Origin of the sequence: Bacillus solitudinis (assembly GCF_002797395.1) — a bacterium.
Lineage (GTDB): Bacteria > Bacillota > Bacilli > Bacillales > Bacillaceae_D > Halalkalibacter_A > Halalkalibacter_A solitudinis.
This window is the reverse complement of record NZ_KZ454943.1, coordinates 784,339-842,009: the sequence shown is the minus strand read 5'-3', so window position 1 is coordinate 842,009 and position 57,671 is coordinate 784,339. Positions and strand designations below refer to the sequence as shown.

The 57,671-nt window shown below is 38.2% G+C and carries 60 protein-coding genes (2 of these 60 only partly in view); 36 read left to right on the top strand and 24 right to left on the bottom strand.

Annotated features, from left to right (window positions below; all coding sequences use genetic code 11):
- The 3 genes from CEF19_RS04225 to CEF19_RS04215 all read right to left on the bottom strand — a co-directional run.
- Window positions 1–2,088, bottom strand: partial view of a DEAD/DEAH box helicase gene (locus CEF19_RS04225; RefSeq protein ID WP_100404922.1) — the 5' portion only. The gene continues 918 nt to the left of window position 1, outside the view; only the first 2,088 of its 3,006 coding nucleotides appear in the window; it begins with the start codon at window positions 2,086–2,088; its stop codon lies beyond the left edge, outside the window.
- On the bottom strand, window positions 2,078–3,340 hold the full coding sequence (locus tag CEF19_RS04220; protein WP_100404921.1) for a hypothetical protein: 1,263 nt from the start codon (window positions 3,338–3,340) through the stop codon (window positions 2,078–2,080). Before CEF19_RS04220 ends, CEF19_RS04225 begins: the two co-directional genes overlap by 11 nt.
- A gap of 142 nt (window positions 3,341–3,482) precedes the next feature.
- Complete coding sequence (locus CEF19_RS04215) at window positions 3,483–4,250, bottom strand: helix-turn-helix domain-containing protein (protein WP_100404920.1); 768 nt, start codon at window positions 4,248–4,250, stop codon at window positions 3,483–3,485.
- A 135-nt stretch (window positions 4,251–4,385) separates the two neighbouring features.
- Between CEF19_RS04215 and CEF19_RS04210 the strand changes: the two genes are divergently transcribed.
- From CEF19_RS04210 to CEF19_RS04190, 5 genes are read left to right on the top strand one after another with little or no spacing between them, the layout of a single operon-like run.
- Complete coding sequence (locus tag CEF19_RS04210) at window positions 4,386–5,459, top strand: Gfo/Idh/MocA family protein (RefSeq protein ID WP_100404919.1); 1,074 nt, start codon at window positions 4,386–4,388, stop codon at window positions 5,457–5,459.
- A 14-nt stretch (window positions 5,460–5,473) separates the two neighbouring features.
- Entirely contained in the window at window positions 5,474–6,442 is a 969-nt protein-coding gene (locus tag CEF19_RS04205; protein ID WP_100404918.1) for a sugar phosphate isomerase/epimerase family protein, read from the top strand.
- 59 nt (window positions 6,443–6,501) lie between these two features.
- A complete protein-coding gene (locus CEF19_RS04200) occupies window positions 6,502–7,527 on the top strand; it encodes a Gfo/Idh/MocA family protein (RefSeq protein ID WP_100404917.1) in 1,026 nt (341 codons plus the stop codon).
- Window positions 7,528–7,548: 21 nt separating this feature from the next.
- Entirely contained in the window at window positions 7,549–8,298 is a 750-nt protein-coding gene (locus CEF19_RS04195) for a sugar phosphate isomerase/epimerase family protein (RefSeq protein WP_100404916.1), read from the top strand.
- A 4-nt stretch (window positions 8,299–8,302) separates the two neighbouring features.
- On the top strand, window positions 8,303–8,614 hold the full coding sequence (locus CEF19_RS04190; RefSeq protein ID WP_227521910.1) for a Dabb family protein: 312 nt from the start codon (window positions 8,303–8,305) through the stop codon (window positions 8,612–8,614).
- Window positions 8,615–8,665: 51 nt separating this feature from the next.
- Here CEF19_RS04190 and CEF19_RS04185 read toward each other — a convergent pair whose 3' ends face one another.
- The gene (locus tag CEF19_RS04185; RefSeq protein ID WP_100404915.1) at window positions 8,666–9,073 is read right to left on the bottom strand and encodes an SET domain-containing protein; all 408 of its coding nucleotides are present in this window, start codon (window positions 9,071–9,073) and stop codon (window positions 8,666–8,668) included.
- A 300-nt stretch (window positions 9,074–9,373) separates the two neighbouring features.
- Window positions 9,374–9,580: a heavy-metal-associated domain-containing protein gene (locus CEF19_RS04180; protein WP_100404914.1), complete on the bottom strand. Its 207-nt coding sequence runs from the start codon at window positions 9,578–9,580 to the stop codon at window positions 9,374–9,376.
- A 196-nt stretch (window positions 9,581–9,776) separates the two neighbouring features.
- On the opposite strand from CEF19_RS04180, the gene CEF19_RS04175 reads away from it, so the two are divergent.
- Window positions 9,777–10,037, top strand: a complete 261-nt coding sequence (locus tag CEF19_RS04175) for a hypothetical protein (protein ID WP_100404913.1) — start codon at window positions 9,777–9,779, stop codon at window positions 10,035–10,037.
- A gap of 128 nt (window positions 10,038–10,165) precedes the next feature.
- Here CEF19_RS04175 and CEF19_RS04170 read toward each other — a convergent pair whose 3' ends face one another.
- A complete protein-coding gene (locus tag CEF19_RS04170) occupies window positions 10,166–10,351 on the bottom strand; it encodes a hypothetical protein (protein WP_100404912.1) in 186 nt (61 codons plus the stop codon).
- Window positions 10,352–10,692: 341 nt separating this feature from the next.
- On the opposite strand from CEF19_RS04170, the gene modA reads away from it, so the two are divergent.
- Window positions 10,693–11,448 (top strand): molybdate ABC transporter substrate-binding protein, encoded by a 756-nt coding sequence (gene modA, locus CEF19_RS04165; protein WP_100404911.1) that lies wholly within the window; start codon window positions 10,693–10,695, stop codon window positions 11,446–11,448.
- Window positions 11,448–12,101: a molybdate ABC transporter permease subunit gene (gene modB / locus CEF19_RS04160; protein WP_100404910.1), complete on the top strand. Its 654-nt coding sequence runs from the start codon at window positions 11,448–11,450 to the stop codon at window positions 12,099–12,101. Before modA ends, modB begins: the two co-directional genes overlap by 1 nt.
- Window positions 12,102–12,169: 68 nt before the next feature.
- Here modB and CEF19_RS04155 read toward each other — a convergent pair whose 3' ends face one another.
- The 5 genes from CEF19_RS04155 to CEF19_RS04135 all read right to left on the bottom strand — a co-directional run bounded on the left by CEF19_RS04155 (window position 12,170) and on the right by CEF19_RS04135 (window position 17,465).
- Window positions 12,170–13,276, bottom strand: coding sequence for a Gfo/Idh/MocA family protein (locus CEF19_RS04155; protein WP_100404909.1), 1,107 nt, complete (start codon window positions 13,274–13,276; stop codon window positions 12,170–12,172).
- A gap of 26 nt (window positions 13,277–13,302) precedes the next feature.
- Window positions 13,303–14,052 carry a ThuA domain-containing protein gene (locus CEF19_RS04150; RefSeq protein WP_100404908.1) on the bottom strand — a complete coding sequence of 250 codons (750 nt, stop codon included), beginning with the start codon at window positions 14,050–14,052 and terminating at the stop codon, window positions 13,303–13,305.
- A 16-nt stretch (window positions 14,053–14,068) separates the two neighbouring features.
- Window positions 14,069–15,229 (bottom strand): Gfo/Idh/MocA family protein, encoded by a 1,161-nt coding sequence (locus CEF19_RS04145; protein WP_100404907.1) that lies wholly within the window; start codon window positions 15,227–15,229, stop codon window positions 14,069–14,071.
- Between the two features lie 15 nt (window positions 15,230–15,244).
- Window positions 15,245–16,255, bottom strand: coding sequence for a LacI family DNA-binding transcriptional regulator (locus CEF19_RS04140; protein WP_100404906.1), 1,011 nt, complete (start codon window positions 16,253–16,255; stop codon window positions 15,245–15,247).
- A 166-nt stretch (window positions 16,256–16,421) separates the two neighbouring features.
- Entirely contained in the window at window positions 16,422–17,465 is a 1,044-nt protein-coding gene (locus CEF19_RS04135) for a thermonuclease family protein (RefSeq protein WP_227521909.1), read from the bottom strand.
- 388 nt (window positions 17,466–17,853) lie between these two features.
- Between CEF19_RS04135 and CEF19_RS04130 the strand changes: the two genes are divergently transcribed.
- Both CEF19_RS04130 and CEF19_RS04125 read left to right on the top strand, forming a co-directional pair.
- Window positions 17,854–18,585: a hypothetical protein gene (locus CEF19_RS04130; protein ID WP_100404905.1), complete on the top strand. Its 732-nt coding sequence runs from the start codon at window positions 17,854–17,856 to the stop codon at window positions 18,583–18,585.
- Between the two features lie 345 nt (window positions 18,586–18,930).
- Window positions 18,931–20,190 carry a glycosyl hydrolase family 18 protein gene (locus tag CEF19_RS04125; protein WP_100404904.1) on the top strand — a complete coding sequence of 420 codons (1,260 nt, stop codon included), beginning with the start codon at window positions 18,931–18,933 and terminating at the stop codon, window positions 20,188–20,190.
- Window positions 20,191–20,302: 112 nt separating this feature from the next.
- On the opposite strand, the gene CEF19_RS04120 is transcribed toward CEF19_RS04125, so the two are convergent.
- The 3 genes from CEF19_RS04120 to CEF19_RS04110 all read right to left on the bottom strand — a co-directional run bounded on the left by CEF19_RS04120 (window position 20,303) and on the right by CEF19_RS04110 (window position 21,577).
- Complete coding sequence (locus CEF19_RS04120) at window positions 20,303–20,452, bottom strand: YfhD family protein (protein WP_100404903.1); 150 nt, start codon at window positions 20,450–20,452, stop codon at window positions 20,303–20,305.
- Between the two features lie 124 nt (window positions 20,453–20,576).
- Window positions 20,577–20,882, bottom strand: coding sequence for an AzlD domain-containing protein (locus CEF19_RS04115; protein ID WP_100404902.1), 306 nt, complete (start codon window positions 20,880–20,882; stop codon window positions 20,577–20,579).
- Window positions 20,879–21,577 (bottom strand): AzlC family ABC transporter permease, encoded by a 699-nt coding sequence (locus CEF19_RS04110; RefSeq protein ID WP_100404901.1) that lies wholly within the window; start codon window positions 21,575–21,577, stop codon window positions 20,879–20,881. Before CEF19_RS04110 ends, CEF19_RS04115 begins: the two co-directional genes overlap by 4 nt.
- A gap of 116 nt (window positions 21,578–21,693) precedes the next feature.
- Between CEF19_RS04110 and CEF19_RS04105 the strand changes: the two genes are divergently transcribed.
- Entirely contained in the window at window positions 21,694–22,266 is a 573-nt protein-coding gene (locus CEF19_RS04105; RefSeq protein ID WP_100404900.1) for a helix-turn-helix domain-containing protein, read from the top strand.
- Between the two features lie 79 nt (window positions 22,267–22,345).
- On the opposite strand, the gene CEF19_RS04100 is transcribed toward CEF19_RS04105, so the two are convergent.
- The 5 genes from CEF19_RS04100 to CEF19_RS04085 form a co-directional block, all read right to left on the bottom strand.
- Window positions 22,346–22,945 carry a hypothetical protein gene (locus CEF19_RS04100; RefSeq protein WP_100404899.1) on the bottom strand — a complete coding sequence of 200 codons (600 nt, stop codon included), beginning with the start codon at window positions 22,943–22,945 and terminating at the stop codon, window positions 22,346–22,348.
- Between the two features lie 260 nt (window positions 22,946–23,205).
- Window positions 23,206–23,661 carry a GNAT family N-acetyltransferase gene (locus CEF19_RS04095; protein WP_100404898.1) on the bottom strand — a complete coding sequence of 152 codons (456 nt, stop codon included), beginning with the start codon at window positions 23,659–23,661 and terminating at the stop codon, window positions 23,206–23,208.
- A gap of 146 nt (window positions 23,662–23,807) precedes the next feature.
- Window positions 23,808–24,035, bottom strand: a complete 228-nt coding sequence (locus CEF19_RS04090; protein ID WP_100404897.1) for a DUF3813 domain-containing protein — start codon at window positions 24,033–24,035, stop codon at window positions 23,808–23,810.
- Window positions 24,035–24,184, bottom strand: a complete 150-nt coding sequence (locus CEF19_RS23050; RefSeq protein WP_157800876.1) for a hypothetical protein — start codon at window positions 24,182–24,184, stop codon at window positions 24,035–24,037. Before CEF19_RS23050 ends, CEF19_RS04090 begins: the two co-directional genes overlap by 1 nt.
- A gap of 77 nt (window positions 24,185–24,261) precedes the next feature.
- The gene (locus CEF19_RS04085; protein ID WP_100404896.1) at window positions 24,262–25,071 is read right to left on the bottom strand and encodes a Cof-type HAD-IIB family hydrolase; all 810 of its coding nucleotides are present in this window, start codon (window positions 25,069–25,071) and stop codon (window positions 24,262–24,264) included.
- Between the two features lie 124 nt (window positions 25,072–25,195).
- On the opposite strand from CEF19_RS04085, the gene ctaG reads away from it, so the two are divergent.
- The 20 genes from ctaG (at window position 25,196) to CEF19_RS03985 (ending at window position 46,424) form a co-directional block, all read left to right on the top strand.
- Window positions 25,196–26,110, top strand: a complete 915-nt coding sequence (gene ctaG, locus CEF19_RS04080; protein ID WP_100404895.1) for a cytochrome c oxidase assembly factor CtaG — start codon at window positions 25,196–25,198, stop codon at window positions 26,108–26,110.
- Between the two features lie 22 nt (window positions 26,111–26,132).
- Window positions 26,133–26,726 (top strand): SCO family protein, encoded by a 594-nt coding sequence (locus tag CEF19_RS04075; RefSeq protein WP_100404894.1) that lies wholly within the window; start codon window positions 26,133–26,135, stop codon window positions 26,724–26,726.
- A gap of 17 nt (window positions 26,727–26,743) precedes the next feature.
- Window positions 26,744–26,938: a hypothetical protein gene (locus CEF19_RS04070; protein ID WP_100404893.1), complete on the top strand. Its 195-nt coding sequence runs from the start codon at window positions 26,744–26,746 to the stop codon at window positions 26,936–26,938.
- A 3-nt stretch (window positions 26,939–26,941) separates the two neighbouring features.
- Window positions 26,942–27,262: a peroxiredoxin family protein gene (locus tag CEF19_RS04065; protein ID WP_227522074.1), complete on the top strand. Its 321-nt coding sequence runs from the start codon at window positions 26,942–26,944 to the stop codon at window positions 27,260–27,262.
- A 163-nt stretch (window positions 27,263–27,425) separates the two neighbouring features.
- Entirely contained in the window at window positions 27,426–27,728 is a 303-nt protein-coding gene (locus CEF19_RS04060) for a TFIIB-type zinc ribbon-containing protein (RefSeq protein ID WP_100404891.1), read from the top strand.
- A gap of 114 nt (window positions 27,729–27,842) precedes the next feature.
- Complete coding sequence (locus tag CEF19_RS04055; RefSeq protein WP_100404890.1) at window positions 27,843–29,966, top strand: peptidoglycan D,D-transpeptidase FtsI family protein; 2,124 nt, start codon at window positions 27,843–27,845, stop codon at window positions 29,964–29,966.
- A 421-nt stretch (window positions 29,967–30,387) separates the two neighbouring features.
- Window positions 30,388–31,425: an N-acetyl-gamma-glutamyl-phosphate reductase gene (argC, locus tag CEF19_RS04050; protein WP_100404889.1), complete on the top strand. Its 1,038-nt coding sequence runs from the start codon at window positions 30,388–30,390 to the stop codon at window positions 31,423–31,425.
- Between the two features lie 16 nt (window positions 31,426–31,441).
- On the top strand, window positions 31,442–32,674 hold the full coding sequence (gene argJ, locus CEF19_RS04045; RefSeq protein WP_319830064.1) for a bifunctional ornithine acetyltransferase/N-acetylglutamate synthase: 1,233 nt from the start codon (window positions 31,442–31,444) through the stop codon (window positions 32,672–32,674).
- Between the two features lie 29 nt (window positions 32,675–32,703).
- Window positions 32,704–33,486: an acetylglutamate kinase gene (argB, locus tag CEF19_RS04040; protein WP_100404887.1), complete on the top strand. Its 783-nt coding sequence runs from the start codon at window positions 32,704–32,706 to the stop codon at window positions 33,484–33,486.
- A 12-nt stretch (window positions 33,487–33,498) separates the two neighbouring features.
- Window positions 33,499–34,659 (top strand): acetylornithine transaminase, encoded by a 1,161-nt coding sequence (locus CEF19_RS04035; RefSeq protein ID WP_100404886.1) that lies wholly within the window; start codon window positions 33,499–33,501, stop codon window positions 34,657–34,659.
- A gap of 148 nt (window positions 34,660–34,807) precedes the next feature.
- Entirely contained in the window at window positions 34,808–35,884 is a 1,077-nt protein-coding gene (locus CEF19_RS04030) for a carbamoyl phosphate synthase small subunit (protein ID WP_100404885.1), read from the top strand.
- Complete coding sequence (locus CEF19_RS04025; protein ID WP_100404884.1) at window positions 35,877–39,032, top strand: carbamoyl phosphate synthase large subunit; 3,156 nt, start codon at window positions 35,877–35,879, stop codon at window positions 39,030–39,032. The genes CEF19_RS04030 and CEF19_RS04025 overlap by 8 nt, the downstream gene beginning before the upstream one ends.
- 18 nt (window positions 39,033–39,050) lie before the next feature.
- A complete protein-coding gene (argF, locus tag CEF19_RS04020; RefSeq protein ID WP_100404883.1) occupies window positions 39,051–40,004 on the top strand; it encodes an ornithine carbamoyltransferase in 954 nt (317 codons plus the stop codon).
- A gap of 67 nt (window positions 40,005–40,071) precedes the next feature.
- The gene (locus tag CEF19_RS04015; RefSeq protein ID WP_100404882.1) at window positions 40,072–40,257 is read left to right on the top strand and encodes a YjzC family protein; all 186 of its coding nucleotides are present in this window, start codon (window positions 40,072–40,074) and stop codon (window positions 40,255–40,257) included.
- Window positions 40,258–40,496: 239 nt separating this feature from the next.
- Entirely contained in the window at window positions 40,497–41,234 is a 738-nt protein-coding gene (locus tag CEF19_RS04010; RefSeq protein WP_100404881.1) for an alpha/beta hydrolase family protein, read from the top strand.
- Window positions 41,235–41,273: 39 nt separating this feature from the next.
- Window positions 41,274–42,176: an NAD-dependent epimerase/dehydratase family protein gene (locus CEF19_RS04005; protein WP_100404880.1), complete on the top strand. Its 903-nt coding sequence runs from the start codon at window positions 41,274–41,276 to the stop codon at window positions 42,174–42,176.
- 315 nt (window positions 42,177–42,491) lie between these two features.
- Window positions 42,492–43,997, top strand: coding sequence for a spore germination protein (locus CEF19_RS04000; protein ID WP_100404879.1), 1,506 nt, complete (start codon window positions 42,492–42,494; stop codon window positions 43,995–43,997).
- A 5-nt stretch (window positions 43,998–44,002) separates the two neighbouring features.
- Window positions 44,003–45,106 (top strand): GerAB/ArcD/ProY family transporter, encoded by a 1,104-nt coding sequence (locus tag CEF19_RS03995; RefSeq protein ID WP_100404878.1) that lies wholly within the window; start codon window positions 44,003–44,005, stop codon window positions 45,104–45,106.
- The gene (locus tag CEF19_RS03990) at window positions 45,090–46,211 is read left to right on the top strand and encodes a Ger(x)C family spore germination protein (RefSeq protein ID WP_157800875.1); all 1,122 of its coding nucleotides are present in this window, start codon (window positions 45,090–45,092) and stop codon (window positions 46,209–46,211) included. Before CEF19_RS03995 ends, CEF19_RS03990 begins: the two co-directional genes overlap by 17 nt.
- Window positions 46,212–46,277: 66 nt before the next feature.
- Window positions 46,278–46,424: a YycC family protein gene (locus CEF19_RS03985; RefSeq protein WP_100404876.1), complete on the top strand. Its 147-nt coding sequence runs from the start codon at window positions 46,278–46,280 to the stop codon at window positions 46,422–46,424.
- A 30-nt stretch (window positions 46,425–46,454) separates the two neighbouring features.
- On the opposite strand, the gene CEF19_RS03980 is transcribed toward CEF19_RS03985, so the two are convergent.
- Entirely contained in the window at window positions 46,455–48,047 is a 1,593-nt protein-coding gene (locus CEF19_RS03980) for a peptide chain release factor 3 (RefSeq protein ID WP_100404875.1), read from the bottom strand.
- 616 nt (window positions 48,048–48,663) lie between these two features.
- Between CEF19_RS03980 and CEF19_RS03975 the strand changes: the two genes are divergently transcribed.
- The 3 genes from CEF19_RS03975 to CEF19_RS03965 all read left to right on the top strand — a co-directional run bounded on the left by CEF19_RS03975 (window position 48,664) and on the right by CEF19_RS03965 (window position 50,281).
- On the top strand, window positions 48,664–49,620 hold the full coding sequence (locus CEF19_RS03975; RefSeq protein ID WP_100404874.1) for a BMP family ABC transporter substrate-binding protein: 957 nt from the start codon (window positions 48,664–48,666) through the stop codon (window positions 49,618–49,620).
- Window positions 49,621–49,714: 94 nt separating this feature from the next.
- On the top strand, window positions 49,715–49,888 hold the full coding sequence (locus CEF19_RS03970; RefSeq protein ID WP_100408198.1) for a ComZ family protein: 174 nt from the start codon (window positions 49,715–49,717) through the stop codon (window positions 49,886–49,888).
- 72 nt (window positions 49,889–49,960) lie between these two features.
- Entirely contained in the window at window positions 49,961–50,281 is a 321-nt protein-coding gene (locus CEF19_RS03965; protein WP_100404873.1) for a hypothetical protein, read from the top strand.
- A 30-nt stretch (window positions 50,282–50,311) separates the two neighbouring features.
- On the opposite strand, the gene CEF19_RS03960 is transcribed toward CEF19_RS03965, so the two are convergent.
- Window positions 50,312–50,602: a hypothetical protein gene (locus CEF19_RS03960; protein ID WP_100404872.1), complete on the bottom strand. Its 291-nt coding sequence runs from the start codon at window positions 50,600–50,602 to the stop codon at window positions 50,312–50,314.
- 185 nt (window positions 50,603–50,787) lie between these two features.
- Here CEF19_RS03960 and CEF19_RS03955 point away from each other — a divergent pair, with 185 nt between their 5' ends.
- Together CEF19_RS03955 and fabF are read left to right on the top strand one after the other, a co-directional pair.
- Entirely contained in the window at window positions 50,788–51,726 is a 939-nt protein-coding gene (locus CEF19_RS03955; protein WP_100404871.1) for a beta-ketoacyl-ACP synthase III, read from the top strand.
- A gap of 34 nt (window positions 51,727–51,760) precedes the next feature.
- On the top strand, window positions 51,761–53,002 hold the full coding sequence (fabF, locus tag CEF19_RS03950) for a beta-ketoacyl-ACP synthase II (protein ID WP_198510237.1): 1,242 nt from the start codon (window positions 51,761–51,763) through the stop codon (window positions 53,000–53,002).
- Between the two features lie 95 nt (window positions 53,003–53,097).
- Here the strand turns inward: fabF and CEF19_RS03945 are convergent, their stop codons facing one another.
- From CEF19_RS03945 to CEF19_RS03935, 3 genes are all read right to left on the bottom strand, one after another.
- Complete coding sequence (locus CEF19_RS03945; RefSeq protein WP_227521908.1) at window positions 53,098–54,141, bottom strand: LCP family protein; 1,044 nt, start codon at window positions 54,139–54,141, stop codon at window positions 53,098–53,100.
- 143 nt (window positions 54,142–54,284) lie between these two features.
- Window positions 54,285–56,837: a CBS domain-containing protein gene (locus tag CEF19_RS03940; RefSeq protein WP_100404869.1), complete on the bottom strand. Its 2,553-nt coding sequence runs from the start codon at window positions 56,835–56,837 to the stop codon at window positions 54,285–54,287.
- A 430-nt stretch (window positions 56,838–57,267) separates the two neighbouring features.
- Window positions 57,268–57,671: the 3' portion of a hypothetical protein gene (locus tag CEF19_RS03935; RefSeq protein WP_100404868.1), read on the bottom strand. 256 nt of this gene lie beyond the right edge of the window; 404 of the gene's 660 nt are visible here — the last part of the coding sequence; its start codon lies off the right edge, out of view; it ends in the stop codon at window positions 57,268–57,270.

Here is a 57,671-nt window from a genome sequence, read left to right as displayed (position 1 = left end):
CATTAATGACCATAATTCCTTTAGTTTGTTTTCAATCGGTGTGCCTGTTAATGCGATACGATGTATGGCCTGAATTCGCTTAATGGCTCGTCGTTGCATTGTTTCGATATTTTTAATATGTTGGGCCTCATCAAGAATTAACCCATTCCAAATTCTCTCCGCAAAGAAAGCTTCATCACGAACAGCAAGTTGATACGAAGTTAATACAAGGTCCCATTTAGATAATTCAGTTTCATCAAAATCCTGTATTCTTGTCTGGCCATGATGCACGAACACACGTAAATGAGGAGCAAAAACTTCGCATTCCTGAAGCCAATTGTAAAGAAGTGAAGTAGGACATATAAGTAAGAATGGTTGTTTTTTTTCCTTTGCCTTACGTTGCTCTTCTAAAACATAAAGAATATACACGATCGTTTGAACGGATTTACCTAGACCCATGTCATCGGCTAAACAACCACCAAAACCTGTTCTTCTTAACTGAGCAAGCCAAGAAACACCTTCATGTTGATAAGCTCGTAGTTCACCTTTAAAATCTTTTGGCAAAGTGATAAGAGGAACGGATTGACTATAAATAGACTCGAGAGAGCGAGCAAGTTCCTGCCCCCAGTTTACATCCCATGAAATGTCTAATGAATCTTCCTTCTCATCACTTTGTTGCTGCTCCAGTTTCCATGCTTCTAAATAAGATGACCCGTTATCAACTTTGTCTAAGTACGAACGCAATTGCTTAGCAAGTGTAGGGTCCCACGCAATCCATTGACCATTTGCATAAATAAATGGACGTTGTCCGTCAACATAGCTTGCAAACTCTTCTGAGGACAACGTGGTGTCTCCAATTGCTACTTTATAGGTGAATGATGCAAGGCTTTGCCAATCTAGTAAGGGCTCACTAAACCCAGAGGGTGTCTGGTGATTTGCAATATTTAATTCGATTCGCACCCGCTTCTTTTCATGAAGCCACTTAGGTACGATTAAATGAAAGCCTATTTCCTTTAATGCTTGGTCATATGCTGTAAAGAGTTCATATGCTTTTTCAGCCTCTAAAAATATTACAGGTGAAGATAAGCTTAAGCCAGAAAGAATAGGTATTCGCTCTTTTGCTTTTTGGACATCTACCTTTAATTGACCAATCGGATTACTCCGCCAAGGATGTTCACCCCGTTCTAAATCAACCATTTCAACAATTTGTGAGGGGATTTTGCGGTCGATTACGCAAAGCGTTAGTCGCCAACGGCCATCCATAGAATCAGGTTCATGTAGGGCAAGACCCGATATGAAAGGCTCCAAAGAGATGGTACCTAATTGTTGGTGGAAGGATTGTGAAGGCATAGGTGTCTCTATACTATCATCCTTACTTAACTTTCTAATGATCGGCTTTATTGAGGAATCGACAGACCGCTCCCACACGCTATATGAGTTTCGGACAGTATCTTTTGAAAGAAGATGACGAATAGCAGCATCTGCAATATGTTGAACTGTTCGTTGGAAACGTTCTTCTGGAGATTCAACCGTTTTGTTTGATTGTATATAGGAAGTATTCTCTCGTAAAGCAAAGCTCGAATCAGGCAAGGCATGATTCCATTGTTCCCAAGGAACAGAAGAAAGCTTCCATTCACCTGTTGGTGCAGGTAAGAAACGTCCAGATTGAATTTCATTAAACGTTGCCTCGATAACCTTTAGCCAATATGCCAAATCCTCAGCTATATAAATGTCGGACTCCTTCTGCCACGTTTGTAAAGTCCACCATTGCTTTACCAATTCATCTGCCGTTAAGATAATCCCCTCTATTGGAAAAGAGTAGTGTGTCATATGTTCCTCAGCTTGATAGACCGTTACAGATCCAGCAGGTGATTGAAATGAGCGTCTTTCTAACGGTACATCTAAAACAGCTTTTTCAATTTCAACAAAGGTTCCAAAAAAGGTTTCAGCATCATGACGAAATAAAGCTAATTTTAATTCAAACGGTGAATAGAGAAACGGATATTGAAAATTAACAATTTGATCAAATCTTGACCGAGGAGATTTTTCTGCCCAAATAAAGAAATGGTCGTTAAGCCATCCCCCATGTACGATGATACTAGCTTTCAATGGTTTTCAACTCCTCCACAAAGGCACGATACGTACGGTATGTTTTTTTCATTCTTTTCACATAGTCTAGGAAACGTACCGATTCATTTGAAGATGCGTAAAGCTTGCTTAACATTTTAATGAAGATAACAGCCTGTTCATAATGAGCCCTTGACTTTTTTTCAACTAAGCGAACAACAAACTGATGATAAATAGGTTTAATGAGAAGGGGGCGATTCTCGTATAAAGCCTCTAATAATTTAATTTTTTCTGGTCTTAAACGTAGCGGATCCCGTTCATGTAATAGGAAATAACGACTGGCATCGTCAAAGCGTTTATATTCAAGAAGTAACTTCATATAAGTTGTAATTGTTTCGACCTGATGAAAACGATCCTGCATTTTAGGTAACAGATCCTCAAGCAATAAATCTTTTTCTTCTATACTTAAGTGACGAGTCAAAGATTGAAAGCGATGATAACTAGGGGCAAGTAACCAACGATTCCAAACGTGGGTTAATTCCCTCGGATCCTTGTGCAAAGATGCTTTCATTTCATCAGCGAGTGGTTGAAGGGATCCATATGGACCATTCGGTCTTTGTAGAAATAAAGTAGAGAACCAGTGTCGCATTGATTCCCAGCGTTCGTGTTTTTTTAGGCATTGAAAGTGAAGTGTAACTTCCTGCTCAGTGACTGGCAAAATACTGAGTTCAAGAAGTTTTAGGGCTTCTTTTTCTTTGCCGACAAGAAGAGCGATATAACTGTATGTTAGTGAGACATCGCGACTTGCTTCTTGGTTCGAGAGGGAATCCTGTAAAAAATAATACGTAGGTTCAAGATGTTCAATTGGCATGCGAGTTAACATACGCTTTAGAACCATAGACCAAGGAGCTCTCGATTCGTTCATGTCGTATACAAAATGAAATAGTATTTGCTCTAAAAAAGCTCGGTATGTAACTCGTTCAACTTTAGATAGAAGATTGATTATTTCATCTGCAATAGAAGTAAAGAAATGTCGGAATCTCCTTTCATATTCTTCATATGTTGAACAACTTAGAGAAAGAAATGATACACCTTTCATATAAGTGAGATAAAAGTAGAGTGGGTCAAGGTTTGGATGGTCATTTAATCGCTTTGAAGCCTCCATCGAAACTTCTTCAAGTTGACTAGAAGTAAAATATCGTGATGCAACGATTTTCTTATATGTCTTTATAACATTATGTTCAAGCTCACTGTATAAATTGTGTTCATCGAAATTTATCGGTGTTTGATTCACGTCTAATCACCTCGTATGATCTAAAAACTCCATTCTATCATTGTATCGTTTACTGCAAGAGAAAGAAAGCAATCAGCTAAAGAAAAGAAAGGATAAAGCAGTGCATGGACGAAATTTACTTCTCTACAAAAGAAAGCTATTTTCATTCGCGACGTCTGTAGACACCAGGAGATATGCCATATTTTTTTTTGAATACTTTATGAAAATAGGGATATGTACCAAACCCACATTCTTCGGCTATTTGATCAAGTGTCATCGTTGTGTAGGTCATTCGATCCAAGGCAGCAGAAATCCTAATTTCTTGTGCATACTCAATCATTGTTTTTCCTACACAACTTTTAAATAAATGGACGGAGCGAGAAACACTGAGTCCCACGGAATTTGCAACATCATCAACTTTAAATGCAAGAGTTGCGTGTTCTTCAATATAACGCATCATGCGTGTTACAACATAAGGCCTTGTAAATGCAGGCGCTGTTTCGTTCACAACCCGTTCAAGTATTAAACAGAGAGCCTGAAGAAGATAACGCGACAGTTCTTTATTTCCTTCAGAAGAAGGTCTTCGTTCCTCAATAGTGAGATGCCTCCACAAGGCAAGTAGTTTTTCATCCAAGTCAATACGTGAGAGCGTAGGTTTAGATGATCGTGACCACCATTTTTTAATCCAATCTCCTTCACAAAATAAATGATAATCTCCACTATTCTGATCAGCTTCAATACTTATTTCATAATAGTCACCTGGCTTAATCAAGAGAAGATCACCTTTTTCAATGTTCATTTTTTTGGAGTTGACAATGATGCTGCAAGTTCCCTCTGTTTGAAGTCGAAACAGGTAGCCTGGAAATCCAGATTTATAAGAAGAATGGTAGCGTTGGGTGTGAAAGGAATAACCACAAAAGCCAATATTCATGTTAAGTTCTCCTTTTAAAAATAAATAAATAGCAAAATAGTCTATGTTTTAATTATATCATCTATATTTATTTTAAGGTATCTCGCATAAGATTGAATCAAATAGGCAATGTCATGAAATAAGAGGAGATTAATTATGACTTTGAAAGTAGGTATCGTAGGCTGTGGAAATATTAGCAATATTTATCTGAAAAATAGCTATCGTTTCCCGGAATTTGACATCATTGCTTGTGCTGATTTAAATATAGAAAAAGCGCAAGCAACTGCAGTGGAATTTAACATCAAACATTTAAGTGTTGATGAATTAATGGCATCACCAGACATTGATATCATTTTAAATTTAACCGTGCCTCAAGCTCATAAGGAAGTTACTTTGCAAGCGATTACAAACAAAAAACATATTTATTCCGAAAAGCCTTTAGCCACAACATTTTCTGATGGAAATAAGATTATAGATGCTGCCCGAGAACAACATGTTATTCTCGGTTCGGCACCCGATACATTTTTAGGAGGAAGCATTCAGCTTGCAGGCGAACTTATTGAGGATGGCGCAATTGGTAAAGTTATTGGAGCGACTGCATTTATGATGGCAAGAGGTCCAGAGTCATGGCACCCGAATCCAGCATTTTTCTACCAAGCTGGTGGAGGACCAATGTTTGATATGGGACCATATTATTTGACAGCTTTAGTTAGCTTACTAGGTCCTCTCAATCGAATTACAGGGTCAACCCAGTTATCCTTTCCTGAGCGTAAAATTACAAGCCCAGATAAATATGGGGAGAAAATAACGGTCCAGGTTCCAACTCATGTCACAGGGATTTTAGACTTTGAAGCAGGTGCAACAGCAACAATTATTACGAGTTTTGATGTCTTTGCATCGCGAACACCATTTATTGAAATTTACGGGGAAGAAGGCACGATTAGCTTACCTGACCCTAATCATTTTAATCATTCGCTCTTAGTCAAGCAATTTGATGAAGTGGACTGGAAAGAAATGAAACCCAAAGGAGAAGTTGAAGAAAATTTACGAGGTATTGGTCTAGCTGATATGGCAAGTGCAGTTGAGTCAGGAAGAATGCCAAGAGCGAACGGGGATATGGCTCTTCATGTGCTTGAAGCTATGCATGGTATTCATGAGTCTTCTACTTCAGGGCGTCATTATCAAATGAAAAGTAAATGCAAAAAACCAATTCTACTTAAATATTTATAAGGATGTGACAATAAATGAAATTAGGAGTTTTCACCGTATTATTTGCTGAAAAATCTTTTGAGGAAATGCTTGACCATGTGAGGGCTGCAGGACTAGACGCAGTTGAAATAGGAACAGGGTGTTACCCGGGTAATGTCCATTGTCCTTTAGATGAACTACTAGAGGATGAACAAAAAAGAAAACAGTATTTAGAAGCTATTACATCACGTGGGTTAACAATTAGTGCTTTTAGCTGCCATGGCAATCCGATTACTCCAGATAAAGTTTTTGCAGAAGAATCGGATTCAGTATTACGAAAAACAATTAAGCTAGCTTCTTTACTTGATGTACCAGTGGTAAATACATTTTCTGGAACAGCGGGAGACAGTGATGAAGCAAAACAACCCAATTGGCCAGTCGTCCCTTGGCCAGCTGAATATGGTGATGTGTTGGCTTGGCAATGGGAACAAAAGTTAATTCCCTATTGGAAAGAAATTGGGGAACTTGCACAACAGCATAATGTAAAAATTGGGCTCGAACTTCACGGAGGATTTCTCGTCCACACTCCGTACACGATGTTGAAACTTCGTGAGGCAACATGTGATGCGATTGGCGCAAATTTAGATCCCAGTCATATGTGGTGGCAAGGCATCGATCCAGTCGCTGCGATTAAAATTCTTGGTAAAGCAGGTGCTATCCATCATTTCCATGCCAAAGATACATATATTGACCAAGATAATGTAAATATGTATGGCTTAACGGATATGCAGCCTTATGGAAACCTCCAAACTCGGGCTTGGACATTCCGAAGCGTTGGGTGCGGACATAGTTTGCAGGAATGGTCGGATATGATGAGTGCACTCCGTTTGTACAATTATGATTACGTTGTCAGCATTGAACATGAAGATGCAATGATGTCGATTGACGAAGGATTTTCTCGTGCTGTCAAAAATTTAAATGATGTCTTAATCCGCCAATCTGCGGGTGAGATGTGGTGGGCTTAATCTCTAAAGTAAAGCATTAAATTTCTAAAAATTGAGTAGATAATCGAGGAGGAAACAGCATGTCAAAAATTAAAGTAGCTGTTATTGGCTGTGGTAGTATCGCAAAATATCGTCATATCCCGGAATATGTAGCAAATCCGAATGTGGAATTGGTAGCTTTCTGTGATTTTAATAAGGAACTTGCAGATGAATATGCAACGAAGTTTGAGGCGAAATCATATACAAGTTATGAAGAGCTTTTGGCCTACGAGAATATTGATGCGGTTAGTGTTTGTACACAAAACGCCGATCATGCAAAAGTTGCAATTGCAGCTGCAAATGCTGGAGCTCATGTTTTATGTGAAAAGCCTATGGCAACGTCGCTTGATGAAGCAAAAGCTATGATTGAAGCTGCAGCAGAAAATAACGTCTTTCTGATGATTGGTCACAATCAACGGTTAATGCCACCACATGTAAAAGCAAAGGAAATATTGCAATCAGGTAAACTTGGGAAAATTTTAACATTTAAAACAACATTTGGTCACGGGGGACCTGAAAGATGGAGCATCCAAGGAAAAGATAGCTGGTTTTTCAAAAAAGATAAAGCGATCGTAGGGGCCATGGGTGATTTAGGGGTCCACAAAACTGATTTAATTCGTTGGTTATTTGATGAAGAAATTGTAGAAGTTGGTGCATTTGTTGAAACTCTCCATAAGCATGGAGATGTTGATGATAATGCAACGTGTATTTTACGAATGGAAAATGGTGCAATTGGGACAATGGCTGCAAGCTGGACATATTACAAAGGCGAAGATAACACAACGGCCATCTATGCTGAAAATGGTGTTTTAGAAATAAAAGATAGTCCAGATGTTCAAGTCGTTGTGAAATTAAGAGACGGAACAGTTGAGCAGTACAAAGTGGGAGCAATTGCAACGAACGATGAAGGGGGCCAGGGGACAAGTGGAGTGATTGATGAATTTATTCAAGCGCTTGTTACAAACACACCTCCTAGCATTTCTGGTGAAGAAGGAATGAAATCTTTACACGTCGTGCTTGCGGCATTAGAATCGGCAGAAAAGAAAACATTTATTTCGTTAAAATAACAATCAAAGGGAGTGCTTTCTATGGTAGCTCTACCATTAGGAATTCAGCTATATACGTTACGTCATGAAACGGAAAAGGATTTCGTTGGAACCTTAAAGAAAGTAAAAGATATTGGCTATGAGGGGGTTGAATTTGCTGGATTTGGTAATCTTCAAGCTGATGAGATGAAGCAAGTTCTTGATGATCTTGGTCTTAAGGGGATTTCAAGTCATGTCCAGCTAGACCAATTAAAAGACAACTTAGAAGATGTGATTGCCTATCATAAAACCGTTGGAATTGATACGATTGTTTGTCCTTTTATTCCGGAGGATTATTGGGCGGCGAAGGAGAGCTATTTGAAGCTAGCAGAGTTATTTAATAAAGTTGGTGAAACATGTCAAAAATCTGGTATGCAATTCTGTTATCATCATCACGCATTTGAGTTTGATACATTTGACGGAGAATATGCGCTCGATATTTTATTAAATCATACGAAGCCGGATCTTGTTCAATTAGAATGTGACATTTATTGGGTTGAATATGCAGGGCTTGTTCCGACTGATTATATGAAGAAGTATTCAGGACGCTGCCCTCTTGTTCATTTGAAGGACATGAAATTAGAGCCAGAAAAAACATTCGCTGAAGTTGGTACGGGTGTTATTGATATTAATGCTGTCATTCAGACAGCTGTAGAAATTGGTACAAAGTGGCTTATCGTCGAGCAGGATCAATGCGAAGGATCGGCAATTGAAAGCGTACAATTTAGCTACAATAATCTGATGAAAGGGTGAGACCTTGAAAGAGCACCGAATTAAGCATATGGCTGTCTTTTCATTAAAGTATTCGCCAACTGCAGAGGAAACGAAGGCCTTTTTAAAAGATGGGGAACGAATTTTAACTGGGATTCCAGGGGTTGAACATTTTGAGGTACTTCGCCAAATAAGCATGAAAACAGATTTTGATTTTGGTTTCTCGATGGAACTCAACTGTCAAGAGGCATATAATAGCTATAATGAACATCCGAGTCATCAAGCGTTCGTAGAAGAACGTTGGAAAACGGAAGTGGAAAAGTTTCAAGAATTAGATTTTATCCAAGTAAACCGTTAGGAATTATCTCCTAACGGTTTTTTTTAGAGGGTAAGAAGAGGCTATTAGCTATTATGTGGTTTCGTCTTTATTTGTATCGTTTTTATCTTGCAAAAACCATAAAGGATCTTGATTGTCTACCTCTCCGTTATAGTTAATTAATACTTCATCTCCTGCCTTTATATCTGTGTACGCGTAATATTCAAATATATGCTTTTCGAAGTTAATATCGTAGGTTGCATTTGGCGTATAGGAATGATTAAAGAGCATCCCGTAACCAAGTACAATCGCGCTATGATTTTTCCCATACTCATAAACGTAATCAGCTAGGGCTGTTTCCTCAATTAAAACATGTTCTTCATTTGGGTAAGGGATAACGTGAGCTTCATGGAGAAGCTCGCCTTTTTTAATGTCTCTCGTTGCGAATACACCTCTATTAAATTCTCCATCAGTAAGAGAAGATGTCTTTATTTCTATCATGACTTGTCACCTTCACATTCTCTAGTATTAAGACTTCTTATTTTTACATCTTGCCAGTTGCTACGAACGAAATCAACCTATTTATATAATTACTTCCTCAAATCCGGTAGCTGATGAGTTATAGAAATAGAAGAAAGGGGATATAACTGCACAGAGAAAAAGCAAAGCAATCGTATTTTGCTGCTTCGCTTCTATCTATTAGGTTTAATCTAAGTATAAATTTTTTTGAAGGGATTCAGGGTGAGTAATGGTTCTGCAATTTCTAAGAAAAGGCTACTAGACAGCTTTTTTAGGGAAGTACTAGTGAAGGTGTAAGCCATGTTGCTGGATTTTTTGAATAATTTTTTCCTTGGCTATTTCATTTTCATTATAGTCAATTGTTACCTCTCCATTTTTTATATCAACTAGTGCTCTTTCAATGCCCTCCATAGACATAAGTGTCACTTCTAAAGTTTGAATAGGTTCCTCTCTCGTTGCCTCTTTGATTTGAATCCTCACATTTTCCATTTAACTCTCCTTTCTATTCCTATTTTTCATTCTTATGTATTCCCCCTGAAGAGAAAAGTATGTGAATAATATGAACTATTTAAAATTCATCTGATGAGTAAGTTCTAATGTATGGCTGATTAATTGATTAAAACTTTATAAAAAGAGGTATAAATAGAAAGAGGATACTTGTCAGAAAGTAAATCGGAGGCATACCATGCAAATTATAAAGGGGCATCAACCTGGAGATTTGGTGATTGAAAAGGATACGATGGTCATTGGAGAAGTCCAAGGAAATATTCAAGTATTGAGTGGGGCAAAATTAACGTTAGACGCCACAGTACTAGGGGATATTCATTTAAAAAAGAATGCAATGGTACTGATTCAAAATAAACTAGAGGGTAATATATACAATAGTGGAGGAGTCATTGATTTGTTAAATGGTGAAGTCACAGGAGAAATAATAAAAAAGCTTTAACACTAAAAATATACGGTGTTTAAACAGATAGTGAAAGCCACAGGATCAAATAAATGAATCCCGTGGCTATTTGTTTCTGAAGCAGGTCCCACAAATAGTGAGAGATTACGTTTATAATGAAGAAAGTCTTACGAACGCTGAACTCCTGCGTTTGAATAGTTTTTTACCAAGTTGTGTAAATTTTTATGTGCTTCACGTAATCGTATCGTTTCATCTATGATTTGTTGGAAACCTTCTAACTCTTTATCAGAAGCATTTAACAGCGGCTTTGATATACCTTCTGCGATTTGTTGTAAAGTAAAATCTCGATTCACAAACAACGTCCACCTTTCGTTATAGTTAAAATTTTAAAAACGTAAACATAAACACCTTAGGTGCTTAGATAAACTACTCATTTGAGTTGAGTAAGAAATAGAAATAAACTCTCATTCTATCAATAAGATTATAATTTATAGCAACTACTCCTACATCTTATTTCTTTTTATTTATGAAGTATAGTAAAACCACAATCTTAACTAGAATTTAGAGAATTTCCCAAATTTATCTCTTACTTAAATAAAATAAGACCTAACTGTTAGTATAGATTATGGAGATTTATGAATGGTATAATGGTCTAACGATCAGAGTTTAAGTTATGGAAAGGTAAAGGGGTTTTATGAAGCAAAAAATTGCATTTGGTTGTATCGTACTTTTACTAATTCTCAGTAGCTGTAGGAATGTGTCTTCGGAAGAACAAACGCTTTATGTTGCTGCAGCCTCAGATTTATATCATGCATTGACTGAAATTGGTGAACATTTCACGAATGAAACAAATATCACTCTTGAATTTACGTTTGGCTCCACAGGTCAATTAACTCAACAAATTCAAGAAGGAGCTCCTTTTGATTTATTTTTAGCCGCGCATGAATCATACATTGATCGCTTAATTGATGAAGAGATGGTTTTTGAGAGCTCTAAACAATATTATGCAATTGGGAGACTCGTCATGATGCATGCAGGTAATGAGGAAATGAATTTGGGTAAAGAGTTCCTAGCAAGTGAGCTAGTAAAAACGATTACGATTGCCCACCCTGAACATGCCCCGTACGGAAAAGCTGCAAAAGAGACATTGGAGTCATGGGGAGTATGGGAAGCTATTGACACAAAAGTAGTCTATGCAGAAAATATTAGACAAGCCTATCAATATGTTGAATCAGGAAATGCTGATGTAGGGATGGTTGCCCTTGCCTTAATGACAGAAACGGAATCTCATTATCAATTAGTTGACAAAGATCTGCATCAACCGCTTCTTCAAGCATTAGGTATACCTGTTCAAACAAAGAATAAAGAGCTTAGTCAGCAGTTTACGGATTTTATTTTGAGTGAACAAGGTCAACTTATCCTAAAAAAATATGGGTTTGATTTGCCATAATGGAAACGATTATTACGCCGTTACTCTTATCCTTAAAAATAGCATCCATTGCGACTATATTTGCCTTTATCATCGGAATTATTTGTGCTTGGTGGTTTGCTTTTAGCAAAAGTAAGCTGACGAATATTCTTTCCATTCTTGTGACGCTGCCACTCGTTATCCCCCCAACTGTATTGGGCTATTATTTACTCTTATTGTTGGGTAGAAATAGTCTGCTTGGTAAGTGGCTAGAGGCTTTGACCGGGCAACCAATTATATTTACCTGGAAAGCTGCTGTGGTAGCTGCCTCAATTGCTGCGTTGCCATTGTTGATAAGGCCGATACAGGCTTCCTTTGAATCAATTGATCCAGAGATTATAGGTGCGGCAGAAGTAGACGGAGCTACTAAGATGCAGAGTCTAATTTATATCATTACGCCACTAGCTTATAAAGGGGTATTAGCAGGAGTGGTCTTGGGCTTTGCGCGAGCGATGGGGGAATTCGGGGCAACATTAATGATTGCTGGTAATATCCCAGGTAAAACGCAAACTCTTTCAATTGCAATTTATGACGCCGTACAAGCTAATCGAATGATCGATGCACATCTCATGGTCATTATTTTAAGCGGTACGACAATTTTATTTCTTATAATGATTCATAAATGGTTTAAATAATCGTTATTGTATGAAGGGTTCTTTCTAAAAGGTATAAAAAGCAGCCGTATTTCTGGCTGCTTTTTACGTTAACGCTTCAATGGTGAAAATTGAAAATTTATTGGGAGTGGATCAGGTTTTTCACAAGTGCTTTCCATGTTGTAATATGTGGCTGTATCTGATGCATCATGGAAACCGTGCATTGCCTCTAAAACATGGTATGTGAGTTGACCACTCGCACGATGTGGGAAGCCTTGTTGAATAGCTGAAGCCATATCTGCAACGCCTAGACCACGGCTGTTATTTTCGTATCCGTGCGTTAATGGTACTTCGGTAAACTCCTTTTCATCTCGTTTTCTAATTTTAACAGGTCCCCCGAAGGTATTTGGATCTGGAACTAATAATGTTCCTTCACTTCCGTATACCTCAATCGGTGGAAGGCTGGATCCACCAAATGCATCAAAGCTTGTAACAATCGTCCCAATTGCACCTGAAGTAAAGTCTATAGTTCCTGAAATGTGAGTCGGTGTAGCAACAGTGAGTTTTGTTCCTGCTTTAGGTTCACTTACAATTGTTCTTTCTGGATAGCTAATACGAGCAGAGCCCGAGAGGCGGGTAATAGGGCCAAGTAACGCGATGAGAGCAGTTAAATAGTAGGGACCCATATCGTACATTGGTCCACCGCCTTCATCGTAATAAAAGGCTGGGTCTGGATGCCAGTGTTCGTGACCACGACCAATCATAAATGCAGAGGCTCCAATAGGTGTTCCGATTTCTCCTTTTTCAATGAGGTGAATAGCTGTTTGAATTCCAGCTCCTAAGAAAGTATCTGGAGCACCACCTACTAGTAATCCTTTTTCTTTGGCCATAGCTAAAATTTGAGCCCCATCTTCACGTGATACCGCGAGGGGCTTTTCGACATATACATGTTTTCCTGATTCAAGAGCTTGAAGACACACGTTAGCATGTGCACGAGGAATGGTTAAATTAATGATTAGGTCTATTTCTGGGTCAGCTAATAGCTCTTGAACAGAAAAGGCTTTTTGAATACCAAATTTTTCAGCTTGTAACTTTGCTCGTTCAATGTCTAAGTCTGCACAAGCGGATAGCTTCATATGTTCAAACATAGAAGCGTTTTTTAAATAGATAGAGCTAATATTACCACAACCGATGATTCCAACATTTATCTTTTTCATTTTTTTATGCCTCCAAAGGTGTAAGGTTACTGACTATCGCCCATACCTGAGTATACTCTTCCATTTCCATTTCCCGATTTAGTGTAGGTCGGTGTTTCCATACCTTGATATAAAGCTTTTCCTTGTGCGGTCCATAAAAACCCACGACGCATTAATAGCGATACTTCTGGCATTGAGACTATATTAGCGACATGCCCGAGAGAGTTATAGAACACACGACCAAGTCCCCACCGCTTCGTCCATACAACCGGCATATCTACAGCCTTGTTTAAGGAGTGGGGGCCTGTAACAACTGGAAAACGAGTTGTAGCTAAAACTTCTACTGCAGGATCAACATGTAAGTAATATTGCTCACTAATAACTTTGAAGTCCTTGAAACCTTCTAGTAAGGGGCTAGAAGAGTGTTTAATATTAACCATATATTCAACACCATCATTACCAGGGTGAGCGACCCAGTTACCACCCGTCATAAATTGCCAATCAACATTATTACGAAATGAATCACACATTCCTCCATGACAACCTGCTAAGCCGACACCGCTCATGACGGCTTCAGAAATATGATTCACATATTTCTTTTCAATTTCACCCATTGTCCAGTGGGGGACGATTAAATCTAGAGTTTTAAGCTTTTCAGGGTCCGCGTAGGCCTCGAGTGAATCAGAAACCTCAACATCAAAATTTTCTTCCTTTAAAATGTCCTTAAAAATACCGGCAACTTGCTCTGGTTCGTGACCATCCCAACCGCCCCAAACAATTAATGCTTTTTTACTCATTCATAATCACTCCCTCTTAAAGTTCTGATATATTTACCCATTGGCGCTTTTCAATTGACAAGTCTACAGCTTCAAGGACTTGCTGACACTTTACCCCATCAACAAAGTTTGGAACGGGCTGTCTATTTTCACGGAAGGCTTCCATTAACTCAACGATTGAATGAATAAATGTATGCTCGTAACCAATGGTATGCCCAGCTGGCCACCAAGCATCAGAGTATGCATGAGCGGGGTCTGTAGCTAACACACGCCGGAAACCTTGAACATCCTCTTTATCATCAGTAAAGTAAACTTGTAGCTCATTCATCCGTTCAAAGTCAAAAATTACACTTCCTTTACTTCCGTTAATTTCAAAGGAATTTGTACTACGATGTCCAGTTGCAAAGCGGGAAGCTTCGAAGCTTCCTAAAGCACCATTTGCAAATCGTGTTAAAAATAAAGTCGCATCATCCACGGTGACCGTTCCTTTTTCTGTACTTTTAGAGCTTGTTGCTGACAGTCCGATCATTTCAGTAGGGAGAGGACGCTCTTTAATAAAGGTTTCACTCATTCCCATCACTTCGGTCATATCTCCAATTAAATAATGAGCCATATCAATGAGATGAGCCCCTAAATCTCCATGAGATCCAGAGCCTGCAATATCCTTCTGTAGTCTCCAGACAAGCGGAAAATTAGGGTCCATCACCCAATCTTGAAGAAATGACGCACGGTAGTGGTATATTTCCCCAAGACGACCTTCATCAATGAGCTTCTTTGCCAGCATAACAGCGGGAGTAAATCTGTAATTAAAGCCGACCATATGCTTGATGCCTGCCTTTTCAGCTGCGGCTAGCATCTCACGTGAGTCTGCTAATGTAAGCGCTAAGGGTTTTTCGCAAAAAAGATGTTTCCCTGCTTGTGCTGCGGCAATTGCAATACTTTTATGAGCATCACTTGGGGCATTAATGTCAATTAAATCAATATCATCACGGTTAATTAAGCTCCTCCAATCGGTTGTATATTCCTCCCAACCAAATTGTTTGGCGGCTTCTGCGACACCAGTTTCGTTTCGACCGCAAATGACTTTCATTTCCGGATGAATGCTTTTGGGAAAGAACATAGATAAATCACGATATGCATGACTATGTGCCTTACCCATAAATTTATAACCAATCATCCCAATTCTAACTTTTTCCATATAATTAGCTCCTTCTTAGTTTTTTCGTTGACTAGAAGCTCTTACAAGGAGTGTAACAGGTAGCCGCTCCTGCAAGGATTCAATCGAGTCTTTAGAAAGGTCGGTCAACAACTTTTTCGCAGCCAATTGTCCCATTTCAAAAAGGGGTACTTTAACTGAGCTTAGTTGAGGTTGAATCATACTAGCGATATCTGTATCATCGTATCCAACTATGCCGTAGTCTTGACCGGCGTTAACACCTTTTTCTCTTAATCCTTGTATGATTCCGATTGCCATACGGTCGTTAGCAGCGAAAATGGCATCAAATTCCTTCAATTTTGTAGCTAGGCTTGCCGCTAATTGATATCCACTAGTTCGGCTATAATTCCCTTGATGAACCAAGTTCTGATTGTATGCAATCCCAGCTTTATTCAATGCAGCAATATACCCTTTTAATCGTTCCGAACTATTAGAATATTCCAAAGGCCCATTTAAAAAAGCAATTCTCGAAAACCCTTGCTGAATGAGGTGAGAAACTGCATTAAAACTCCCTTCGTAATGCATAGCATCGATTGAGTGAAAGGATGACTCTGTAAATGTTTGATTAATCAGACAGTAGGGGAATCCCATTTCATGAAGCTTTTCAATCTCTTCTCTTTCACCAGGCACATCTTTGGAACCTAGAATAATACACCCATCAACCTTTTGTGATCGGAAAAGCTGTACATAATCTTTTGATACATGGGGAGACTGAAACATTAATAGTAAATTTTGATTGTGTTCACCAAGTGTGACACCAATTCCACTTAGAATCTCAGAAAAGTAATGAGTAGAAAGTAAATGAACCTTAGGTAAATAAGGAACGATGACTCCAATATTTCCACTTTTCCCCCTTGCAAAGCTTTGGGCAATGGCATTAGGTTGATAATTTAACTCCTTTGCCGCTTCTAGTACTTTACGTTTCGTATCAGGACGTAAGGGCTCAACATTATTAAACACTCTAGAAACAGTAGCCTCAGATACACCAGCTAATTTAGCAACGTCAATTCTCTTTGCGACGAGAGTTCCCTCCTTTTATTGTTGTGTACACGTGTACATTTTCTCTGATTTAAAGTAGTTTGTCAATTGAAAGTTTGACTTTTGGAAAAAAACAAATAAATAAAAGGGGGTGTGTCATACGTCTGATTTTTGACCTTAACACAGCCCCTTATGATTACAATTTTGATTGAGGTTTCTTTAGATTCTTAAGTAAATGAACGACCTCAATAATCACAATAATTAATAAAACGTACCAGAAGACGATCAATGCTACAGATAGTAAGAGATTTAACCAAACTTTTTTTGTTTGCAAATGATGGATAATAAGAGATTTAACACGTGCTTTCGCCTGTATTTTTGGAATCCAAAAATACATAATCAGAAGTGCTAACGCAAAGATCACAATGCCAAAACCTGAGTCTGATTCTAGAGATTCATCACTAGTTTTGGTTTCCTTTGTATTTACTTCAGACGGATTAATTACAGGGGCAATGGATATCGAGTGGTCTTGTTCATGTTCTTCCTCAACCTCTTCAATTCCATAAATACCAACGCGATTGTCACGCGCTTCATCCATAGCAGTAATTACTTGCTCTTCGTACAGATAGGTTCCATAATCGTAGAATTTTTCCACTAAGCCTGCTTTGGTAATGACTTCCTGGTGAAGCAAATCCTCGACCCACACCCATGCAAGTAAACGGTTGTAGCGATCGAATAATTCAGGACCATCAGTCTCAAGAGTGACGGCACCTTGTTTAAGAAAGTGGCATGTGAAATCGCTCGCTTCCCTTCCAAACGGCTCAACTTGATTGGTATTTTCCGGTGTGTCGATATAGAGAAATCTCGTTTTGTAAGTCGTTCCAAGAACATTAAAATTGGCCGTGTCGCCATCAGTGCATTTTTCTAATGTGGCAGTATAACTTTGACCTAGTATAAGTTCTGTTGGAGATGCTGCTGAGGCTAAATCGATCATTTCCTTTGTTAATTCTGAGGTGCAACTATTATTATTATTATTGTTCTTGATTAATGTAAAAAGCTCTGGTTTACTCGATGCCGTTTGAATCAAGTTCGTCGGCTTATGTAGGAGGTACTTGCAATCAGTGTTACGAAAATGTCCTCCAAGTTTATCAAGACTACCATTATGGGCTTCCCCTGTAGAAGCAGCGAACAGATAGAAAGTAGAAAAGGAAAAAAAGAAAATGAGTAAATAATGTTTCAAAACGATATCCTCCTGATGTCAAAAATTTCAGTTAGTCTATCATAACATGATTTTATTCATAGAGGCAGGAACAAATATGATTAATGTAGTGATGATAAAATAGAAGTCCTAACTTTAAAAAGGGACTTTATAATCTCGTTTCTTATAAAGAATACATTGTTTCTTAGCTTTGTAAAGATTTTAGCGTTCTACAGTTCTATAAAATTCTCATGGTAAAAATAGTGATTGATGAGTGATATTAATTATGTTCAAAAGTTATGGAAAAACAATAGGAATGGAAAAAATAGACTGAACCTTTTTTTCTTTGTGATATGATAATTAAGTAAGGAATGGGCTTTGCCATTAATGAAAACATCTTAGTTATGTTATTAAAAAGGTGTGATTTTTTTTGAATGTAAAATACATTGGAATTGGCTTCCTTTTGATATTCGTCCTTATCTTTTCCGTAAATGTTGTCACGTCTAAGGTATTTACGTTTGATAAATATGAAGAAGAGGAAGTTGAAGAAGCACAGACACCTCAAGTTTTTGCAATTAACGATATTCATTCTAAGTTCCCAATTGAGTTAATAGGATTTCCAGAGAAGTTTTCTATATACAAAGTTGTTGAAAGGTATGGACGAGGCGCCATACGAGATGATCATGGAGAATTTTCAGACGCGCCAGAAGAGATTAGTTTTTATTTTGGAAAGGCTCTTGAGGAAAACCGAAATCGCTTGGCTGATATCCAAAAGACTGAAAGAAACGAAGGGTATAAAGTTCGAACGGTTTACTCCGTAACCCCCAATTTTAATGATAACAGCACGTTTACGTTGGTAATTTATTTAAATAATAATCAGTATCCATCTATTACTGAATTTCTTCTGGACAAGGTTCCCAGATATCCAAATGACCTTTTAGAAATTAGAACAGTAGCAGAAGAAGACATCTATATTTTCGAACAACGAGGGGTTACACATCCTCCAGACTTGTATAGTTGGTCTATTAAAAATAATGAGCTTTTTGCTGTTTTGTATGCACATCCAGCTCAACGGTTTAATTCACCGATAATTGAAACATGGAATCAGGACTACGTCCTTGATACAATTATTGTCGACATTCTAAATTCTGGAATTCACTAAAAATCACCACTTGAAGAGGTTACTGAAAATGTTTGGTTTTCGAGTGCACTGAAAAAGTAAAAACCAATTAGATCCTCAAAGAAGCAGCAATAGCTCCGAACGTCGCGCACCGTTACACACATAGCAAGGGATCCGCTCATTGCTTCAAGGCATTGAAAAAAGGTGAAATTCGTGAGGGCATTGAAAAAGGAAAAGCACCCTTTTTCAGTGCCCTCTTTAATGTCTTTAAGTCACTTTGCTCTTAATTCTCCTGGTTCATTTTCGCAGAAAATACAAGTAAACAATTGAACTAAGTCATATTTCGCTCTACCTTTGCCATATCATGTTAAAAAAGGATGTGAAAACATGACGGTACATGTGGTCCAAGCAGGAGATACGTTATGGAATATTTCTCAACAGTATCAGGTTCCTATTGAAACGATACAATTAGTCAATGGATTAAGATCGACTTTGTTGATTCCGGGTCTTGCTTTATATGTGCCAAATGAGGGCAGTCTCCCTAGGAACCATCAAGTGAAGGTGGGAGAGAGCTTATGGTTACTTGCTAGGCAGTATAATACAACCATTGAAGCAATTATTACAGCTAATGCAGATATAAATCTAGAACCTTTATTGGTTGGACAAAGATTATTAATTCCCTCTTCGCAACCGTTAATAATGAAAACTCTGGGATTTATTATGCCTTACTCCACTCAAATGGAAAAATTCGATGAGATAGCAGATCAGTTAACATACTTAGCAATCGTTTCTTATTCATTAACAGAAAAGGGCTATGCTTATGTTGAACTTGAGGATAATCTAATTGTACAGCGAAGTCTAGAACGTAACGTTACTCCCTTACTAATGATAAGAAATTTAGCAGATGGGGAGTTTAGCCCGCAATTAATTGGTCAGGTTCTAGAAAATGAAAATTATCGTAACAATCTTATACAAAGTATGATGAATTTTGTCGAGCAAAAAGGGTATGGTGGTATCAGTATTGATTTTGAATTTATCCCCCCAGCACAGCGATTAGACTTTATCCAATTTTTAGACGAGTTAAAGGGAGCACTTGGAGCGAGGGTTCTTCATGTAAATGTTCATGCCAAAACAGTTGATATTCCAACAAATCCGATTATTGGTGGATACGACTATGAAGCGATTGGAGCTATTGCTGATTACATCGGGGTGATGACAATGGATTATGGATACCCTGGAGGCCCACCAGACCCAGTTTCCCCCTTTTGGTGGATGGAACAAGTTATCCAGTATTCAGTCAATGTGATTCCTCCAGAGAAAATCCAGATCGGGCTACCGTTATATGGATATGAGTGGCCTCTAGGGACAAATCTTACTCTAGGAAGGTCTCTCCTAGACGCTCAAACCATCGCTATTGAAACAGGAGCAATTATTCATTTCGATTCTTATGCTAGGGTTCCTTTTTATTATTATTGGAGGGGGAGAGAAGGAAGAATTGTTTGGTTTGACGACATTAGGAGTTATCTTGAGAAATACAGGTTGGTTGACTTATATCAATTAAATGGTGCGACGTATTGGCATATTAATCTTTCTTTCCCGCAAAATTGGGCATATTTACGACAACATGTAGCAATCGTTAAGTTATAGGACCTGATGTAAGGCATGAAGAGTATCCTTTTACATGAAATGGACAAACCACAAATAAGGGTGCCATAAGGTCGAAAACCGACCCTTACGACAACCTCTAATTTCTAATTATTTATTTATTTCTCTTCTTTTGTCTTTTATTTGCACGACTATCCGCAGCGTCCATGCGTTCCATGGCTTCTTTGTCATTAGTATCTGCTAGCTCTTGTGAAAATTCTACATCATCAAACGGGCCTTGATTGTTTTTGTTCTTTTTACTCATGGGAAGAAAGCCCTCCTTTAATTTTTGATTACTTTCAATGTATAGTTTGAGTAAAAAGCTAAAAAGATATGAATGGTAAATATCAACTTGAAAAATCAGCTTATACGATTGAGTGCTGGCAATTTCATATGAATAAAGAAAAAATGCTTAAAGCGACGATGCTGCTTAGTACAACAATAATTAAATTGGCTCCAAGATAGGCTACGGTCACAGCGACACCCCCGCCAATAATCCCAAACCAAATATTTTCATGAACGGAAAGCACTCCAGGAAAAATTAATGCTCCTAATGCAGCGTAAGGGACATTGCGCAAGATGGCTTGTAGCCAAGTTGGAATATTATGTGCATTCATCATCACAAGAGGAAGCATTCGAGGAATGTAGGTAACGAGTGCCATTCCAGCAATAATGAACAGGATGGTCATATTCATTTTTCAACCCCCTTAGTGATAAACTCAATACCAACAGAAGCGAGTAACGTGGCTAAAATAATCGACCAGCCATTTGGAATAAATAACGAGAGTGTGCTGTTAAAAAAGGCTGCACTAATCGCAAGGATTAATACCTTACGCTGACCTTTTGTGGAAGGAATTAACAGGGCGATGAACATTGCATATAGGGCAATTGCCATGCTTTGTTGCAATGTCTCGGGCAATGCAGAACCTACAATATAGCCAAGACCTGTATTAATAACCCAGCTTGAATATGCGAGTGTGGCGACACCAATAATAAAGCTTGTTTTAAGCGTGCCTTCCTTTGTGCTTGTAACAGCAAACACTTCATCCGTAATACCAAACGAGTAGCAGGCTTTAATTAGAGGATGATCATTTTCGACCCGTTCACTTAAGGAGGCAGTCATTAAAAGATGACGGATGTTTACGATAAATGTTGTGAATATAATCTCAATTGCTCCTGTACCAAGGGCAATTAAATTTAATGCCATATATTGGGCTGCCCCTGCGAACACAAAGAGACTCATCGCCACCGTTTCAACAAAACTAAGCCCTGTGCTCTTAGCAAGAAGTCCAAACGTAAGCGCTGCGGGAAGGTAACCTATTGCGATGCTAACTCCAGCAAAGACACCACGCATAAATTCCGATTTTCGTTCAATAACAGTTGTACTCATTTTAAACGTCCTTTCATTTGTTACACATGTTACAATAATAAAAATACATCTTTTATTTTGTTTGTTATATTATACGATTGTATGTTATGTTTTCCGTGTGGACAAGGAGAAATTTTATGGAGAAAAATCAATTATCAAAACTAATTGGAGAAAAATTAAAGCTATTGCGTTCTGAGCGGAATCTGAGTTTAGATAAACTGGCGAGAGTAACAGGGGTTAGCAAACCGATGCTTGGACAAATTGAACGTGGTGAATCGAATCCAACTGTTAGCACGTTATGGAAAATAGCGAAGGGCATGAATGTATCTTTTACTGCTTTTCTTGAAGAGGATAAGCCAACTGTAACTGTTGTTGATAGGCGGACGATTGAACCAATAACGGAAGAAGAGGAAGCGTTTAAAGTTTATCCTTTGTTTTTAAAATCATTTGATAAACCTTTTGAACTGTTTTCAGTTCAATTAGAAGCAGGATCCAGTCATTTGTCAGAGCCTCATACTAAAGGTGTCGAGGAATACATTATTGTAGAGCAAGGAACGTTAACACTATTTATTAATGAGGAAAGATATTTACTTAATCGGGGACAAGCCATTCATTTTGTTGCCGATTACGGACATCACCGCTATGTTAATGAATTGAAAGAGATATGTACGTTTTCTATGCTTATTTATTATCCTTTATCAACAAATTAATTTAAATTTAGTCCCGAAAAAATGCAAGCACATCGTTACCCGTGCTTGCTTTTTCTCGCCGTTTTCGACGAATGATGAATTATAAAAGTTGTTCAACTTGTGAGCGTCTTGATAAGAGTCTTTTTAGCTTCTTCTTATGTGACTCAACTTGGGAATCATCTGATTCTATTAGTGCTTCATGCAATTCCATCAAGACGTAATCAATCTCTAAATTCATCATATTGAAAATGGTGCGAGGCTCAAGTGACTTACCATCATCCTTGTACTGAATCATTGATCCGTTTCGGTTCATCATGACCTTTTCACTCCCATCAATTTCAATCATTGACTCGATGTCTCCTGCTTGGTACGACGTGATATAGAGAGGGCCATCGGTCGCGCGTTTGACAATGCCATTTCCTTTTTCATGCTGAAGCAGTTTTTCTAATGAACTTGCAAGTAACTCGTCATAAATGTGTAAGCTTTCTGCGGCGAGTGTTAAGAAATCGCTGTTTCGGATGAAGGGAAGTTCATGGACTGAATCATCGAGCTCAATCATCAGAAATATTGTTTTTTCATCATATCGCCAGAAAAGTGAGTAGTCTTGACTCATCATTCTTTTAATGAACTGATGAAGTGCTGGTTTGGTTAATTCAATATAAATATCTGTAAATTCAACCTCTACATAAGCATCCCTCATGAGTTGGCTCACTCCTTTATCTGCCATGCGATAAACTTTTTTAGGTTTGCTACATCATATGTTGAATAGTCAGAAAAAAGAAGCGAAATGCCCAGTTTACGCATAAATAGGCATTATTTTTTTAATGAGAAAAGGTATCTCAAAGGTGTGTTTAACCTTTTGAGATACCTTTAGTGTAATGAATGAATGCAGAAGACCTAGTAGCTTTAGGTTTAACACCTTGGACGAGCAATGCGTAAGTCAACAGACAGCCTTTTAAGTTAGAATCGAAAACTATATCGTTTTGAAATAATGTCATAAAATCCGAGCGAGTTGTATAATGCCTTGGTTGCCTCATTATTAATACCTGTTTCAAGTTCAATTCCTTTGATATCCTCTTGTTCAGCCCAATAGATAATTTTTAGGAGGATTTTTTTGGCAATCCCTTGATTTCGGTGTTCTTTATGAACGAATAAATCATTCAACCAAAGATAATAACCACCCTTATCAATACTTATACCAATATTAAAAAAAGCAGCCCCAACAATTTGGTCGTCTTTTTCAGCAGCATAAATAAAGGCTTGAGAATCTTTTTTGATGGCTAAATTAATCGTTTTTAGTACTTGGTTATGTAAATCTCCAGGTGCAAATGGCTCCATCTGCCCCATAAGCAAGTCGGCAATTCTTAAAAGTAATGCTTCATCTGCATCCTTTTTTACCTCAAAAACATTCACCATTCCCTCGTTCCTCCTATAAACCTAACATCCTTTTAATAAACATAGGGTAACATAAAAGACTGAAAGAGAGTAGTAGGTTTATAAGGAAAAAGGAATGAAGCCTAAACCTTTAAGGTTTAGGCTTCATTCCTTGCTAATTGTCCGTTCTAAAAATAAGAATCATTCTCTCCAATTGAATGAAGATGATCCTCCATCATGGCTAGTTGATCTTGCTCAGCAGGACTAGATTTGGCAAATGCTGATTGTAAGGCGTGTCGTGCACGTTGAATTTCTTTTTGAACAGCTTGCCGTTGAATGTCTGTTTCGGCAGCTAGGGAAAGTAACTCCGCACGAGCGACTGCTTCTCGAGCTTGTTGGTACAGTTCATTTTCCATTAGTGGTGACCTCGTTGCTTTTTCTCTTTCATACGATTCACTTGGTCCATGGAACGTTCTTCTACATTTGATCCTTCTGGCATTTCCGTTTCGCCTTGCGGTTGAACAGCAGCTTTGCCTTCTTCGATCGCGCGCGATTGTTTACCCATCTTAAACACCTCTTTGTTCGTAAGTAACATACAGAATTAAGATGTCCAAGTTTCATCGTTTTATCCAACAATCTCTATTACGATAAATTTAAAGCATCTTCTAAAAACAGTGAAATCCCGTCTTCTTCATTTGTTTTTGTAATCGCATTGGCTAATGTCTTTAATGCGGGTATACCATTCCCCATAGCGACTCCTTGTCCTGCGAATTCAATCATTTCAAAATCATTGTCTTCATCTCCAAATGCTATAATCCGTTCACGGGGGATGCCATAATAATCAGCAATACGCTTTAATCCTATGGCTTTGTTCATTCCTGCTTTGACAATTTCAATCACATTCCAAGGGGCGCCCCAAACACGTTGGTCAATAACAGTAGCATGGGCATCAACTAGAAGCTGTCTTAGTTCATTTACATGATGGTCTAGTGGGTGAATCAGTAAGCAAGTAGGATCATCTTTTAGAATATGAAGAAGATTTCCATGCTCGACAGGATTTTGTCCAGCTGTAAACGTTTCGATAAATACTTCATCAAAATGCCTTAAATAAAAGTCATCAATAACTTCCACCATGATATTGCTAACATTGAAAGCTTCGCAGGCTTTAATAACATTTTTAGCTATCTGTAAATTAAGTGGAGAATGAGAGGTTTCAAAATTATTATCAAATGGGTGATGCACAAAAGCCCCATTGAAATTAACAATTGCTGTATTCAGATTAAGTTCCTGATAATACGCTAAACTAGCACGGTAAGGGCGGCCTGTTGAAATTACAACAATGTGGCCGGCTGCACGTGCTTTTGCAATCGTCTTTTTTGTACGGTCTGATATCGTTTTATTATCAGTTAATAATGTTCCATCTAAATCAAGAGCAATTAAATGTTTTTTCATATGTAATCAACCTTTCATTCGTTTATCGATAATAGGTAACAAAATGTCCTTATTCGGACACCTCGAACCTCTTCTTAGATATGGTATAGTAAAAGTAACTTTCATGTAATAAGGAGGTAGTGAAATGGAGTCATTGTTTTCTAGTTTTGGCTTTCGAACGTTATGGACCCCTGAGCTTATTGTTCCGCTCGTCTTGATTGGCGTGCTTTATTTTTATGTTATTACAAAGTTGCGTAAAAGTTTTAGCGGATCTCAGCCAGTAAAGTTACGTCAAAAAGTGTACTTCTTGTTAGGTCTCTTTGCTTTATATTTAGGGTGGGGTAGTCCATTATATGTAGCAGGGCATCTTATGATTACGTTTCATATGACACAAATGGTTTTTTCATATATCGTAGCCACACCGCTACTTCTACTCGGAATTCCTAAATGGGTATATGAGGCAGGGATTCGCCGCTTTCATTCACCATTTTCAGCAAGAATAACAAAAATTGTTTGGAATCCGATTATGGCATTGTTCTTATTTAATGGTCTCTTTTCAGTTTATCATGTTCCATTTGTCTTTGATACGCTCATGCAATCAGCTGTCTTGCATAGCTTGTATCAATATTTCTTATTTGTTACTTCAATCATGATGTGGTGGTTTATGCTTGCACCAATCCCAAATAAAGTACAGCTATCTGATTTACGACGAATTGGTTATATTTTTGCCAATGGAATTTTAATTACTCCAGCTTGTGCTTTGATTATTTTTGCTGGACAACCTTTATATGAAACGTACACGAATCCATCTGTCTGGGCAACAGTGATGTCCTTTTGTTTACCAGCAGGGGCTACGGTGCCACTATCATTATTCAATGGTCCTGATTCATTTATCTTTCTTGAAACAAGAATGGATCAGCAACTTGCTGGTGTATTGATGAAAATAATGCAAGAATTGGCATATGGATTTACAATTGGCTATGTTTTTAAGCAATGGTTATCCAAAGAGAAACAGCAAGATGGTGTGTTAACAATTAGTGATATTCCGACGATGAAATAAGAATAGAGAAAGGATTAAGTACATGAAAATTATCATTACCTTATTCACGGTAGTACTTTTAGCAGGATGTGGATGGATATATGAAGCCGGTAATAGTAAATCCGAAGCGTTTGATATATCTAAGGCAGATATGGTTGTACCTGAATTTCAATTTATTAATCAAGACAACGAACCGTTTGGAACAGCCCAATTAGCGGGGGAATATTGGCTAGCGACAATGATTTTTACGAATTGTCCATCCGTTTGTCCGACGATGATACCGAATATGAGAAACCTGCAACACTCAATGATTGAAGAAGATGTTGATTTGCAGTTTGTTACGTTTACAATTGACCCTGAGCGTGATACGCCAGATTTATTAAAAGCTTATGGTACGAATATTGGAGCTGATTTTGATTCTTGGAACTTTTTAACAGGCTATACAAGCGATGAGATAGCGACCTTTGCGATGGACGCTTTTAAATCTCCAGTCCAATATGTTGAAGAGGATGATGATTTTCTTCATAGTACAAGTTTTTTCTTAGTTAATCCTGAAGGAAAGGTCATTCGAAAATATGATGGCTTAAAGTCCAATCAAGAGGAATTCATTAAAGACTTGAAACAAACAATACAGTAAAAATAGAGGTGAATATCGTGATAAACTTAAGAAGACAGATGATGGTTATGTTATTTTTATCTAGCTCTTTACTACTCGTTTTGTCAGCCTGTGGCTCATCTGCCAATGAGAAGCCAGAGGAGATATCCTTAATTACAGAGCAAGGTGAAGAAGTTTCGTTAACGAATAAGGAACGGGCGACAGTCCTGTTTCATTTTACTGAAGTTGGTTGAGGGATTTGCCAACAGCAGCTGGTCCAGCTGCAAGAACATTTAGCGTTATTTGATGATTTAGATGTTGATGTTTACGCGATTAGTAAGGAATTACCTGAAGACCATAAGGAGTTATCGGAGCATTTTGGATTTACGTATACGTTTTTATCGGACCCTGAATTAGAGGTAATTGAGTATGTAAAGATGAGAAATGATGCCCTTTCTTTTAGAGGTTACAGCATTCTTGATAAAAGTGGTCAGTACCTCCATCATGAAGTCAATGACTCATGGGGAGTGGAAATAGAAAAGACGTCAGCAAACATACATGAAAAATTAAGTGAATAAAGTTAGCAATGGTTATGCTTATTTCTTTGGGGGTTCTCTATATATGGAGACCCTCTTTTTGTTTGCAGTAAATTTACTGATTTTTGGTTTGTGGAAAACATACCCATTTGTCTGATTTTATATGTTAAGCTTAATTAAATGGCATTGAAAGGAGGTAAAGTAAGTGAGTATTGCTCTTTTTTTAATAGGGATCCTGACAATTTTCCTAGCTATCATTTTCGCTTTTTTTACTCACACAGGGGGTGAATTTTTTTTGGTTATTATCGGCGGTGTTTCAACTTCTTTTATTTTCTTTGCGCTTGCAAAGATTATTGATAACCAAGAAACGACCATTCATCATATTCAACAACAATTGATACAATCGAAAAACTTACATACGGCAGAAAAAATATCGTGTGAAAATTGCAAGAGGGATTATGACCATGACTTTACATCTTGTCCGCATTGTGGTTTTAGGGAAAGTTAATCAACTGGTACTAATACCTATTTCAACTACCAATTTTTAACCATTTAGCTAATGATTAGTGGTATGATATTAAGTGAGAATCGGCACAGCTCTAATAGTGAAGAGGTGAAAGACATGATTCAGAAAAAGCAGAAGAAGAGGCAGCATTTTGTGTTTCGATTAAATATTCTATTCTTTGTGATTTTCCTAATGTTTTCAGCACTTATTCTTAGAATGGGATTTGTTCAAATTGTAAAGGGTGAAGATTACTTAAGTGAGCTAGAGTCAACAACGAATACAACTGCTCGCATTGATGCACCGAGAGGCCTGATGTATGATCGCTTTGGTCATATTGTTGTCGATAATCAGTTAGAATTATCTTTAACTTACACGAACCCCTCGCAGACAACAAGACCAATGGCGATGATCGAAATTGCTCAAGAATTAGCTCCGATGATTTCAATTGGATTAGACCGAATTACGGAGAGAGATAAGCAAGATTATCTATTAATAATGATGGATCAAGAGGAGCGCTACGAACTTGTAAGTCTTGAAGAACGTAAAGGCATTGAAAGCCAGGCTAAGATCTATCGTCTTGAGATAGAGGCGATTCCAAAAGAGCGTATAGAGGCGTTATCAGAAGAGGAATTGGAGATAATAGCCATTTACCGAGAAATGACGAGAGGTTATGCTAATTCACCGCAACGTATCAAGCAACGTATCACAGAAGAAGAGGCTCATGTGATTAGTGAAAACTTAGATCGTCTACCAGGTATTGATATTTTGAGAGATTCAACCCGTTCATATGCCTATGGGGAGTCGTTTCGAAGTTTGTTTGGTTCCACTAATGCAATCCCAAGTGAAAAATTAGATTATTATTTGTCTAGAGGGTATGACCGGTCGGATTTAGTTGGTACAAGTTTTTTAGAAGAACAGTATGAAGATGTGTTACGTGGAGAAAAAGCTATTGTCGAAAGTATGGCAACTAAAGAAGGAGGACAAACCGTTAATAAATCTATCAATGAACGCCTTGGACATAGAGGCAATGACCTTGTTTTAACGCTTGATATGGAGTTGCAGCAGCGCCTCGAGGAAATTGTCGATAAGCAGATCCGAGCAGCAGGTAATTCCTTTATTTTAGATCGCTCTGCGTACGCAGTATTAATGGATCCGCGAACAGGTGATATTTTGTCAATGGCCGGGTTTTGGGATCCTGCTAATCGTGATAGAAATCATTCTTTTGACCATATTGGAAATGTAAACAAAGCGTTTGAAATGGGATCATCTGTAAAAGCAGCGTCCGTTTTAACTGGATTTGAGGCTGGAGTAGCTAATCCTGGAACTAGATTTAATGATCGCACTATTTATCTACCTGATACTCCACCGAAAAAATCTTGGGATACGAGAGGGTTTGGTGTCATTAACGATTTGGTTGCTCTTGAGCAATCCTCAAATGTCTATATGTTTGAAATTGGAATGAGGATGGCCAATTGTTATTACACCGCTCCAAATACGAGATGTGGCTGGACAAATAATTCGATCGCTTCAGCTTATAATGAAGTCCGTAATAGCTTTGGACAGTTTGGTTTGGGAACGGAAACCGGAATAGATTTACCGTCTTATTCGTCGGGACTCTCAGGTAGCAATACAAATGGGGGGAAGTTGCTTGATTTAATGATTGGACAATATGATACCTATACACCCCTACAGTTAGCGCAATATATATCAACTGTGGCAAATGACGGTTATCGCATGCAGCCCCGAATCGTTCGAGAAATTAGGGAGCCTGTTCGGGACAGAGAGGAGCAAGGCGCTGTCATCCAACAGTATGAACCCTCGATTATTAACCGGGTTGATATGAGTGATACACATATTAATCGGGTTCAGCAAGGGTTGCGCAGAGTTGTGACACAAGGTACGGCCCGAAGTCGTTTTTCAGAAGTTGCAGACCTTCAACTAGCAGGAAAAACGGGAACTGCTGAAGTAAAAGTTGCTGTTGGAGAAGGAGAAAATCGTCGCGTCGTAAATGGTAATAATCAAATTTTTGTAGGTTATGGCCCTTATGACAACCCAGAGGTATCAGTTGCTGTCATTGTACCAGGTGTAAAACGTGAAACGAATGGTGGCGCACAAGGAATTGCCCAGCATATTTCAAGAGAAGCGTTAAAGACATATTTCGAGTTAAAGGAAGGTCGAACAGGACCTATAAAGGTAGAGACTCCAGTCCTTGAGGATGTACTAGAAGAACAAGAAAATTAAGAAGATAATTTTAAAAAGAAATTATTCTTTATATGTATTTTTCCTTATCAAAGTCGTAAAAGAGTATCACCATTCTAAAGTCATTTAGTAGACCTGGCGTCTCGCCTTTGATAAGGAGGGACGTTTTTTTATTTGACATCTTTCTCTATGAAGAAATCGTTGTCACAAGAGACCTTCTAATTGTTTATGATAGTAAGAAAGTTGCATAAATGGGTGTATGATTAAGGGTAATTCCCGCTTGAAGTTTGGCTCAGTGAACTAAGGATTTATCTAGTCTTAATGCTTGATTGGCTAATGAGGAAACCAAATAACTAATAAATAAATGAAATAAAATAAAAATACAGTTGAATTTATTTTTATTCATCTTTATAATGAAAACCAAGATTAAATTTGAGCGAGCAAGAAATGGAGAGGAAATGTAATGAAGATTGGTATCGTTGGAGCAACTGGATACGGTGGTGCGGAATTATTGCGTCTATTAAATCATCATCCAGAGGTGAATAAAGTTGTTCTTTATTCATCATCAAAGCAAGGTATGCACATTCATGAGTCTTATCCACATTTAGCAGAGATTTATGATCAACCTCTTGAAGCAATTGATGCATCAAAGATTGGTAAGGAAGTCGATGTTGTATTCTTAGCGACCCCACCAGGAGTGTCTGCAGAGTGGTCTGAGAAAATCGCGGAAGCTGGAAGCCAAGTCATTGATTTATCCGGTGACTTACGTTTAGGAAATAGGGATGTATACGAGAAATGGTATCAGCGACCAGCAGCAGGCGAATCAATTATTAATCAGGCAGTTTACGGATTGAGCGAATGGAACCGTGCCGAAATTAAGGATGCTAAGGTTATTTCAAACCCCGGCTGCTATCCAACAGCAACTCTGTTAGGTCTTGCACCGCTAGTTAAAGAGAAGTTAATTGAAGTGGATTCTATTATAGTTGATGCGAAATCAGGTACATCAGGAGCTGGCAGAAGTGCTACTCCAATTACTCATTTTAGTGAAATGAATGAGAACTTCAAAATCTATCAAATTAATAAGCATAAACATCTACCTGAAATTGAGCAAATGCTGCAAGTATGGGACCCAAGTATTCCAACAATTACATTTCAGCCGCATTTGGTACCAATGGTTCGTGGAATTATGGCTACGATTTATGCGAAAGCGAAAAAGCCAATAACGGAACAAGCATTACGCCATTTATATAAAGAAAACTATAAAACTGAAAAGTTTGTTCGAATTCGTCCAGAAGGGGCATTTCCGGCTACAAAAGAAGTGTTTGGCAGCAACTATTGTGATATCGGTGTAACGTATGATGAGCGTACAGGTCGTATTACGGTTGTATCGGTGATTGATAATGTTGTAAAGGGAGCGGCAGGGCAAGCAATTCAAAATATGAATATAATGAATGGATTGAATGAAGAGGCAGGGCTATCGTTTTCACCTGTGTATCCATAGAGAGAGGTGTCAAGTAGTGAGAATAGTAAGTGAAGATAATCAAGTAGCGGAAATAGAGGATGGCAGTATTACGACACCAAAAGGTTTTTCTGCTATTGGTGTATATACAGGTGTAAAACGTAAGCGACTAGACTTAGGTGCAATCATTTGTGATGTACCTGCAAGTGCAGCAGCTGTTTATACACGAAATCAAATTCAAGCAGCACCACTTAAAGTTACACAAGAAAGCATTAAAAAAGAAGGTAAAATTCAAGCTATACTTGTTAATAGTGGAAATGCAAATGCTTGTACAGGTCAACAAGGTATGGCAGATGCGTATGAGATGAGAAGTCTTGGTGCGAAACAATTTAATTTACCCGATCATTATGTTGCTGTGACATCAACAGGTGTAATTGGAGAATTTCTACAAATGGATAAAATACGTCAAGGAATTGATATGCTTAAACCCGAAAGTACATTTGCAGGGGCCGAAGCATTTAATCAAGCGATTATTACAACAGATACAACAAATAAGCGCGTTTGTCATGAAGTGAAAATCGACGGTAAGAGTGTTTCTGTTGCTGGTGTAGCAAAAGGATCGGGAATGATTCACCCAAATATGGGGACGATGTTGTCATTTGTAACGACCGATGCAGTCATTGAACCTGCTATCCTTCAACAAGCTCTTTCATCGATTACAAATAAAACGTTTAACAGGGTTACCGTTGATGGAGATACATCGACAAATGATATGGTCGTCGTAATGGCGTCGGGATTAGCTGAACATGATACATTGTCACCAGAACATCCAGATTGGGCAGCTTTCTACGAAGCGTTAACATTAACGTGTGAATCTTTAGCTAAGCAAATTGCTCGCGACGGAGAAGGTGCAACAAAGCTAATTGAAGTCCAAGTTAACGGTGCAAAGGACGATGAGCAAGCTGGAATGATTGCCAAGAAAATCGTGGGATCGGATTTAGTTAAATCAGCAGTTTTCGGAACCGATGCAAACTGGGGACGGATTATATGTGCAATCGGCTACAGTGGCTGCGAAATTAACCCAGACACGATAGATATTGCAATTGGTCCAGTGAAAACATTAGAAAATAGCCGTCCCCTCCCATTTTCAGAAGAAGAGGCAACAAATTATATGAAAAAAGATTATGTTCTTATTTCGGTCGATCTTCACGTGGGTGACGGTTTTGGTAAAGCATGGGGCTGTGATTTGACTTATGATTACGTTCGGATTAATGCAGGGTATCGCACATAAATTGAGGGAAAACAAGAGAGGGGAAAAAGATGAGTGAAATTGTTGTCATAAAGTGTGGCGGAAGTACAATTGCTGAGCTTTCTGATTCTTTTTTTCAAAGCATCGTAGATTTGAAAAAAAAGGGGAAGCATCCGATCCTTGTCCATGGTGGCGGTCCTGACATTAACAAGTTGCTACAACAATTAAATATAAAATCAGTATTTGTTGATGGTTTACGTAAAACCACAGCGGACGTGCTAAGTACAGTTGAGATGGTGCTTTGTGGAAAAGTAAATAAGCAGCTGGTAACGAGTATTCAAAAAGTTGGCGGTCAAGCAATTGGATTATCTGGTTGTGATGGGAAGTTGATTGAAGTAAAGGCAGTTGATGAGGCGAAACTAGGTTTTGTTGGTGAGCCTGTTAATATAAATAAAGCGTTACTATATTCGCTTATTGAACAGTCGTATATTCCAATTATTGCTCCTGTAGGTGTGAATAAGGACGGTACTCATTTTAATGTAAATGCTGACAGTGCAGCTGCATGGGTAGCTTTTGCTCTAGGTGCACAGGAACTTGTGTTTGTAACGGATGTTGATGGTATTTTAAAAGATGGAAATCGTCTTGACGAAGTTACTACCACTGAAATTGAGAACTATATTGAAGATGGAACTATCTATGGAGGGATGATTCCAAAGGTGAAGGGTGCTATAAAAAGCTTGTCTGGATCACTTCAGTCTGTGTTAATCATGAATGGAAAAGGGAGCTCACTAACTAAGAATGGCCAACTTGTTGGAACGAAAATTACTAAAGCCCCTGTAGCGACAAACGCATAAAGGAGAGAGACTATGAGCGCATTATTTCCTACGTATGCCAAATGGGATGTGAAAGCAACAAAAGGGCAAGGAGCCCTATTAACTGATGATCAAGGAAAAGAATATCTAGACTTTATTGCAGGAATCGCAGTATGTAACCTTGGTCATTGCCATCCAAAAGTAAATGAAGCATTAAAGAATCAAGTAGATCGGTTATGGCATGTATCGAATCTTTTCCAATTGGAGGGGCAAGAGCAGGTTGCAAAGCAATTAGTTGAACATAGTGTCGGAGATTATGTGTTTTTCTGTAATAGTGGCGCTGAAGCAAATGAAGCAGCGATCAAGCTTGCTCGGAAAGCAACAGGCAAGCATAAGATGGTTAGCTTGACAAACTCATTTCATGGGAGAACACTTGGAAGTATGTCAGCTACAGGACAAGACAAAGTACATCAAGGCTTTGGGCCACTCCTCTCGGAATTCACCTATGCACCCTTAAATGATGTTGAAAAATTACAAGCTGTTATTACTGAAGAAACGGCTGCTGTTTTTATAGAAGTTATTCAAGGTGAGGGTGGAGTCAGATTAATGTCTCAGGACTATGCTGATTCATTATCGCTAATTTGTAAGGAAAAGAACGTACTTTTGGTTATAGATGAAATTCAGACCGGTATCGGTCGAACAGGTAAACGTTTTGCTTACGAACATTACAATCTCTCTCCAGACATTATTACCCTAGCAAAGGGTCTTGGGAACGGATTCCCAGTTGGGGCGATGATTGGAAAAGCTCATCTCAAGTCTTACTTTGAAGCGGGGAGCCATGGTTCTACTTTTGGAGGAAATCCGCTTGCAATGGCTGCTGCAGGTGCAGTAATAAATGAGGTTTTTGAAGATGATTTTCTTTTGAGTGTTGTTAATAAGGGAGAGACCTTTATTCAACAGCTTCAAACCTCACTAAAGGACAACACACTAGTAAAAGAAATTAGAGGTTTAGGGTTAATGATTGGTATTGAATGTCATTCCGAAGTTGCACCATTTATTACGGCATGCCGTGAGAAAGGTCTTCTTATTTTACCAGCAGGTCCAAAGGTGATTCGGATTTTACCACCTCTAATCGTTACAAATGATCAGCTTCGACAAGCGACTGAAATTATTACTGAAGTGATGTCCGAGCAACTGGTGACAAATGGGCTATAAATTAGTAAAATTGGACTTGAACCATTAATCATTTACTAGGATAATGTAAGAAAGCGAGACTCGTTGAAAGACGAGTTTCAAAAAGGATTTCGATGCATAAAAATGCTTTAGATAGAATAAAGATTCGTTATTGGATGGAGGGTGTATGATGAAGGGCTATGTTGTATTAGAAACAGGGGAGGTCTTTGAAGGGACACTCGTTGGAGAAAATCAGGAGGTTCACGGTGAAATAGTTTTTTTTACTGGCATGACTGGTTATCAAGAGGTTTTAAGTGATCCTTCATTTAAAGGACAGATGGTCGTATTCACATATCCGTTAATCGGAAATTACGGCATTAATGAAGGAGATTTTGAAAGCATTAAACCACAGGCTTCTGCATTAATTGTAAGTGAACTTAGTGAAGGTGGCTATCACTATGAGTCGTATACACCACTAGCTAAATGTTGTGAATCAAATGATCTTCCATTATTAATAGGCGTTGATACAAGAGCTATTGTAAAACGGATCCGTGAGCATGGGGATATGCGTGCGATATTGACAACGAACCCTGAGAGCGTCAATTTTGATGCGACAATCCCATTAGGAGAACAAGAAGTTGTTTCCGCTGTTTCCGTAAAAACCATGGAACAATTTGGTGAAGGTTCTCATCATGTCGTCCTCGTTGATTTCGGTTACAAAAAGTCGATTGTCGACTCCTTAGTCTTAGCAGGATGTAAAGTTACTGTCGTTCCACACGACACGGACTTTTCTGAGATTGAAAAGCTTCATCCGAATGGAATATTACTTTCAAACGGACCGGGAAATCCAAAGCAGTTAGAAGAAATACTACCTACGGTGAAGCAGCTCGCTTCCGCGTATCCTACACTCGGAATTTGTTTAGGACATCAACTTCTTGCCTTAGCGTTTGGCGCAGATACACAGAAACTCCGCTTCGGGCATAGAGGCGCTAATCAACCTGTCATCGACAAGGAGACAAATCGGGTTTATATGACATCCCAAAATCATAGTTATGTTGTGAAAGAAGACTCTTTAGAAGGCACAGGACTTTCCCCACGTTTCTTTAATATAAATGATGGTTCAATTGAGGGACTACATCATGAAACTCATCCAATACTATCGATCCAATTTCATCCTGAGGCTCACCCAGGACCTAGTGATAGTGAACAAATGTTTAAACTGTTTGTTGAAATGTTAAGCAATAAAGGAGAAAAAGCATATGCCTAAGAATGAAAAAATTTCAACGGTGCTTGTAATTGGTTCTGGACCAATTGTGATTGGGCAAGCAGCTGAATTTGATTATGCAGGAACTCAAGCGTGTTTAGCCCTTCGAGAAGAAGGAATAAAGGTTATTCTTATCAATAATAACCCTGCTACTGTTATGACAGATGAGTCATGTGCCGATGTGGTTTATTTTGAGCCATTGACCGTTGAAAGCATCGAGAATATCATCATTAAAGAAAAGCCCGATGGCATACTTGCGACGCTTGGGGGGCAAACTGGATTGAATCTTGCACTTGCTCTCCATGATGAGGGTGTGTTAGAGCGCCTAGGCGTTGATTTATTAGGGACCCCCATTGATTCAATAAAAAAGGGTGAGGATCGTGAGCTATTTCGTTCGCTCATGAGCGAATTAAACGAGCCGGTGCCTGAAAGTGAGATTGTCACTTCAGTTGAACAGGCTGTTTCGTTTGCAAATGAGGTAGGCTATCCAATTATCGTTCGCCCCGCCTATACACTTGGTGGAGCCGGTGGAGGAATTGCAGAGAGTGAAGAGGTTCTTCTTCCAATTATTAAAGGAGGACTTGAGCTTAGTCCAATTAACCAATGCTTAATTGAAAAAAGTATTGCTGGCTTTAAAGAAGTTGAATATGAAGTAATGCGTGATAGCAATGATACTTGTATTACAGTTTGCAATATGGAAAATATTGATCCTGTTGGAATTCATACAGGGGATTCCATTGTTGTTGCCCCGTCACAAACACTTACTGATGTCGAGTACCAAATGCTACGCTCTGTTTCAGTTAAAATTATTCGGGCGCTAGGAATCGTTGGAGGTTGTAATATTCAATTCGCCCTTGATCCTTATAGTAAGCAATACTATTTAATTGAGGTAAATCCACGTGTAAGTCGTTCTTCAGCGCTTGCTTCAAAAGCAACAGGTTATCCGATTGCTAGAATGGCAGCAAAACTAAGCCTTGGATATCATTTGCATGAATTATTAAACCCTGTTACTGGTCACACTTATGCAAGTTTTGAACCAGCATTAGATTATGTTGTTGTAAAATTCCCACGTTGGCCTTTTGATAAGTTTGTTCATGCAGATCGTAAACTTGGAACACAAATGAAAGCTACTGGGGAAGTTATGGCAATTGAGCGAAACCTTGAAGCAGGTCTTCAAAAGGCAATACGCTCACTTGAATTGAAAACAGACGGACTAGTCCTTACATCCTTGAATTCATGGTCAGACGACGATCTTTGGAAAATTGTCAAAAAAGCAGAAGATAGACGATTCTTTGCAATCCTTGAATTAATGCGAAGAGGCTATACACGTCAAGAGATTCATCACGAAACGAAAATAAATGATTTCTTCCTAGCGTCTTTTGAAAAACTCGTTCAATTAGAAAATGTAACAAAACAAGAAAGCTTACCTTCTATTTCTGAAGAAACGCTGTATCAGCTAAAAAGGTATGGATTTGCAGATAAATGGTTGGCATCAATTTGGAAGGTAGAAGAAGCTGCAGTTCGTGAAAAACGAAAAACATGGGGGATTCTTCCTTCTTACAAAATGGTTGACACATGTGCAGGGGAATTTACAGCTTCGACAGCATACTATTACTCAAGTTGGGCTGGAGAGAGTGATGTTGATACGACAAGTGATAGGAAGAAAATTTTAATTGTTGGTTCTGGACCAATTCGAATTGGTCAAGGAATTGAGTTTGACTATTGCTCAGTTCATGGTGCACATAGCCTACATCGTTTAGGGTATGAAGCAATCATTATGAACAACAACCCGGAAACAGTTAGTACAGATTATGCAACAGCCGATCGCCTATATTTTGAACCGTTAACTGTTGAGGATGTCTTACATGTTGTAGAACTGGAAAAGGTTGAAGGAGTCATTGTTCAGCTTGGTGGTCAAACAGCTATTTCTCTAGTTGAGGGCTTAGAAAAGGCTGGGGTCACGTTATATGGTACAAATCAAGATACAATTGATCAGTTAGAGGAGCGTGGACGGTTTTACGATTTTATGAATGAAGTTAAGGTACCTCACATTCCAGGGGTAAGTGCTCTGAATGAAGAGAATGCAGTGGAAAAAGCGATTGAAATAGGCTTCCCTGTCCTTATTCGACCTTCATATGTCATTGGTGGTCAAGGCATGATGATTTTTTCTTCAAAGGAAGAGCTTATTGAATATTTAAATGATAGAGAGAATGAGGTAGTATTTCCATTATTAATCGACGCGTACTATCCTGGTACTGAGCTTGAAGTAGACGCACTAACTGATGGTAAAAACGTTCTGATTGCTGGATTATTTGAACATATTGAAAAAGCTGGAGTTCATTCAGGAGATAGTATGGCTGTAACACCTTCCTTTTCATTAAGTCAGCAAGTGAAAGATGAAGTTCTAGAATATACGGGTCGTATTGCAAAAGGGATGGATTTTAAAGGCGTATTTAATATACAGTTTGTCTTGTATCAAGGAAATCTATTCGTGATTGAAATCAATCCAAGAGCATCAAGAACTGTTCCGATATTCAGTAAAGTAACAAATCAACCGCTAATTGATTATACGGTACAACTCTTATTGGGTGCCTCATTGTCGTCTTTAGGATTAAAAACGGGCTATGCAAAAGAGGCTCAGTTTTACACGGTTAAGGCCCCGGTATTCTCATATCAAAAATTAGCTGGTCTCGATCCAATCCTTGAAGCTGAGATGAAATCAACTGGAGAGCTAATAAGCATAAGTAATGAATTACCTGAGGCGTTCTATAAAGCATTTGCATGGTCTCAAGGTCAAAAGCCTGCTTTATATCGTGAAACAGGATCAATTTTTGTTGAGGTTGATAAGATACATGAAGATGCCTTTGCATCATATGCACAAACATTAAAGGATGATGGCTTTACACTTGTTACCGAAAACTTTGAGGAATGGCTACAATCAGGAAATCCTGTGGCCGTGATTAGTTTACCAAAGCCTGGATTTAAAACAGGCAAAGAAAAACGTCAGAAAGCCTTGATGCAGCGTTTGACTGTCGTGACTGAGCTTGAGACGCTTGATGCCATGATACAGGGACGTCATCGCAATCAAAGTGACTACACGTTAAAATCTTTACAGGAATGGTTAGAGACAGCCGAAGTCGGAACTTATTAAAAAGGATGTGTCAAAATAATGGTAGCAACTAACAAAACAGGATTTGCAGGTCGTGATTTATTAACGCTGCTCGATTATACGCCAACAGAAATAAAACAATTGATAGATGATGCCCTATCATTAAAAAAGTCGCAAAAAAAAGGTGAATGCCCGCAATTGCTTGCGGGTAAGTCGCTCGGCATGATATTTGAGAATGCCTCTACACGAACTCGTGTCTCCTTTGAAGTTGGGATGACCCAACTTGGAGGACATGCCTTATTTTTAAGTCCGCGTGACATGCAGATTGGACGCGGAGAACCGGTTAAAGATACGGCAAATGTTCTTGCACGTTATGTAGATGGTATCATGATCCGTACAAATTCACATGAGACTGTTGAAGAACTTGCCAAATATGCTTCAGTACCCGTTATAAATGCTTTAACAGATGCATATCATCCTTGCCAAGCGCTTGCTGATTTATTGACAATTTATGAGCAAAAGCAGTCGTTCAAAGGATTAAAGTTAGCGTACGTTGGTGACGGAAACAATGTGGCTCATTCTCTTTTAGCAGCAGGAGCGAAGGTAGGAATGGATGTTGTTGTGGCAACGCCTGAAGGATATGGTGTAGATGAGACTATTTTAGTACGAGCACAAGAGGCAGCTAAAGAAACAGGTGCAAGCATTTCTACAACAATCGATCCCAAAGAGGCAGTAAAAGATGCGGATGTTATTTATACCGATGTTTGGGCAAGTATGGGATTTGAATCAGAGCAATCGTCACGTGAAGCAGTATTAGCCCCATATCAAGTAAACAGTGAGTTGGCTTCCTTAGCAAAAGATGATTTTATTTTTCTTCATTGTTTACCAGCACATCGTGGTGAAGAGGTTAGTGAAGATGTCATTGATGGAAAGCATTCCTTTATTTATGACCAAGCTGAAAATCGCCTTCATGCACAAAAGGCAGTGCTTGTAGCGTTAATGGCAGACCAATAATTCCCCAATGTACTCTTTCATGAATTATTGAAATAGGGTTATCCTAATTCTGAAGGAGGGAGTACACATGGGACAAAGCCATCAATTTGAGCCAGGACATAAGGCTCCAAATAACGGCATTTATGTTGAAATTGGTGAGACAGGAAGCATGGTGCAAAATCCAAAATCACTAAAACTCTCTGCTGGAGATACGTTTCCTGATACATCCAATCACAATCGCAAATGGACCTACGCTCCAAAGAGACGCCATTAAATAGTCGTGCTTGTCGCGACGGCAGCCGCCCGAAGGAAGGCTTGGTTTTAAATAGTCGTGCTTGTCGCGACGGCAGCCGCCTGAAGCCTAAAAAACTGTTCTACAAACCAAAGCCAAGCGAAAAATGCTTGGCTTTTTTATAGTTTTAATTTATTGTGAAATTTCAGCACATAGCTACTTCCCTTTTAAGGATTGTCTGCATACCGTAACATAAGAGCAAAGTTGAGGAGTGTCAGGGTATGTTACAGCAAAGGATTTGTATTGGGGGAGAATGGAGTTTACTTTACCTTCCTGAACGTCCTAATGGATTTGCAGTTTTTCTGTTATCAGATCATTCTGCACCTGTTGAAAAAGAGACAAGTATTTGGGAACAACACTTTGAGCGAAAGATATTTCTAAATGATTTAGTTGAAAAAGGCTACACGGTTTACACATCAAATCTATTTGGAAAACATTGGGGTTGTGGGAAAGCTTGTTCATTAGCAGAACAACTGTATCATCACATTCAAAAACAACAAATCTTGAATCCCCGTATCCATGTCTTTGCTGAAGGAATGGGGGCATTAATTGCACTTCATCTAATAGCAACTAAATCTGAAATAATTCGTTCAACTTTTTTACTTAATCCGTGTATTTACCTTCATTCGTACTATGAACAGGAAAAGAGGAATAGGCTTTATTATAAGCGTTTTTTGAAGGAATGGTTACAAGCTCGCAATGAAACAGATGAAACCTTAGTTGAAAATGCATGTAAAACAGCAGACATACAGCTACCTGAGGTCAGTTCACCCATTCTAATTATGCATGGAACGGACGAAAGGCGTTACCCACTGGCTAATCATAGCAGAGTCTTAGAAAAGCAATATGAAAAGCGTGAACCTCAAATTTCGCTTAGAGTATATGGAAAGGGAAAAACACATTCAAGCTTCTCACAGACAGTACATTCATATTACCAAGAAAATGAAAAAGAGCTTTAGTTTAATTTCTGATTAGAAAGAGCAGGGGAGGATATAAGTATGAAAAAAGTAATGGTGACAGGTGGATTGGGTTTTATTGGTTTCCACTTATGTCAACGACTCCTCGAAGAAGGTATTGAAGTCATCGCAATTGATGAGATGCCAGTAGACCGTTGTCATGAACAAGAAGAAATGCAAATGAGACTTGGAAGAAATGCACTTTTTCAGTTAATTGAAAACAAACTTGAGGATATTGATTTAAGTAACATTCTTCGTAATATAGATGTAGTTTTTCATTTAGCTGCACAAACGAAATATGATGGTAAATGGCCTAGGTTAGCAGAAATGATAGAAAATAATGTGAAAGTAACAACTAAATTAATTGAAGCATGTTCCAATAAAACAAGGATAATCTTTGCTTCAACAATTGAAGTATACGGTGAGCGGCCCGGTTCGATTACAGAGCGAACACCGACAAACCCGACCTCACCATATGGAATTACGAAACTTGCAAGTGAAATTATTTTAGAAAAAGAAGCAAAAAAGAAAGAAATTAACTATATTATTCTTAGACTTCCAACTGTTTATGGCCCGTGGCAACGGTCTGATATGACTTTTCAAAAGCTCTTATTAGGCGAAGAAGTAGATACAGTCTCGGTTGATCGTTCAATATTAGACGTTGTTTACGTAGATGATGTCATTGATGCCTTTATACTTTCAGCAACATCAACATTAGAAAACGAGATTATTCAAATTTCTTCCGGTCAATCAAATGAATGGTATACAGCTATAGAAGAAATCATAGGTAAAACAAATCGATTCACAGTGAAAAAAGTAAAAGCAACACTTTCTTCTGAAAAGGCTAATTTGATGTTAGGGTTCCAAGCAAAAACTACCCTCAAACAAGGGGTTGCCAAACAACGCCAACATATGAAACAATGGCACAAACAGCTAGGTGAGTAAGAAGAGGACGTGAACAAATGTGTAAGGGCGTCAAGCAATAGTCGGTATAGTCATCTTTGCAATCGTTACGATTCTAGTTTACTTTTTCTTTCATAGAGTGATAGGGCTAAATGATGGAATTAGTGTAGTTGGGTCACTAGTATTGGGATTTTGTACGGAAGTGATTTATCGAAGAATATTAAATAAATGAAACAAAAACCCCAATGGTACCGTTGGGGTTTTTGTTTTTGAAAAGCAGACTTTACCATGGTACATATTCTTAAAACATTTAGGGGATGATGACAAAAAGGAAGCAGTTGTATGTGAGGTGTAGCGATGTTTTTAAAGAAATATAAACAATTTATGAAAAAAAGGGTAGGCCCACAAACCCATAATCAAATGATTTCAAATCCTACAGAGAAGGCTCGAATTTCAAAGCAAGCGATTGCAAAGAGCTTGACCAACATTAATGACTTAATAATAAGAGACATAAAAATAGGAAACAAACAGGCAACGATGTTTTATTTAGCTACTCTCGTACAAACAAACGTACTATACCAAACCATTTATAAACCAATTGAGGAAACTGATTCAGAAAATCCAAGAGAGATATTCAAAGAGTATACTGAATTAAGGCCGGACCAGCTTCCAAAGCTTATTCATGATATTGTAAGTGGGTATACGGTTTTGTGTTTTGATGAATCGGGTTTATGTATAGAGATTGATACATACAGCGCTCCTGAAAGATCAATCAATCCTCCGGAGAATGAAACGACCGTTTTTGGACCTCAGGATTCATTTAATGAAAAGCTAGAGACCAATCTATCTCTTGTGAAAAGGAGAATTCGCTCACCTTATCTGAAGTCGAAATCAATTATTTTGGGCACAGAGACGAAAAATGAAGTTGTTGTTATGTATATGGAGAATATAGCGAACGATGATAACGTTCGACGGGTGTATCAGCGATTAAAGGAAATAAGGTTCCATGGTTTTATTGGGACACCAATTTTGAAACAGATGATGGAGGATAAGCCATTATCTCCATTTCCTCAGTTTGGAATTACTGTTCGTACTGATAATGCTGTAAATGAATTATTGAATGGCAAAGTAGTTCTGATGCTTAATGGAAGCCCTGAATGTATAATTATGCCAGCGACTTTTTTGGAAATGTTCTTCTCTCCAGAAGACTACTATAATCGTTGGACCACTTCAACGATGCTCCGTACAATTAGGCTGGTTGGGTTTATTATTTCAATTCTTTTAACATCAACTTATATATCTGTGCTCACCTTTCACCAGGAAATGTTACCACCACATTTACTTAGACTTCTAGCAGAGTCTAGGGCACAAGTTCCTTTTCCACCTGTTATGGAAGTACTGATCATTGAATTAGTTATCGAAGTATTACGGGAGGCAGGGGCGAGAATGCCAACCAAAATAGGACAAACAATTGGGATAGTTGGAGGGATTGTTATCGGAACGGCTGCAGTCGAGGCCGGACTTGCCAGTAATATATTAATCGTGTTAGTTGCAGTTACTGCCTTATTATCCTTTATTCCACCGAACTTTCTAATGAGTAATGCCATTCGCTTTATTCGCTACTTTTATATTATTGGGGCCGGATTCTTAGGGATGTATGGACAGATGATTGTTTTAGCATGGATGGTTAACCACCTTTCTAATTTAACATCCTTAGGTTCGCCTTATTTGACACCCATCGTCCCGAGAAAATGGACTGATTTATTAAACAGCATTTTTAAATCTCCTATAAGCTTCTTTATAAGCCGACCGGGTATTTCTAGAGCGAAAAAGGATTTAATTCAGCCGTTAGATGAGGAGTAGGTAATATGGATAGAGGCAATTTTAAGAAATTAAATAAATATCATGTTATTTTTTTGGCTCAAAATATCATGATTGGGATTGGTTTGTTTACATTGCCAACTGATATTTCTAAAGTAGGCTATAACCAGTGGTTAGTTCCAATTTTTCTCGGTATTTTAGCAAATTTGTCTTTGATTCCAATCATTTTTCTGTGTCAGAAATATCCAAATGACACATTATTCAAAATGAATGAGAATATTCTCGGTTCTTTTATTGGTAAAGGGCTAAATACGCTTCTGTTAATCTATGCTGTTGTTCAAATCTCTTCAGTTAGTGAAACATACTTAAAACTTGTTCAAACCATTACACTTCCACACTTTACAATGTTAGAAACATCAATTGTTTTCTTCATTGTCATGATCAACATCGTTCTTGGAGGAATTAAATCAATCGCTCGATTTTGTATGTTTGCCTTTTTTTTTACGTCATGGTTAGTCTACTATACGAGGTGGGCGTTTCAAGGAGGGAACTGGTTGCATGCAGTTCCAACGTTTGAAGTACCTCTGCAAGATTGGTTAATTACACTTCATAGTGGGGCAATTTCAATGTTTGGTTACGGTTTGATATTATTTTATTATCCCTATATAAAGGACCAACGAAAAGCGTTTTTGCACACGTCCATCGGAATTTGGATTGTTGTGCTTTTTTATGTAATTGTCACGCTAGCAAGTGTAGTATATTTTTCACAATGGCAACTTGACCATCTGAAATACCCGGTTCTTAATCTATTTCAAGCGGTACAATTAGCTTTTGTCGAACGAATCGAAAACTTCGGTACGACGCTTTGGGTTTTCCTCGTCCTTTCAACAGCCAGTGCCTATGCGTGGGTTGCAAAAAAAGGAATGGATGCTTTACTAACGAAGCATAAAAATCGGAACAGACATTTGTACTTTGTTGCAATCGTCTCATGGTTTTTATTTATTGGCCCAGTGCCTTATCAAGTTCAAGTTCTTTTACTAGATAAATGGCCGGTTTACTATGGTTATGTATTTCTCTCTTTACCTCTTATCCTGTTACTTATCCACAGCATAAGAGAAAGGAGGAAAAATGGATATGAGCGCCAAGCTTAACTTTTTACTGGTTTTAACGATGATGGTTCTCTTTGGCTGTCAAACCCCTGAATTAGAAGATCCTGTTATTGAAGATTTAGGAATGGTCGGAGTGATTGGATTTGATTATGTTGATGATGAGGATGTAAAAGTAACAGTTACTCTTCCTCAGCCAAACCAAGATGCACAGGAGGCGTATCAAAAATTTACAACAGTTGTTAAAATGCCGCACCAAGCGATTATGGACATGTCTACTTTATCAGAAAAAGTATTAACATTTGCGCAGCTACGTGTTGTTCTATTTAGTGAGGAGTATGCGAGAAAAATAGGGGTTTGGAAGGTGTTAGAAAATCTTTACCGCGATCCACGAGTGGGTACAAATGTTTATATTGCAATAGTAAAAGGGAATGTTGAAGAGATTTTAGGCGGTGATTATAAAGATAAACCCGAAATAAATATCTATTTACATGAGCTTTTAACTCCACGCCCGATGATGGCTTTTAGTCCTATTACGACACTGCATTATTTCATCAATCGAAAGACTGATGAAGTATCAGAACCATCTGTTCCATATTTAGAAAAAGTCGATGAGAGGTCAATAAAAATTACAAAAACTGCAATTTTTAAATCAGATAAATTGGTCGATACGATAGATCCAGAGGAAGCAAAATTGTTTGAAGGATTGAAGAAAAAAAAAGTTTTACCAGATATTGCGATTATGCTCCCCGGAGAAAAAACAGCTAAACAAGAAGAAGCTATGGTGATACTAAAATTCGTTGAGAATCGGTTTCATTCTAAAGTGAACGGTGATTTAGAGAATCCTGAAATATACGTCCATTTGTATGTTCGAGGTAGCATTGTTGACTACGGTGGTCAAAGAAATTTAGATTCAGTAAAGGAACGAAAAGAAATTGAGCAAAAAATTGGTAAACAATTAGAAGATAAAGTCATAAAGATTATGAAGAATTTTCAAGATATTGGTATAGACCCAGCAGGAATAGGGGAGCAATTTCGCTTGCAAAATTCAAAAGAATGGTCAAAGGAAAAATGGAATGAAGCTTTTAAAAATGCAAAGATAACAGTACATGTAGAGGCGAGAATTATTTCCTCAGGAACCATTCGTTAGAGGAGAAAATAGTTTCTGTATTGATGCAATTCATGTAAAATGAAGTTTAAAGGAGGAATGTTAACAATGAAACCATTACAAATTTCTGCAGAAACTGCTCAGAAGCTTTCGAAATCATTAAACGTTCCAATTGAGCAAATTATGCATATGCCACAGCATATTTTATTAGCCAAGCTAGCTGAGCTTGAAAAAGCGGATAAAGGCGAGGAATAAGAAAAGACTTGGAGTTTTCCAAGTCTTTTCTTATTTTGAACGATAAAAAGAATTCTCGTAAAACTCAAGCTCTGGGTATTTATCTATAGCAGTTCTCATTTGAAACTCATTTTCAAAAAGGACAACGATTCGCCCATCACGGTCTGTTACAAGATTACGTTGCAACCGCTTGAAGGTTTCCATTTGTTCTTCTGTTCCACCAACCCAGCGAGCAAAAGAAAATGGTAAGCGATCCAGTTGGATATCAACATGATATTCGTGTTTTAAACGGTATTCAAGAACTTCAAATTGAAGAACACCAACGACTCCGACAATTTGCTGTTCAGCAAAGCGGTTGTACGTTTTAAAAAGCTGAATAGCACCTTCCTCTGTTAATTGTTGCAGACCTTTTTCAAATGACTTGTGTTTCAATGCTTCCTTTACAGTGATGGCACTAAAGTATTCTGGAGAGAAGTGAGGCATCTCCGCAAATTCAAAGCCATTTCCTTCAACTAATGTGTCTCCAATTCTTAAATTACCTGGATCAAATAAACCGATAATGTCGCCTGCGTAGGCCTCATCCACAATGCTTCGGCTTTGGGCAAGAAACTGTGTCGGTTGGGCTAGTTTTAGTTGCTTACCAAGTCGGACGTGCTTTACAGCCATTCCACGCTCAAACTTTCCTGAAGTGATACGTAAGAAAGCTACACGGTCACGATGAGCAGGATTCATATTAGCTTGTATTTTGAAAATGAAGCCCGAAAATGATTTATGTGTCAAGGGATCAATAAGGCCTTCAGAACTTTCTCTAGGTGTTGGTGAAGGTGAGTGCTTTAGGAAATGCTCAAGAAAGGTTTGAACCCCAAAGCTTGATATCGCGCTGCCAAAGAAAATGGGTGTTAACTCCCCTTTTGCAACCATTTCCGCATCAAAGTCATCTCCAGCTACATCTAATAGTTCTAACTCTTCACGAAACTGAGCCACAAGACCTTCGTCTCCAATGGCCTCATCTAGCTTAGGATCCTCGGGACCTGTTAATTGAATAACATCGATCGCTTTTGGATTTTTGGGGTTATAAAGTTCTAACTTTTTTTCGTGACGGTCATAAACACCTGAGAACGATTGACCCATTCCGATAGGCCATCCCATTGGGTACGAACGAATACCAAGAAGGTTTTCAAGTTCCTCCATTAGTTCAAATGGATCTCTTCCTTGGCGGTCTAGCTTGTTCATAAATGTGAAAATGGGAATCCCTCTCATTTTACAAACCTTAAATAGCTTCTTTGTTTGTGCCTCGACCCCTTTTGCAGCATCGATGAGCATAGCTGCGGAATCAGCAGCAGTTAATGTACGATACGTATCCTCACTGAAATCTTCATGTCCGGGTGTATCTAATATGTTGACATGATAACCATCGTATAAGAATTCAAGCACTGAGCTAGTGACGGAAATTCCACGTTGCTTTTCAATTTCCATCCAGTCACTCATCGCATGTTTACTGTTTTTTCTTCCTTTTACTGTTCCGGCCTCTCGAATCGCTCCACCAAATAGTAAAAGTTTTTCGGTAAGTGTTGTTTTACCCGCATCGGGATGTGAGATAATCGCAAACGTGCGGCGCGATTGGATCGCTTGTTCGTATGTCATGCTTGTTCCTCGTTTCTTAAAATAGAATGTCCCTTCATTATAACAATCTTAGAGAGATGGGTCATCTTTTCCTCATAAAAATATTATTACTAAGTATCTGTTTAAAATGAGAGCACTAAAAAAAGGTGAAAATCAGAGGACACTGAAATAGGGTGCTTTTCCTATTTCAGTGCCCTCTTAATAATGCGCGGAACCGTTGCCCGGTTTTGAAAAGCCTCGCTATGCGTGGTTTTCTGGATAGCAAGGCGCGCAACGAGTGAAGCCATTAGTGCTTCCTCGAAATGCTTTCAACGGGTTTTTCAGCGGCCTTGAAAATCCTACCTTTTTTATGGACTCACGGATTTTCACTTTTTTTCAGTAGACTTTTTAAAATTGAGTAGTTTTTTCATTATTAAACAAGGTTTCACCTAAGAACATTACATTCTGGTTACAATTTGTCGAATGGCATCATGTCCCAAAGGGATTTAGAATAAGAATAACGAATAGTAGATTATTGTAGGAAGGACCTAGTTACATGGGAGTCTTTTGTACTAGTTCACTTTTTTTTCGGTAAAAGCAAGAAAATTCCTTTATACTATACTAAAAACAGGATAGGTTTAAATGGGGAGAGTGTTACATGCGTATTCAACAATTTCTGTTTCTTTTTCTACCAATTATAATAATGGTGGCTGGGTGTAAACCCGTTCCAGATACGCCATCATTACAAGGAGTTGGCCTTTTATTAGAAGAGACAATTGATGACCAAGGATGGAATAGTAAAGGTTATCAAGGATTATTAGGCATTCATAGTAATTTACAAGTTGATGTTTTTTTTAAAGAAGATGTAAATACATTTGAAAAAGTTGAAAGAGCTGTTTCTGACTTTTCACAAGATGATGTAAATCTTGTATTCGGTCATGGGCGGATTTTTGCTGACTTTTTTTCCGAACTAGGAGAGAAGTATCCGGATATTCATTTTGTTAGTTTTAATGGTGATGTTACAGGTAGTAATGTCACAAGTCTGCATTTTGAGAGTTACGCAATGGGTTATTTTGCTGGAATGCTTGCATCAAAGATGAGTAAAACCGGACATGTTGGAGTCATCGCAGCTTATTCTTGGCAACCAGAAGTGAGAGGCTTTGCAGATGGAGCAGTTTACAAATCCGATACAGAAGTTCACGTTGATTATGTCAATGATTGGTCTAATGGAGAAAGGGCATTAGAGTTTCTTCGTGATATGAAGAATCATCATCAAGTCGATGTTTTTTATCCAACGGGAGATGGCTATCACATTAAGGTCATTGAGCAAGTGAAAACTGAAGGGCTTTACGCAATTGGTTACATTGGAGACCAATCTGACCTAGGGGAAAAAACCGTTCTTACAAGTACAATTCAGCATGTTGATGAACTATACGAGCTAATCGCTGAGCAGTTTCATAAAGGGGATCTCGAAGCAGGAAACAAAAGCTATGACTTTCAACAGGGTGTAATCTCACTAGGGTCTTTCAGTCCCGATGTCCCTGAAGAAATAAGGTCGGAAATGCTAGAAGTTGTAGAGAATTACATTCAAACTGGAGAATTACCAACAAATTAATAACCGAACTACTTGCTTTCCGTGAGTAATCATAGTATCTTAAACGATAGATATTGTGAAAAATAAGAGGTGGCAAAAATTGAGTAATCCTGAGATGAATATGAAATTTATGCAAATTGCAATGAAACATCTTCCACATGGAAAGAAGTTTTTAGACGACAAAGGCATTGAACTTAATATGGAAGATTTACAACCCATGCTTGAATTATTACTTAATGTCATGTCTGAAGCATATGAACTTGGAAAGAAAGATGCAGAAACGAACTAAACAATCGAACAGGCTCGCCGGATCATTTATTCCGGGTCGAGCCTTTTTATTTTAAAGAAAAGGAGTCTTGTTATGAGCAGACAAGAGAAGTTAAAAGAATTGGCAAAGGAAATGAAGGAAGGTTACAAGTTAGTAAAAGAAAAAAAGGATGCAGAAGCAATTGAAAAACTTAGGCCTTTTATTATATTAATGAGACAGAGTCAAGCTGAACAAATTCGTTTATTTGTTTATTATAGCTTTGCACAATTCCGTACAGGGGACATCGATGGTTTTCTTGAAACATATGAAAATGTGAAGGGGATGTCACCGAAAAATGATGAAGAAAAAGAGCTTAAAAATCAAATTGATGACCTTTTTATCAATATAATGGAAGAATTAAAAAAACTTCAATGAATCTGAGAACCAAGTATGGAAGAAGCCAATTTATTTATCTTTGGCTTCTTCTTTTTGCTTGGTAAAAAAGGTTTGTATGACCCCAACCAATGGACCAAGTTTCTGGATTACTGGTCCAACAGTTTGAACAATTGAAATTATTTGTGCTAGGTGTTCCGTTGAAATTTGTTGATTAGATGTTGGAGTCTCTTCCTCAATTTTTTCTTGGATCTGTTCGTTTATCTCTGTGTTTTCTACGGGAGGATTTGCTTGTGTTCGAGGAGGACCAAACATTAGTTCAGAGAAAACATCTCTTTCGACTGCTTTCTGATTTTCTTCCATATTAATCACCTTTCCCTTCTTTCCATTTAAGATAGTCTATGGTTAAAGAACTCTTGTTGTGTAAGGGTGTTTGCCTGTTTATTCTTGGTATCTAGACAGAAAAGCTAAACTATTATAAGATTAGTATCAGGTACTAATAATAGCCCGTAAGCGACTCGGTAAAAGAGTGAAAGGGGAATGAATATATGACTAAAGCGGGAATATATGGAATGGGAAGCTATATAGGAGATAAAGTTATAACGAACGCTGACTTCGAAAAAAAGATTGACACGTCAGACGAGTGGATTCGTACGAGAACTGGAATAGAAGAAAGACGTTTTGCTTCGGACGGGATTGAAAGCTCAGATATGGCTTATGAATCAGCGAAGAAGGCAATAGAGCATGCTGAAATTTCCCCGGAAGATATCGATTTAATCTTAGTGGCAACGGTCACGCCAGATATGGCGTTTCCAACAGTTTCAACGCAAATTCAAGAAAAACTAGGAGCTAAAAACGCTGCTGCGATGGATATAAGTGCCGCATGTGCTGGCTTTATTTACGGGATGGTGACAGCCCAACAGTTTATTGAGAATGGAGTATATAAACATATTCTCGTCGTTGGCGTAGAAAAACTTTCAAAAGTTATCGATATGGCCGACCGGAATACGGCTGTTCTTTTTGGAGATGGGGCTGGAGCAGCGATACTTGGACCTGTATCTGAACATCGTGGTATTCTTGCTTTTGAGTTGGGTGCTGACGGTACTGGTGGATCGCATATTAACTTAAAAGGACCACATATTGAAATGAATGGTCGTGAAGTTTTCAAATTTGCTGTAAGGCAAATGGGTGATTCCTCTATACGTGTAATTGAAAAGGCTGGCTTAACTAAGGAAGATATTGATTTTTTGGTTCCGCATCAAGCAAATATTCGAATTATGGAATCGGCACGAGAACGTCTTGACTTACCGATTGAAAAGATGTCTAAGACCGTACATAAATACGGTAATACGTCTTCTGCTTCCATTCCAATGGCAATGGTTGAAGAATTAAATGAAGGAAAGATTAAAGATGGAGATGTATTAGTTCTTGTTGGGTTTGGGGCAGGTTTAGTTTGGGGTTCTGTCGCCCTAGTCTGGGGACGTTAAGTCTCAAATATAATTGGAGAAGGAGAGAGCGTTGATGAATAAAAGACGAGTAGTGGTAACAGGACTTGGTGCAGTAACACCACTGGGACTTGATGTAGCAACAACCTGGAACCATGCAATTGCAGGAAAGTCAGGTGTGGGTCTATTACAAAGGGTTCCAGCAGAAAACTTTCCTATGAAAGTATCAGCAGAGGTTCTTGATTTTGATCCAGGCATGTTTATGGATAAAAAAGAAGCGCGTAGAATGGATCGTTTTACACAATTTGCGGTTGCTTCTGCACAGATGGCGTTAAAGGATGCAAATTTAGAAATAACAGAGGAAAATGGACCTCGCGTCGGTGTATGGATCGGATCGGGAATTGGCGGTATGGAGACATATGAGCAAAACTTTCACAACTTCCTTGAAAAAGGTCATCGCCGAGTAAGTCCTTTCTTTGTGCCGATGCTGATTCCGGATATGGCATCAGGACAAGTATCCATTATGACAGGAGCAAAAGGCATTAATTCCTGTTCAGTGACTGCTTGTGCGTCAGGAACAAATTCAATTGGCGATGCGTTTAAAGTCATCCAACGAGGTGATGCTGATGCAATGATTACAGGCGGCGCAGAGGCGCCCATAACGAATATGGCTGTTGCTGGTTTCTGTTCAGCCAAAGCAGTGACATTAAGTGAAGATCCGGACAAGGCTTCTCGTCCGTTTGATGCGAATCGTGACGGCTTTATTATGGGTGAGGGGGCTGGAATATTAATACTTGAAAGCCTTGAATCTGCTCAAAAGCGTGGTGCTAGGATTTACGCTGAAATCTCAGGTTACGGTGCCACTGGTGATGCTCATCATATTACAGCTCCTGCACCCCAAGGAGAGGGCGGTGCACGTGCAATGAATCAAGCCATTAATGATGCAGGTCTTAAACCTGAAGATATTGATTATTTAAATGCTCATGGTACGAGTACCCCATACAATGATAAGTTTGAAACGATGGCAGCAAAAACGGTCTTTGGTGATCATGCGTATAAGATGGCTGTTAGCTCAACTAAGTCGATGACAGGTCATTTACTAGGTGCTGCTGGAGCGGTTGAAGCCATTTTCACAATCAAATCCATTGTAGAAGGAATTATTCCGCCAACGATTAATTATGAAACACCAGACCCAGAATGTGATTTAGATTATGTGCCGAATGAAGCAAGGAAGCAGAAGGTTCGGGCTGCAATGAGTAATTCTCTGGGCTTTGGCGGTCATAATGCAACGCTTATATTTAAAGAATTCGTTGAATAGAATATGTACGAATGTTTACATCTATGTTAAAAATAAGGGTCTATCAAAGGTAACCCCACCTTTGATAGACCCACGTTTTTTTAGATTTCGTAATTTTAAGATTCTTTATCATCCTCATTGTCCTTGTTTTCAGAAGCTAAGGCACCGGACTTAGTTGAAAAAAATAGTTGTAATGCATCACGGTTTTTTTCGAAATCTAGTTCAAGGACTGCACCTGCATGACTATAACTTTTATCTGAGTAGCCATTTTCTACAGGAATTCGTAGTGTTTGAATATCATCTACTGGATTAAGAAGGAAGTCTCGTCCAATACTGAGCATTCTTGTTGTATTTAAATTGGTGTCAATAAAAGGCTCAACGGCCCCGATTAATTTCGGAACTCTTGTGACACCTGAGAGGGTCAGCAATTCATCTTTTAAAATATTCAGTACTTCTTGTTGACGTCCGACCCTTCCAAAATCATTATGACTATCGTTACGGAATCTTACATAACCTAAAGCTTCTTCACCATCTAATGTTTGCAAACCAGGTTGCAAGTCAATATTGGTTCTTCCTGATCCGTCTCGGTAATACATTCTATTTTTAATGTCGATCTCAATGCCATTAGGGGCAACCGTATCGACCACTTCAACAAATCCTTCAAAATTAACCATTGCATAATAATGAATATCCATCTCAAAGTTCTTTTCTATCGTTTGACGGAGTAATTCGGGTCCACCAAAAAAGAAAGATGCATTAATTTTATTATTAGAATACCCTGGAATTTCTACATAGGAGTCCCGCATGATTGAAGCGATTTTTGCATCGCCGTTCTGGGCATCATATTGGGCAATCATAATCGTATCTGTACGTGCAGCCTCACCTTCATCTGTGTCAACACCAATCAATAGCACGTTAATTGGTTCATTGTTTTCTGGTGCTTTTGCCTTAAAACTTGTTTCAGTATTCGTTGGTTTTGTCTCATTATTTGAAAGTTTAACTTCAGTGTTGGAACGGCCGCTTTCATATTGAATCATCGCGTAGCCAGCTGATACAAGAAAGAGCATTGAAAAAGTGACTAAAAACATCATAAAAATTCTTCGTCTCTTTTTCTTAGGTGTATTTGTTTGCCTTTTTTTACGACTTGATCGGGTATCCAATGTTCATCCTCCTCTATATAACACCCTATATTATAACAGAAAAAACGACAATTGCTGAGAAATTTCTGTGAACATGTTGTTTATTTTATTATGTCATTAGTGAGTTAGTTCATGACTAGTAAAATTGGACAGGACAATGGGTGTTAGTTCCTTGTATAAGTCTTGCTTACCCAATTTAACGCTTCCGTTTTGGTAGAAATTTTATCATCTAACATTAAACATTCTAGTTGTAGTAAACAAACAGAAAATAAGGGACCCTGTTTTAAACCTAAATCAATCAAGTCACTACCTGTAAGGAAGGATTTTAAGGTAGAACGTTTTCTCAAATAGTTGAAAAGAAAATGTCGGAGTGAATCCTCTGCTTGAAGCGCATAAAAAGTAAGGACGTTCTCTTGAAGAGGTTTCAAATCATAATGGATCATCCCATAAGACGTCAATTCAGAAAAAGAGTAGTTAGAAAGCATCAATAATTGTTCAATGAATTTTTTGTGGACTGATTTTTCTGCATACGGTTGAACCTGGTTCTCCCAATTCGCATTTCCGTAAACGAGACTTGTTAAGAGCATAAACCAATCGAATGTTTTTTCACCACTAGTTGAAAGCTGAGATAAGTGATGAAGTTGTCGTTCTGTTGGCTGTTTCTTTATTAAAACATCCCATACTCGTAAATAATAAAGGAGAGAAACTGTTTTAAGATGGCTTGCTTCTGAAAATAACAATTCTAATTCATGAATAATGCGGCTTCTTGATACATATTGAAGTTTATCTAAAGAGATGATAGCCAATTTTTCGGTATGATTAGATAAGCTATAACCAAACCTTGAAGCAAAGCGAGTAGCTCGTAAGATTCGAGTGGGATCTTCGACAAAGCTTAAATTGTGAAGAACGCGTATCTCCTTGTTAACTATATCTTCTTTTCCTTTATAGAAGTCAAGAATTTCCCCAAAAGAGTCTTTATTTAATTGCATTGCCATTGCATTTATTGTAAAGTCACGTCTTGCAATATCTTCCTTAATATTTGAAAGTTGGACTGTAGGAAGTGCTCCTGGCTCTGAATAGAATTCAGTACGACATGAGACGATGTCAATTTTTGTGGCTGAGGACGTAGTCCATGTGGCCGTGCCGAACGTATCATGCTCTTTCACACTCCCGTCAAAAGTATTTGCTAAATGATGAGCGAATGCTATAGCATTACCTTCCACTACTACATCTATATCTTCATTTGGACGTCCTAATAGAAGATCACGAACAAACCCACCTACTAAATAAGCTTGAACAAATTGGGAGTCTGCCGCGCGGCCAAGTTCTTTTATTAAGGTATACGTTTTGTCATTAATTTGTTTTTTTAATCTCTCACTTAAGTTTTTCTCTTTAATGATTTTTGCTGATTCAAATAACTCCTGGCGATGATGTTTGTTATGGAGGACTTCAATAATATCAGTTCTTGAAATAATTCCTAATATTTTGTCAGCTTGTACTATTGGTATGCGGCCAATATTGTGTTGAATCATCGTTTCTTGAATTTTTTCTAGGGTTGCTGTTGGTGAAAGCGTAATTGGCTTTTCAGACATATACGCTTTTACAGGTGCATGTCCAAGACCATGATGAACGGCCTTATCAACATCTCTTCTTGAAATCACTCCAACAAGCTGATTATTCTCATCAATGACAGGAAAACCAGTGTGACCATATTGAAACATCTTTTCTGCCACTTCGTTTATTGAAAGATTCATTGATACCATCTTAACTGGTGTTACCATAAAAAGTTGCGCGGAAATAGCTGGGATGATGACATCATCTAAACCTTCTGTAATCAATTTAGTAACAGGCGAACTCTGACTATTTTTAATTGTTGCAGACGCAGCTCTTTGATGACCGTCTCCCCCTAGGCGAAGGATAAGTTTACGGACGTTCACCCGTTCGGATTGGGACCGAGCAACTACATAAACATGTTTTCCCATTTTAACAATTACGAAGATAGCATCGGCATGTGTTGTATCTAATAATTTATGTACAATAGATGCAAGTCCTCCTTGATAGGTTGCTTGTTCAAAGCTAGTGACAACAATAAGTTGATCATCAATATGGTGTTCTACCGTCCTCGTCAAAAGCTGAGATAGGAGCTCTTGTTCGTTATTCAACAGCAGTTGATCAGAGAAACGATTAACGAGTTCTAAATCCATTCCTTGTTCAAGCAGATAGCTCCCGATAAATAAGTCGCTAGAAGTCGTCGTACTATATGTAAAAAAACCTGTGTCTGTGTAAAGTGCTAATCCAAATAACGTTGCCTCAAAAGAAGTAATCGAAATCTTGTTGGTCATAATTTCTTTCAGTAGTAACGTGACCGTTGCGCCTACCTCTTCAATATATGAATGTGCTGCATGTACTGAATTGTTAGTAATTGGATGGTGGTCGTATACAATGATTTTGATTTTTTTAGATAACATTTTTTGTTGCAATCCAACTCTTTGCAAATTTGCTACATCAACTAGAATAAGTTCACACACCTTATCCCATTCAATGCTATGAAAAGAGGAAAACTGAAACTGGTCTCGATAAATAGCGAGGTATTGTTTAACGGTTGGATGCTGAAGGTCAGTTAATACTACCGTTGCGTTTGGATAGAGCTTTTTTGCTGCATACATCGAAGCAAACCCATCAAAGTCAATGTTCACATGAGACATAATTACTTGCACAGTACTCTCCCCAATCTCTTTCTTTTAATACAGTGTACCAGAACAAATTCTAAGTTTAAAACTAATGAAAATTGAACAACTGTAATCTTACATTATACACGTTACAGCTTTGTTAGATACATTTTTTAATGAGTACACTAATATTCGAGGAAGGTTGGTTAACATGGAAAGGCAAACTCCGTTGCTAAAATAAACAAAATAGCGAAAACTACAAGGGTTGGTGAAATAGGGTAAGGAATGAAAAGATGAAAGACTATTGGGGAGAGAACGATTGAAAAATATATCAAAGGTTGTAGAAGAGATACGAATACTATCAAAGAAAATCGAAGAATTAAAAGAAAGCACCGGCTGTAATCAATGCTTAGTAGCTATTGAAAAAGGCCACTGAAAAAGGTACTATTTTCACCTTTTTTTCAGTAGCCGCGTAAACTTATCCTTCTTCTTCAATAACTAGACCTGTAATGGGAAGAGGAGCTTGTTCATATGGGTTAAGATCCTGGCTTGGAATTCGAATGTTCATAAATGATTGGTATTCCTTCAATATCATTTTTTTGAACGTTCCCATTAATTTGCTACCTGCATCCTCTGTATGCTTTAAGTAAGAGATAAAGACATCCGGGGAGAATTTGAGAAGGCCTGTGTCTTCTTCAAAAACCCCAATTTCAGCAAAGGAATCTGAAAAGGAATGGAAAACACTTCGAACATTTTGAACATAGGAAGTACTAGAAATTTTATCAAAGTCGATTACCGCAAGAATAGCTTGATTGTATTTTTGAACTAACTTATTCGTTTGATTTAAAATGAGAGCATCGTTTTTATCGAGGCTTTTAATCG

Excerpts from the sequence above, each read along its gene's own strand:
- CEF19_RS04210 (WP_100404919.1), top strand. The coding sequence starts at position 4,386 with ATGACTTTGAAAGTAGGTATCGTAGGCTGTGGAAATATTAGCAATATT.
- CEF19_RS04185 (WP_100404915.1), bottom strand. The coding sequence starts at position 9,073 with ATGATAGAAATAAAGACATCTTCTCTTACTGATGGAGAATTTAATAGA.
- ctaG (WP_100404895.1), top strand. The coding sequence starts at position 25,196 with ATGGAGTCATTGTTTTCTAGTTTTGGCTTTCGAACGTTATGGACCCCT.
- CEF19_RS03980 (WP_100404875.1), bottom strand. The coding sequence starts at position 48,047 with ATGACATACGAACAAGCGATCCAATCGCGCCGCACGTTTGCGATTATC.
- CEF19_RS04035 (WP_100404886.1), top strand. The coding sequence starts at position 33,499 with ATGAGCGCATTATTTCCTACGTATGCCAAATGGGATGTGAAAGCAACA.
- argC (WP_100404889.1), top strand. The coding sequence starts at position 30,388 with ATGAAGATTGGTATCGTTGGAGCAACTGGATACGGTGGTGCGGAATTA.
- CEF19_RS04055 (WP_100404890.1), top strand. The coding sequence starts at position 27,843 with ATGATTCAGAAAAAGCAGAAGAAGAGGCAGCATTTTGTGTTTCGATTA.
- CEF19_RS03975 (WP_100404874.1), top strand. The coding sequence starts at position 48,664 with ATGCGTATTCAACAATTTCTGTTTCTTTTTCTACCAATTATAATAATG.
- CEF19_RS04030 (WP_100404885.1), top strand. The coding sequence starts at position 34,808 with ATGAAGGGCTATGTTGTATTAGAAACAGGGGAGGTCTTTGAAGGGACA.
- CEF19_RS04095 (WP_100404898.1), bottom strand. The coding sequence starts at position 23,661 with ATGGTGAATGTTTTTGAGGTAAAAAAGGATGCAGATGAAGCATTACTT.
- CEF19_RS04025 (WP_100404884.1), top strand. The coding sequence starts at position 35,877 with ATGCCTAAGAATGAAAAAATTTCAACGGTGCTTGTAATTGGTTCTGGA.
- CEF19_RS03990 (WP_157800875.1), top strand. The coding sequence starts at position 45,090 with ATGAGCGCCAAGCTTAACTTTTTACTGGTTTTAACGATGATGGTTCTC.
- CEF19_RS04155 (WP_100404909.1), bottom strand. The coding sequence starts at position 13,276 with ATGAAAAAGATAAATGTTGGAATCATCGGTTGTGGTAATATTAGCTCT.
- CEF19_RS04100 (WP_100404899.1), bottom strand. The coding sequence starts at position 22,945 with ATGAGGGATGCTTATGTAGAGGTTGAATTTACAGATATTTATATTGAA.
- CEF19_RS04005 (WP_100404880.1), top strand. The coding sequence starts at position 41,274 with ATGAAAAAAGTAATGGTGACAGGTGGATTGGGTTTTATTGGTTTCCAC.
- CEF19_RS04145 (WP_100404907.1), bottom strand. The coding sequence starts at position 15,229 with ATGGAAAAAGTTAGAATTGGGATGATTGGTTATAAATTTATGGGTAAG.
- CEF19_RS04090 (WP_100404897.1), bottom strand. The coding sequence starts at position 24,035 with ATGGAAAATGAACTGTACCAACAAGCTCGAGAAGCAGTCGCTCGTGCG.
- CEF19_RS04175 (WP_100404913.1), top strand. The coding sequence starts at position 9,777 with ATGCAAATTATAAAGGGGCATCAACCTGGAGATTTGGTGATTGAAAAG.
- modA (WP_100404911.1), top strand. The coding sequence starts at position 10,693 with ATGAAGCAAAAAATTGCATTTGGTTGTATCGTACTTTTACTAATTCTC.
- argF (WP_100404883.1), top strand. The coding sequence starts at position 39,051 with ATGGTAGCAACTAACAAAACAGGATTTGCAGGTCGTGATTTATTAACG.
- CEF19_RS04120 (WP_100404903.1), bottom strand. The coding sequence starts at position 20,452 with ATGAGTAAAAAGAACAAAAACAATCAAGGCCCGTTTGATGATGTAGAA.
- CEF19_RS04075 (WP_100404894.1), top strand. The coding sequence starts at position 26,133 with ATGAAAATTATCATTACCTTATTCACGGTAGTACTTTTAGCAGGATGT.
- CEF19_RS03965 (WP_100404873.1), top strand. The coding sequence starts at position 49,961 with ATGAGCAGACAAGAGAAGTTAAAAGAATTGGCAAAGGAAATGAAGGAA.
- fabF (WP_198510237.1), top strand. The coding sequence starts at position 51,761 with ATGAATAAAAGACGAGTAGTGGTAACAGGACTTGGTGCAGTAACACCA.
- CEF19_RS04125 (WP_100404904.1), top strand. The coding sequence starts at position 18,931 with ATGACGGTACATGTGGTCCAAGCAGGAGATACGTTATGGAATATTTCT.
- CEF19_RS03960 (WP_100404872.1), bottom strand. The coding sequence starts at position 50,602 with ATGGAAGAAAATCAGAAAGCAGTCGAAAGAGATGTTTTCTCTGAACTA.
- CEF19_RS04085 (WP_100404896.1), bottom strand. The coding sequence starts at position 25,071 with ATGAAAAAACATTTAATTGCTCTTGATTTAGATGGAACATTATTAACT.
- CEF19_RS04105 (WP_100404900.1), top strand. The coding sequence starts at position 21,694 with ATGGAGAAAAATCAATTATCAAAACTAATTGGAGAAAAATTAAAGCTA.
- CEF19_RS03985 (WP_100404876.1), top strand. The coding sequence starts at position 46,278 with ATGAAACCATTACAAATTTCTGCAGAAACTGCTCAGAAGCTTTCGAAA.
- modB (WP_100404910.1), top strand. The coding sequence starts at position 11,448 with ATGGAAACGATTATTACGCCGTTACTCTTATCCTTAAAAATAGCATCC.
- CEF19_RS04200 (WP_100404917.1), top strand. The coding sequence starts at position 6,502 with ATGTCAAAAATTAAAGTAGCTGTTATTGGCTGTGGTAGTATCGCAAAA.
- CEF19_RS23050 (WP_157800876.1), bottom strand. The coding sequence starts at position 24,184 with ATGGGTAAACAATCGCGCGCGATCGAAGAAGGCAAAGCTGCTGTTCAA.
- CEF19_RS04195 (WP_100404916.1), top strand. The coding sequence starts at position 7,549 with ATGGTAGCTCTACCATTAGGAATTCAGCTATATACGTTACGTCATGAA.
- CEF19_RS04000 (WP_100404879.1), top strand. The coding sequence starts at position 42,492 with ATGTTTTTAAAGAAATATAAACAATTTATGAAAAAAAGGGTAGGCCCA.
- argB (WP_100404887.1), top strand. The coding sequence starts at position 32,704 with ATGAGTGAAATTGTTGTCATAAAGTGTGGCGGAAGTACAATTGCTGAG.
- CEF19_RS04205 (WP_100404918.1), top strand. The coding sequence starts at position 5,474 with ATGAAATTAGGAGTTTTCACCGTATTATTTGCTGAAAAATCTTTTGAG.
- CEF19_RS04180 (WP_100404914.1), bottom strand. The coding sequence starts at position 9,580 with ATGGAAAATGTGAGGATTCAAATCAAAGAGGCAACGAGAGAGGAACCT.
- CEF19_RS04015 (WP_100404882.1), top strand. The coding sequence starts at position 40,072 with ATGGGACAAAGCCATCAATTTGAGCCAGGACATAAGGCTCCAAATAAC.
- CEF19_RS04215 (WP_100404920.1), bottom strand. The coding sequence starts at position 4,250 with ATGAATATTGGCTTTTGTGGTTATTCCTTTCACACCCAACGCTACCAT.
- CEF19_RS04150 (WP_100404908.1), bottom strand. The coding sequence starts at position 14,052 with ATGAGTAAAAAAGCATTAATTGTTTGGGGCGGTTGGGATGGTCACGAA.
- CEF19_RS04110 (WP_100404901.1), bottom strand. The coding sequence starts at position 21,577 with ATGAGTACAACTGTTATTGAACGAAAATCGGAATTTATGCGTGGTGTC.
- CEF19_RS04115 (WP_100404902.1), bottom strand. The coding sequence starts at position 20,882 with ATGAATATGACCATCCTGTTCATTATTGCTGGAATGGCACTCGTTACC.
- CEF19_RS03995 (WP_100404878.1), top strand. The coding sequence starts at position 44,003 with ATGGATAGAGGCAATTTTAAGAAATTAAATAAATATCATGTTATTTTT.
- CEF19_RS04010 (WP_100404881.1), top strand. The coding sequence starts at position 40,497 with ATGTTACAGCAAAGGATTTGTATTGGGGGAGAATGGAGTTTACTTTAC.
- CEF19_RS03955 (WP_100404871.1), top strand. The coding sequence starts at position 50,788 with ATGACTAAAGCGGGAATATATGGAATGGGAAGCTATATAGGAGATAAA.
- CEF19_RS03970 (WP_100408198.1), top strand. The coding sequence starts at position 49,715 with ATGAATATGAAATTTATGCAAATTGCAATGAAACATCTTCCACATGGA.